The sequence below is a fragment of the Candidatus Arsenophonus triatominarum genome (genome assembly GCF_001640365.1).
Taxonomy (GTDB): domain Bacteria; phylum Pseudomonadota; class Gammaproteobacteria; order Enterobacterales; family Enterobacteriaceae; genus Arsenophonus; species Arsenophonus triatominarum.
In genome coordinates this window covers 346030-390410 of the sequence record NZ_LWMI01000007.1, presented here as the reverse complement: position 1 = coordinate 390410, position 44381 = coordinate 346030, and the positions used below count along the sequence as shown (strand labels likewise).

At 40.2% G+C, this 44381-nt stretch carries 34 protein-coding genes, 2 tRNA genes, 3 rRNA genes and 4 pseudogenes; 18 read left to right on the top strand and 25 right to left on the bottom strand.

Annotated elements, in window-relative coordinates:
* Positions 1–154: pseudogene (locus tag AYJ55_RS25300) on the top strand (ATP-binding protein); the annotation flags it as partial.
* 115 nt (positions 155–269) lie between these two features.
* On the opposite strand, the gene rrf reads toward AYJ55_RS25300, so the two are convergent.
* The 6 genes from rrf to gmhB form a co-directional block, all read right to left on the bottom strand.
* Positions 270–385: ribosomal RNA gene (rrf, locus tag AYJ55_RS07165) — 5S ribosomal RNA — on the bottom strand.
* Positions 386–543: 158 nt separating this feature from the next.
* Positions 544–3441: ribosomal RNA gene (locus tag AYJ55_RS07160) — 23S ribosomal RNA — on the bottom strand.
* Between the two features lie 305 nt (positions 3442–3746).
* A tRNA-Ala gene (locus AYJ55_RS07155) sits at positions 3747–3822 on the bottom strand.
* 67 nt (positions 3823–3889) lie between these two features.
* A tRNA-Ile gene (locus AYJ55_RS07150) sits at positions 3890–3968 on the bottom strand.
* 66 nt (positions 3969–4034) lie between these two features.
* Positions 4035–5577: ribosomal RNA gene (locus AYJ55_RS07145) — 16S ribosomal RNA — on the bottom strand.
* The 16S, 23S and 5S rRNA genes sit together here with 2 tRNA genes alongside, the layout of an rRNA operon.
* Before the next feature lie 412 nt (positions 5578–5989).
* Positions 5990–6553, bottom strand: coding sequence for a D-glycero-beta-D-manno-heptose 1,7-bisphosphate 7-phosphatase (gene gmhB, locus AYJ55_RS07140; protein WP_063655164.1), 564 nt, complete (start codon positions 6551–6553; stop codon positions 5990–5992).
* Between the two features lie 171 nt (positions 6554–6724).
* On the opposite strand from gmhB, the gene metN reads away from it, so the two are divergent.
* The 7 genes and pseudogenes from metN (at position 6725) to proS (ending at position 13341) form a co-directional block, all read left to right on the top strand.
* Positions 6725–7756, top strand: coding sequence for a methionine ABC transporter ATP-binding protein MetN (gene metN / locus AYJ55_RS07135; RefSeq protein ID WP_063655122.1), 1032 nt, complete (start codon positions 6725–6727; stop codon positions 7754–7756).
* Entirely contained in the window at positions 7749–8399 is a 651-nt protein-coding gene (metI, locus tag AYJ55_RS07130; RefSeq protein WP_063655120.1) for a methionine ABC transporter permease MetI, read from the top strand. Before metN ends, metI begins: the two co-directional genes overlap by 8 nt.
* Positions 8400–8515: 116 nt before the next feature.
* Entirely contained in the window at positions 8516–9388 is an 873-nt protein-coding gene (locus AYJ55_RS07125) for an IS982 family transposase (RefSeq protein ID WP_063655162.1), read from the top strand.
* A gap of 81 nt (positions 9389–9469) precedes the next feature.
* Positions 9470–10291, top strand: a complete 822-nt coding sequence (locus tag AYJ55_RS07120) for a MetQ/NlpA family lipoprotein (RefSeq protein ID WP_063655118.1) — start codon at positions 9470–9472, stop codon at positions 10289–10291.
* A gap of 147 nt (positions 10292–10438) precedes the next feature.
* A complete protein-coding gene (gene rcsF / locus AYJ55_RS07115; protein WP_063655116.1) occupies positions 10439–10837 on the top strand; it encodes an Rcs stress response system protein RcsF in 399 nt (132 codons plus the stop codon).
* Positions 10830–11528, top strand: a pseudogene (gene tsaA / locus AYJ55_RS07110) (tRNA (N6-threonylcarbamoyladenosine(37)-N6)-methyltransferase TrmO). Before rcsF ends, tsaA begins: the two are co-directional and overlap by 8 nt.
* Positions 11529–11625: 97 nt before the next feature.
* Positions 11626–13341 (top strand): proline--tRNA ligase, encoded by a 1716-nt coding sequence (gene proS, locus AYJ55_RS07105; RefSeq protein WP_063655115.1) that lies wholly within the window; start codon positions 11626–11628, stop codon positions 13339–13341.
* Between the two features lie 61 nt (positions 13342–13402).
* Here the strand turns inward: proS and AYJ55_RS07100 are convergent, their stop codons facing one another.
* A complete protein-coding gene (locus tag AYJ55_RS07100) occupies positions 13403–14065 on the bottom strand; it encodes a copper resistance protein NlpE N-terminal domain-containing protein (RefSeq protein ID WP_063655113.1) in 663 nt (220 codons plus the stop codon).
* A 509-nt stretch (positions 14066–14574) separates the two neighbouring features.
* On the opposite strand from AYJ55_RS07100, the gene AYJ55_RS07095 reads away from it, so the two are divergent.
* The 6 genes and pseudogenes from AYJ55_RS07095 to rof all read left to right on the top strand — a co-directional run bounded on the left by AYJ55_RS07095 (position 14575) and on the right by rof (position 17765).
* Positions 14575–14931, top strand: coding sequence for an IS630 transposase-related protein (locus tag AYJ55_RS07095; RefSeq protein WP_063655111.1), 357 nt, complete (start codon positions 14575–14577; stop codon positions 14929–14931).
* Between the two features lie 57 nt (positions 14932–14988).
* Positions 14989–16154 (top strand): IS3 family transposase gene (locus AYJ55_RS07085; protein ID WP_162505265.1). Its coding sequence is split into 2 segments (ribosomal slippage): positions 14989–15244 and positions 15244–16154, totalling 1167 coding nucleotides; the frame shifts between segments, so codons are not numbered across the junction.
* Positions 16120–16647: an IS630 family transposase gene (locus AYJ55_RS07080; RefSeq protein WP_063655110.1), complete on the top strand. Its 528-nt coding sequence runs from the start codon at positions 16120–16122 to the stop codon at positions 16645–16647. Before AYJ55_RS07085 ends, AYJ55_RS07080 begins: the two co-directional genes overlap by 35 nt.
* 23 nt (positions 16648–16670) lie before the next feature.
* Positions 16671–16988: pseudogene (locus AYJ55_RS32770) on the top strand (IS630 transposase-related protein); the annotation flags it as partial.
* Positions 16989–17005: 17 nt separating this feature from the next.
* Positions 17006–17494 carry an IS630 family transposase gene (locus tag AYJ55_RS25290; protein WP_063653499.1) on the top strand — a complete coding sequence of 163 codons (489 nt, stop codon included), beginning with the start codon at positions 17006–17008 and terminating at the stop codon, positions 17492–17494.
* Positions 17495–17525: 31 nt separating this feature from the next.
* Positions 17526–17765: a Rho-binding antiterminator gene (gene rof, locus AYJ55_RS25285; RefSeq protein WP_074167966.1), complete on the top strand. Its 240-nt coding sequence runs from the start codon at positions 17526–17528 to the stop codon at positions 17763–17765.
* A gap of 12 nt (positions 17766–17777) precedes the next feature.
* Here rof and tilS read toward each other — a convergent pair whose 3' ends face one another.
* From tilS to rpsB, 18 genes are all read right to left on the bottom strand, one after another.
* Positions 17778–19145: a tRNA lysidine(34) synthetase TilS gene (gene tilS, locus AYJ55_RS07070; RefSeq protein WP_063655108.1), complete on the bottom strand. Its 1368-nt coding sequence runs from the start codon at positions 19143–19145 to the stop codon at positions 17778–17780.
* A gap of 235 nt (positions 19146–19380) precedes the next feature.
* On the bottom strand, positions 19381–20340 hold the full coding sequence (gene accA, locus AYJ55_RS07065; protein WP_063655106.1) for an acetyl-CoA carboxylase carboxyl transferase subunit alpha: 960 nt from the start codon (positions 20338–20340) through the stop codon (positions 19381–19383).
* A gap of 11 nt (positions 20341–20351) precedes the next feature.
* Positions 20352–23834 (bottom strand): DNA polymerase III subunit alpha, encoded by a 3483-nt coding sequence (gene dnaE, locus AYJ55_RS07060; RefSeq protein WP_063655104.1) that lies wholly within the window; start codon positions 23832–23834, stop codon positions 20352–20354.
* Positions 23835–23838: 4 nt separating this feature from the next.
* On the bottom strand, positions 23839–24441 hold the full coding sequence (gene rnhB / locus AYJ55_RS07055) for a ribonuclease HII (RefSeq protein WP_063655102.1): 603 nt from the start codon (positions 24439–24441) through the stop codon (positions 23839–23841).
* Positions 24438–25586 (bottom strand): lipid-A-disaccharide synthase, encoded by a 1149-nt coding sequence (lpxB, locus tag AYJ55_RS07050; RefSeq protein WP_063655160.1) that lies wholly within the window; start codon positions 25584–25586, stop codon positions 24438–24440. The genes rnhB and lpxB overlap by 4 nt, the downstream gene beginning before the upstream one ends.
* A 49-nt stretch (positions 25587–25635) precedes the next feature.
* Positions 25636–26433 carry an acyl-ACP--UDP-N-acetylglucosamine O-acyltransferase gene (gene lpxA, locus AYJ55_RS07045; protein WP_063655158.1) on the bottom strand — a complete coding sequence of 266 codons (798 nt, stop codon included), beginning with the start codon at positions 26431–26433 and terminating at the stop codon, positions 25636–25638.
* Positions 26434–26447: 14 nt separating this feature from the next.
* Positions 26448–26900: a 3-hydroxyacyl-ACP dehydratase FabZ gene (gene fabZ / locus AYJ55_RS07040; RefSeq protein ID WP_063655100.1), complete on the bottom strand. Its 453-nt coding sequence runs from the start codon at positions 26898–26900 to the stop codon at positions 26448–26450.
* Between the two features lie 113 nt (positions 26901–27013).
* On the bottom strand, positions 27014–28042 hold the full coding sequence (gene lpxD, locus AYJ55_RS07035) for a UDP-3-O-(3-hydroxymyristoyl)glucosamine N-acyltransferase (protein ID WP_063655098.1): 1029 nt from the start codon (positions 28040–28042) through the stop codon (positions 27014–27016).
* A gap of 3 nt (positions 28043–28045) precedes the next feature.
* Complete coding sequence (locus AYJ55_RS07030) at positions 28046–28537, bottom strand: OmpH family outer membrane protein (RefSeq protein WP_063655096.1); 492 nt, start codon at positions 28535–28537, stop codon at positions 28046–28048.
* Positions 28538–28597: 60 nt separating this feature from the next.
* On the bottom strand, positions 28598–30991 hold the full coding sequence (gene bamA / locus AYJ55_RS07025) for an outer membrane protein assembly factor BamA (RefSeq protein ID WP_063655094.1): 2394 nt from the start codon (positions 30989–30991) through the stop codon (positions 28598–28600).
* 33 nt (positions 30992–31024) lie between these two features.
* Complete coding sequence (rseP, locus tag AYJ55_RS07020; RefSeq protein WP_187153193.1) at positions 31025–32380, bottom strand: sigma E protease regulator RseP; 1356 nt, start codon at positions 32378–32380, stop codon at positions 31025–31027.
* Positions 32381–32392: 12 nt separating this feature from the next.
* Positions 32393–33247 carry a phosphatidate cytidylyltransferase gene (gene cdsA, locus AYJ55_RS07015; RefSeq protein WP_063655090.1) on the bottom strand — a complete coding sequence of 285 codons (855 nt, stop codon included), beginning with the start codon at positions 33245–33247 and terminating at the stop codon, positions 32393–32395.
* A 9-nt stretch (positions 33248–33256) separates the two neighbouring features.
* The gene (gene uppS, locus AYJ55_RS07010) at positions 33257–34003 is read right to left on the bottom strand and encodes a polyprenyl diphosphate synthase (protein ID WP_425393779.1); all 747 of its coding nucleotides are present in this window, start codon (positions 34001–34003) and stop codon (positions 33257–33259) included.
* 223 nt (positions 34004–34226) lie between these two features.
* On the bottom strand, positions 34227–35426 hold the full coding sequence (gene ispC / locus AYJ55_RS07005) for a 1-deoxy-D-xylulose-5-phosphate reductoisomerase (RefSeq protein ID WP_063655088.1): 1200 nt from the start codon (positions 35424–35426) through the stop codon (positions 34227–34229).
* Positions 35427–35574: 148 nt separating this feature from the next.
* A complete protein-coding gene (gene frr / locus AYJ55_RS07000) occupies positions 35575–36132 on the bottom strand; it encodes a ribosome recycling factor (RefSeq protein ID WP_032115724.1) in 558 nt (185 codons plus the stop codon).
* Positions 36133–36249: 117 nt separating this feature from the next.
* Positions 36250–36978 carry a UMP kinase gene (gene pyrH / locus AYJ55_RS06995; protein WP_063655086.1) on the bottom strand — a complete coding sequence of 243 codons (729 nt, stop codon included), beginning with the start codon at positions 36976–36978 and terminating at the stop codon, positions 36250–36252.
* Between the two features lie 284 nt (positions 36979–37262).
* Positions 37263–38114, bottom strand: coding sequence for a translation elongation factor Ts (gene tsf, locus AYJ55_RS06990; protein ID WP_063655084.1), 852 nt, complete (start codon positions 38112–38114; stop codon positions 37263–37265).
* 154 nt (positions 38115–38268) lie between these two features.
* Positions 38269–38994 carry a 30S ribosomal protein S2 gene (rpsB, locus tag AYJ55_RS06985; protein ID WP_063655082.1) on the bottom strand — a complete coding sequence of 242 codons (726 nt, stop codon included), beginning with the start codon at positions 38992–38994 and terminating at the stop codon, positions 38269–38271.
* A 612-nt stretch (positions 38995–39606) separates the two neighbouring features.
* On the opposite strand from rpsB, the gene map reads away from it, so the two are divergent.
* The 4 genes and pseudogenes from map to AYJ55_RS25280 all read left to right on the top strand — a co-directional run.
* Complete coding sequence (map, locus tag AYJ55_RS06980; RefSeq protein WP_063655080.1) at positions 39607–40404, top strand: type I methionyl aminopeptidase; 798 nt, start codon at positions 39607–39609, stop codon at positions 40402–40404.
* A gap of 139 nt (positions 40405–40543) precedes the next feature.
* Positions 40544–43204 (top strand): bifunctional uridylyltransferase/uridylyl-removing protein GlnD, encoded by a 2661-nt coding sequence (gene glnD, locus AYJ55_RS06975; protein WP_162505381.1) that lies wholly within the window; start codon positions 40544–40546, stop codon positions 43202–43204.
* A gap of 26 nt (positions 43205–43230) precedes the next feature.
* Positions 43231–44055, top strand: a complete 825-nt coding sequence (gene dapD, locus AYJ55_RS06970; RefSeq protein ID WP_063655069.1) for a 2,3,4,5-tetrahydropyridine-2,6-dicarboxylate N-succinyltransferase — start codon at positions 43231–43233, stop codon at positions 44053–44055.
* A 99-nt stretch (positions 44056–44154) separates the two neighbouring features.
* Positions 44155–44361, top strand: a pseudogene (locus AYJ55_RS25280) (DUF3461 family protein); the annotation flags it as partial.
* Between the last annotated feature and the right edge of the window lie 20 nt (positions 44362–44381).

Here is a 44381-nt window from a genome sequence, read left to right as displayed (position 1 = left end):
AACTCGTGATATTGACGAGTAACTTATCATTTGGCAATGGCACAATGCCTTTGCTGATGACGTAACATTAACCGCCGCAATGCTTGATCGTTTACTTCATCATTCGCATGTACTGCAATTGAGCGGTGAAAGCTATCGATTGAAAGAAGATTAAGCGGCGCTCAGGAGCAATAACCGAGTAAAACAGTGGATCAATTTCGATTGATCGTATTTAGCTAAAAAGTGGATCAGTTTTGCATGATCGCTGACAGGTGGCCTTAATATTTTAAGCTTAGCGGTTCCCTACTCTCACATGGGGAGACCCCACACTACCATCGGCGCTACGGCATTTCACTTCTGAGTTCGACATGGGGTCAGGTGGGACCACCGCGCTATTGCCGCCAGACAAATTCTTTTTTTTATTTATCCCGTCTCATTTCGCTGCCTTTCAGCCTGCTCACCTACCTCAGTACGCGACCAAGTCTCTGCCATCAGCAAAATTCGACCAGATTCAATCTCTGAACAAGCTAAAATTCTCTCTCTCAAAAACACCTTCGGTGTTGTTAGGTTAAGCCTCTCGGGTCATTAGTACTGGTTAGCTCAACGTATCGCTACGCTTACACACCCAGCCTATCTACGTCCTCGTCTCGAACACCCCTTATAGGACATTTACTGTCAGGGAAGACTCATCTTGAGGCAAGTTTCCCGCTTAGATGCTTTCAGCGGTTATCTCTTCCACACTTAGCTACCAGGCGATGCCATTGGCATGACAACCTGTACACCAGTGGTGCGTCCACTCCGGTCCTCTCGTACTAGGAGCAGCCCCCCTCAATCTTCCTTCGCCCACGACAGATAGGGACCGAACTGTCTCACGACGTTCTAAACCCAGCTCGCGTACCACTTTAAATGGCGAACAGCCATACCCTTGGGACCTACTTCAGCCCCAGGATGTGATGAGCCGACATCGAGGTGCCAAACACCGCCGTCGATATGAACTCTTGGGCGGTATCAGCCTGTTATCCCCGGAGTACCTTTATCCGTTGAGCGATGGCCCTTCCATTCAGAACCACCGGATCACTAAGACCTACTTTCGTACCTGCTCGCGCTGTCACGCTCGCAGTCAAGCTGGCTTATGCCTTTGCACTAACCTCACGATGTCCGACCGTGATTAGCCAACCTTCGTGCTCCTCCGTTACGCTTTGGGAGGAGACCGCCCCAGTCAAACTACCCACCAGACACTGTCCTCAGCCCGGGTTACGGGCCTAAGTTAGAACATCAAACATTAAAGGGTGGTATTTCAACGTCGGCTCCATGCAGACTGGCGTCCACACTTCAAAGCCTCCCACCTATCCTACACATCAAGGCTCAATGTTCAGTGTCAAGCTATAGTAAAGGTTCACGGGGTCTTTCCGTCTTGCCGCGGGTACACTGCATCTTCACAGCGAGTTCAATTTCACTGAGTCTCGGGTGGAGACAGCCTGGCCATCATTACGCCATTCGTGCAGGTCGGAACTTACCCGACAAGGAATTTCGCTACCTTAGGACCGTTATAGTTACGGCCGCCCGTTTACTGGGGCTTCGATCAAGAGCTTCGCCTTACGGCTTACCCCATCAATTAACCTTCCAGCACCGGGCAGGCGTCACACCGTATACGTCCACTTTCGTGTTTGCACAGTGCTGTGTTTTTAATAAACAGTTGCAGCCAGCTGGTATCTTCGACTGGCTTCCGCTCCGGATGCAAGACCCTTCACCTAATGCCAGCGTGCCTTCTCCCGAAGTTACGGCACCATTTTGCCTAGTTCCTTCACCCGAGTTCTCTCAAGCGCCTGAGTATTCTCTACCTAACCACCTGTGTCGGTTTTGGGGTACGATTAATGATTACCTATCGCTTAGAGGCTTTTCCTGGAAGCTGGGCATCAACTACTTCACCACCTTAGTGGCTCGTCATCACGTCTCAGTGTTGTAGCAGTGCGGATTTGCCTGCACTACCCACCTACTCGCTTAAACCGGGACAACCGTCGCCCGGATAGCCTAGCCTTCTCCGTCCCCCCTTCGCAGTAACCCTTAGTACGGGAATATTAACCCGTTTCCCATCGACTACGCTTTTCAGCCTCGCCTTAGGGGTCGACTTACCCTGCCCCGATTAACGTTGGACAGGAACCCTTGGTCTTTCGGCGAGCGGTTTTTCACCCGCTTTATCGTTACTTATGTCAGCATTCGCACTTCTGATACCTCCAGCAGACCTCTCAGTCCACCTTCTACAGCTTACAGAACGCTCCCCTACCCAACAACACCTAAGTGTCGCTGCCGCAGCTTCGGTGCATGGTTTAGCCCCGTTATCTTCCGCGCAGGCCGACTCGACCAGTGAGCTATTACGCTTTCTTTAAATGATGGCTGCTTCTAAGCCAACATCCTGGCTGTCTAAGCCTTCCCACTTCGTTTCCCACTTAACCATGACTTTGGGACCTTAGCTGGCGGTCTGGGTTGTTTCCCTCTTCACGACGGACGTTAGCACCGCCGTGTGTCTCCCGTGATAACATTCTTCGGTATTCGTAGTTTGCATCGGGTTGGTAAGTCGGGATGACCCCCTAGCCGAAACAGTGCTCTACCCCGAAGATGAATTCACGAGGCGCTACCTAAATAGCTTTCGGGGAGAACCAGCTATCTCCCGGTTTGATTGGCCTTTCACCCCCAGCCACAAGTCATCCGCTAATTTTTCAACATTAGTCGGTTCGGTCCTCCAGTTAGTGTTACCCAACCTTCAACCTGCCCATGCTAGATCACCGGGTTTCGGGTCTATACCCTGCAACTTAACGCCCAGTTAAGACTCGGTTTCCCTACGGCTCCCTATGCGGTTAACCTTGCTACAGAATATAAGTCGCTGACCCATTATACAAAAGGTACGCAGTCACACCCTTTCGGATGCTCCTACTGCTTGTACGTACACGGTTTCAGGTTCTATTTCACTCCCCTCACCGGGGTTCTTTTCGCCTTTCCCTCACGGTACTGGTTCACTATCGGTCAGTCAGGAGTATTTAGCCTTGGAGGATGGTCCCCCCATATTCAGACAGGATAACACGTGTCCCGCCCTACTCTTCGAGCTCACAACACTTACCGCTTCAGATACGGGGCTATCACCCTTTATTGCGGGCCTTTCCAGACCCTTCTCCTGCGGTAAATTTTGATGTTGACTCTGGGCTGCTCCCCGTTCGCTCGCCGCTACTGGGGGAATCTCGGTTGATTTCTTTTCCTCGGGTACTGAGATGTTTCAGTTCCCCCGGTTCGCCTCATTTGACTATGGATTCATCAAACGATAGTGCATCAATGCACTGGGTTTCCCCATTCGGACATCGCCGGCTAGTACGCTTCATATCAGCTTACCGACGCTTTTCGCAGATTAGCACGTCCTTCATCGCCTCTGACTGCCTAGGCATCCACCGTGTACGCTTAATTCGCTTAACCTCACAACCCGAAGGTGTCTTACGCTGCCTTTTTGCTAGGTTATGGGCACCTCTCCACCCATTCTTTATTGGGCAGTGCTCGCTGTGCGCTGGCCGTCTCGAATGGCTGACTGCTCGCTCATAACGCTTTCATCATGACAACAAAAACCCAACTGATTGGAGTTTTGAGAGTTCTCCACACTATTTTTCAATAATGTGTGTTTCAATTTTCAGCTTGTTCCAGATTGTTAAAGAGCATTATTATTCGCAGCATACTGTTGCCAGCCTGCTCTGAATAACTTTTTATCTATATTTTATCTTGCAATATGGTGGAGCTAAGCGGGATCGAACCGCTGACTTCCTGCGTGCAAAGCAGGCGCTCTCCCAGCTGAGCTATAGCCCCATTAAGATTGTCGTATCATTACACCTTCCTGCTAACCTTACCTTTCAGCCACATCCATCAGCAATGTTGGTAGGCCTGAGTGGACTTGAACCACCGACCTCACACCCTTATCAGGGGTGCGCTCTAACCACCTGAGCTACAAGCCTAATGATACCTTCTGCTCAATCTTCATCAGACAATCTGTGTGAACACTCACATTCCATCTATCTAGGTAAGGAGGTGATCCAACCGCAGGTTCCCCTACGGTTACCTTGTTACGACTTCACCCCAGTCATGAATCACAAAGTGGTAAGCGCCATCCAAAAGGTTAAGCTACCTACTTCTTTTGCAACCCACTCCCATGGTGTGACGGGCGGTGTGTACAAGGCCCGGGAACGGATTCACCGCGACATGCTGATCCGCGATTACTAGCGATTCCGACTTCATGGAGTCGAGTTGCAGACTCCAATCCGGACTTTGACGTACTTTCTGAGTTCCGCTTCCCCTCGCAGGCTCGCCTCTCTCTGTATACGCCATTGTAGCACGTGTGTAGCCCTACTCGTAAGGGCCATGATGACTTGACGTCATCCCCACCTTCCTCCGGTTTATCACCGGCAGTCTCCTTTGAGTTCCCGACCGAATCGCTGGCAACAAAGGATAAGGGTTGCGCTCGTTGCGGGACTTAACCCAACATTTCACAACACGAGCTGACGACAGCCATGCAGCACCTGTCTCAGCGCTCCCGAAGGCACACCTCTATCTCTAAAGGCTTCGCTGGATGTCAAGAGTAGGTAAGGTTCTTCGCGTTGCATCGAATTAAACCACATGCTCCACCGCTTGTGCGGGCCCCCGTCAATTCATTTGAGTTTTAACCTTGCGGCCGTACTCCCCAGGCGGTCGATTTAACGCGTTAGCTCCGGAGGCCACAGTTCTAGACCACAACCTCCAAATCGACATCGTTTACAGCGTGGACTACCAGGGTATCTAATCCTGTTTGCTCCCCACGCTTTCGCACATGAGCGTCAGTCTTTGTCCAGGGAGCCGCCTTCGCCACCGGTATTCCTCCACATCTCTACGCATTTCACCGCTACACATGGAATTCTACCCCCCTCTACAAGACTCTAGCTAACCAGTCTTGAATGCCATTCCCAGGTTAAGCCCGGGGATTTCACATCCAACTTAATTAACCGCCTGCGTGCCCTTTACGCCCAGTAATTTCGATTAACGCTCGCACCCTCCGTATTACCGCGGCTGCTGGCACGGAGTTAGCCGGTGCTTCTTCTGTCGCTAACGTCAATTGCTAAGGCTATTAACCTTAACACCTTCCTCACGACTGAAAGTACTTTACAACCCGAAGGCCTTCTTCATACACGCGGCATGGCTGCATCAGGCTTGCGCCCATTGTGCAATATTCCCCACTGCTGCCTCCCGTAGGAGTCTGAGCCGTGTCTCAGTCCCAGTGTGGCTGATCATCCTCTCAGACCAGCTAGAGATCGTCGCCTAGGTGAGCCTTTACCCCACCTACTAGCTAATCTCATATGGGTTCATCCGAAGGTGTGAGGCCATAATGGTCCCCCACTTTGCTCCTTAGAGATTATGCGGTATTAGCCACCGTTTCCAGTGGTTATCCCCCGCCTTCGGCCAGATCCCCATACCTTACTCACCCGTCCGCCGCTCGCCGGCAAGGAAGCAAGCTTCCTTCCGCTGCCGCTCGACTTGCATGTGTTAGGCCTGCCGCCAGCGTTCAATCTGAGCCATGATCAAACTCTTCAATTAAAAGCTTGATGCTCAAAGAATGTTTTACTGACCGTAACGCGCTTTTGTTCAACTCGCTTTGCCGGTGTTCTACCACCTTCGCCGTTGCCTACCAAAATAACGTTACTGCATATTAGTTCATATATGAATTAACTGTTTTGTCACTCTTCAAGACTTTAAAATCAAATATTTTTTGATGATGTCTTGCGAGTGCCCACACAGATTGTCTGATTAATTGTTAAAGAGCGTGCGACCTAGGCAGCGAGGTGGCGTATATTACGTTTTTCACCTTAATTTTCCTTTACGCTTTTATTCATCAATTGATGAGTAAATTGCGTTAACGGGAGGGCATTATAGATTGATTTTAGCTTTGTACAAGTACTTTTTTGAAAAAAATAAATTTGCTTTATTTATGAACAATACTGTTATTTTTTTATTGCCGATTTTTTATCTTATTAGGTAAATCTACCAGGCTATTTATAATCCAATCAGCAGACTTCTTATCATCTTCAGTGACAGATTTTCCTGTAGTTACCAATACATTAGTGCCAATATGCGCTTCTTTACCGGCTTGCATATCAGAAAGCTTATCGCCCACCATGTAAGAGGTCTTCATATTAATATTAAGTTGTTTTTGCGCTGCCAATAGCATACCGGCTTTCGGCTTACGGCAATCGCATATTTGTTTATATTTTTGTTCAATTGCATCAGGATGATGAGGGCAATAATAAATACCATCAAGCTCAACGCCACGATCAATAAGAGACCAATCCATCCATTCAGTCAGTTCAAGAAATTGTGCTTCTGTGAATAATCCTTTTGCAATACCTGATTGATTAGTAACAAGAATCAATGCATATCCCATTTTTTTTAATTCAAGCATTGCTTCAATTGAGCCTTCGATAAACTGAAAATTATCTATTTCATAAACATAACCATGATCGAGGTTAATAGTACCATCACGATCGAGGAAAATTGCCGGAATACTTTGACTCACCACATTACTCCATTAAATTTAACTTTGTTCATTATATGAAAAGCAGCTAAATAAGAACAAGAGTCGTATTTATATTTTTGTTGACTTAGACGTCTAGACACCTTAACATCCGTGTTAAATATAGTCGAATTTTCTCACCACACTATTTCCATTATTTAGTAGATCACAATAATGATAAGATTTTCTAACATTAATAAAATTTTTCACCAAGGAGCACATGCAATTCACGCATTAACCAATATTAATCTGCATGTTCCTCAAGGCCAAATTTACGGAGTTATCGGTGCTTCCGGTGCCGGAAAAAGTACACTAATTCGTTGCGTCAATATGCTTGAGCGCCCAACGACAGGTGATGTATTGATTGATGGGCAGGTGTTGACAGATCTTTCTGAAAAAGAATTAATCTTAACTCGTCGTACTATCGGTATGATTTTCCAACATTTCAATCTACTTTCATCACGCAATGTTTTCGATAATATTGCCTTACCTCTAGAACTAGATAACACGCCAAAAGCCGAGATCCATCAACGTGTAACAGAGTTATTAAAGCTAGTCGATTTAGCAAATAAAAAAGATGCCTATCCAGCCAGTCTATCTGGAGGACAGAAGCAACGCGTTGCTATAGCTCGCGCTTTAGCCAATTCGCCTAAAATATTATTATGTGATGAAGCGACAAGTGCATTAGATCCAGCAACAACCCGTTCTATTCTTGAGCTATTAAAAGATATTAATCGACGTTTAGGTTTAACCATCTTACTTATTACTCACGAAATGGACGTTGTAAAACGTATATGCGATCAAGTCGCGATTATCAGTGAAGGGCGTTTAATAGAACAAGATAGCGTTAGTGAGGTATTTTCTCATCCTAAGACACCAATTGCGCAAAATTTTATTAAATCAACATTCGTATTAGATATTCCTGAAGATTATCAAACGCGTTTGCAGATGGTGCCAGCGCCAGATTTATCGCCATTATTGAAATTGGAATTTACCGGTAAGTCAGTCGATGCACCATTAATTTCAATGGTTGTTAGAAAATTTAATATCGACATCAATATATTGAGCACCCAAATTGATTACGCCGGTGGTGTTAAATTTGGTTTTATGCTTGCTGAATTTCATGGTCTTGACGAAGGTATTGAAAAATCAATTACTTTTTTAGAAGAGCACCATGTAAAAGTGGAGATCTTAGGTTATGTCTGAAAAAACGATCATTCTGCTACTAAATGGTACGTTAGATACACTTATCATGACTTTTGTGTCGGGATTTTTGGGGTTTTTATTAGGGCTTCCTAGTGGCATATTACTTTATGTGACCCGCCCCGGACAAGTTATGGAAAATCTTACCCTTTATCGAATAGTGTCTGCATTGGTTAATGTGTTTCGTTCCATTCCATTTATTATTTTATTGGTTTGGATTATTCCATTAACTAAATTAATTGTCGGCACATCTATCGGTATTCAGGCCGCGATCGTTCCGTTAACTATTGGTGCAGCACCTTTCATTGCCCGTATGGTTGAAAATACGCTGTTAGAGATCCCCAATGGCTTAATTGAAGCTGCTCGCTCAATGGGCGCAACGCCACTACAAATCATTGGTAAAATTCTGTTACCTGAATCTTTACCCGGTTTAGTCAACGCAGCGACCATTACTTTAATTATGTTAATAGGTTACTCTGTAATGGGCGGCGCAGTGGGTTCTGGTGGACTGGGTCAGATTGCTATGCAATACGGCTATTATACCTATAACCCTACTGTTATGAATACGGTTCTTGTTTTACTGATTATTTTAGTTTTTGCTATTCAATTTGTTGGTAATCACGTAATGAAAAAAACACGTAAATAACCTGAGTTCGGGATAAGAAATAAAGTGAAAGTCTTGCTATTCAAATAGTTGAATGCGCATATTTCGTTAAAAAACTCTAACAATCTGGTTAAAGAGTATAGCATTGTTAAACAATGATGGAAAATCTTACTGAACTTTATTGCCTGATGGATGATTTTTGTAAAGACTTCGAGCCAAAAATGCATGAAATTTTGCCGAATAACGGTAGTAAGCGTCGTAGACGGTCTACTCAGCTTTCATTGGCTGAAATGATGACACTGGTTGTTTTGTTTCATCAACTCCGATTCAGCCAATTCAAGGTATTTTATCTCTATTATGTCCGTTTATATCTCAAGAAGGAATTTCCTAACTTGCCATCATATTCACGCTGCGTAGAGTTACTTCCGCGCAGTGCCTTAGCTTTAACGGCACTGTTTGAGTCAAATAAGGGAAAGTGCACAGGTCTGTCGGTTGCCGATTCTACTCCGATAGCTGTGTGTGATAACTTACGGATCCGCCGGCATAAAGTCTTCGATGGGATAGCTGAACGAGGAAAAACCTCAACAGGTTGGTTCTTTGGTTTCAAACTTCATGTAATTATCAATCATTTGGGGGAAATACTCAGTTTTCGACTTACACCAGGAAACACAGATGATCGGAAACCATTACCTAAACTGATAAAAGATCTTTCTGGTTGTTTGTATGCGGATAAAGGGTATTTATCGGCTTCACTGAAACAGCAACTGAAAACAATGGGAATTAACCTTATAACGAATATCAAGAAGAAAATGAAGCCTGTTGAACAGACTTGTTTCGACAAAGCCATCTTGCGTCATCGTTCTGTCATTGAAACGGTATTTGATGAGTTAAAAAATCTTTGTCAGATAGCGCATACGCGGCACCGCTCTCCTGCTAACTTTGTAGTGAATTTATTAGCAGGGCTGGTTGCATATTGTTTAATTCCATCTAAACCAAAGATACCGGTGGCAGGAACATATCTTCAAGCATAATTGATAATGCTTATCCCGAACTCAGGTTAAATAAAATTATTGCTTAAAAAGCACTAAGATTTAGTCTTATTAGAGGTAATTATGTCTATCAAAATAAAAACTAGCACCGCTGTTGCAGCACTATTAAGCATATTAGTTTTTAGTGGCTGTGGTGAAAAAACAGAAAAACCTAATCACATCAAAGTTGGTGTCATTATGGGGAAAGAGTTAGCAGTGGCTGAAGTCGCACAAAAAGTCGCCAAAGAAAAATATCAGTTAGATGTTGAATTAGTTACCTTTAATGATTTTGTACTGCCAAATGAATCCCTGGACAAAGGCGATATTGATCTTAATGTATTTCAACATAAACCTTATTTAGAGCAACAAATTAAAGATCGCAATTATAAATTAGTCGCTGTTGGAAACACCTTTATTTATCCTATTGCGGCTTATTCTAAAAAAATTAAATCTGTTGAACAACTACCCGATGGCGCCCAAATCGCGATCCCGAATGATCCTACCAATTTAGGACGTTCACTATTATTGCTACAAAAACAAGGGCTAATCAGAGTAAATGCCAGTGCCGGTTTACAACCCACTATATTGGATATCACCGAAAATCCAAAAAAGCTGAACTTTATTGAACTTGAAGCACCGCAATTACCCCGTAGTTTAGATGATCCGAAAATTGCACTAGCGATTATTAATTCAATTTGGGCTAGTAGCGCCGAACCTAAATTAACGCCTGCAAAAGATGGATTGTTCGTAGAGGACAAAAATTCACCTTATGTAAATCTCATTGCGAGTCGTGAAGATAATAAAGATAATGAAAATGTGAAAAAGTTTGTTAAAGCCTATCAATCCGCAGAAGTAGCTGAAGCAGCCAATAAAATTTTTGACGGTGGTGCTATTCCTGGCTGGTGATCGCTTTTTCAAAAAAAATTACATTATAATAAAACCAGCGAATTATATTCGCTGGTTTTATTATAAATTTTATACAGTCAATTGTTTCTATTATTATGGCTAAAACTGATTTGTAATTCTATTTGATTTCTTTAATAAGGAATTTATATGCGCCTATTACTCTGTTGTCTTACACTCTGTATCTCAGGCTGTAATTTACTTTCTCCAGCTGAATATAATAAACCAGATAACTCGCTAAAAAATCCAAAAAATGCTATCAATAAAATATCATCACAACAGGCAATAGCGGTAAAAATTTTTGATAAAACAGAAGCGTTACTGGGTAAACCATTTAAGGATCTGGGTATTGTTTCCGGTATTTCATGCCAACCTAATCGACAAGATCCAAGTGTGAGTATTCCCGTAGCGAAAAAAAACATGCTGAAAAAGGCCTCTTCTCTCGGCGCGAATGGCGTGTTATTGCACCGTTGTGAAATAATTAGTACACCAGATTGTTATCAAGCTGCTATTTGTGAAGGTTCTGCCCTAAAAATTATTAATGAATAATTTTCAATTTAACGTGATTGGGGTGATAGAATCACCTTATAAAGAAAAATTTTGCCATCCCGAGACAACCAGGCTTAATTGATGATGGACAGGGTTATTTGCGCCTATTTCCGCCTTATAATCATCCTGATGCTGTTCGTGGATTAGAACAATTTGGGTTATTTTCATTTTTCATCAAACCATGCCTGAAGGTTGGCGTCCATTAGTAAGGCCTCCCCGTTTAGGTGGTAATACCAAAATGGGTGTTTTCGCCACTCGTTCTTTTCGTCCTAATCCAATAGGTATGTCATTAATAGAATTGAAAAATTTAATTATCCGTGATAACGAAGTAGGTTTAGCTTTAGGTAGTATGGATTTAGTTGATGGCACCCCTGTTATTGATATAAAACCCTATCTGCCGTTTGCGGAATCTTTACCAAAAGCGGTTGCTGGATTTGCCCAACACCGGCCAGTGAAATGAAAAGTGGGTTTTTCAGCTACTGCCCAAAAACAGCTGATTGAGCAACAAACCCGCTATCCTTTCCTTGAGCGTTTTATCCATCAAGTTTTAGCGCAAGATCCACGTCCAGCTTATAAAAAAAGCCAAACTGACGAAAAAATCTACGCCGTTCATTTGCTTGATATTAATGTTAGATGGCAGGTTTCAGCAAATATCACTGCCGTTCTCGCTATAGATAAGCTAAAAAATTAAGTTATCTCTTTAGACATTAGCAACTCGCTGGTAGACTAGGGGATTAATGGTTGGTTAATACCAACTGGAAGTAATTCGTTGTTGATGGAAGCTAATAATGCGTACAAGCCAATATCTTCTCTCTACTTTAAAAGAAACTCCCGCCGACGCTGAAGTTATCAGTCATAAGCTAATGCTTCGCGCAGGTATGATCCGTAAACTTGCTTCAGGGCTATATGACTGGCTACCAACCGGTGTTCGTGTGCTGCGCAAAGTTGAGAACATTATTCGTGAAGAAATGAATCGCGCGGGTGCAATTGAGATTTCCATGCCGATAGTTCAGCCAGCAGATTTATGGCAAGAAAGTGGGCGTTGGGAGCAATATGGTCCAGAGTTACTTCGTTTTGTTGATCGTGGTGAACGACCTTTTGTGTTGGGCCCGACTCATGAAGAGGTAATTACCGATCTTATTCGTAATGAAGTGACTTCTTATAAGCAGCTGCCGTTAAACCTTTACCAAATCCAAACAAAATTTCGTGATGAAGTAAGGCCACGTTTTGGTGTGATGCGCTCCCGTGAGTTTATTATGAAAGACGCTTATTCTTTTCATACCGATCAAAACTCGCTACAACAAACTTACGATGCAATGTACAAAGCATATAGTACAATCTTTACCCGTATTGGCTTCAATTTTAGGGCAGTACAAGCAGATACTGGCTCTATTGGTGGCAATGCTTCGCATGAATTTCAGGTATTAGCTGATAGTGGTGAAGATAATATTGTTTTTTCTACCGCTTCAGATTATGCCGCTAATATTGAGCTGGCAGAGGCAATTTGTCTTACGGAAGAACGTGCTGTATCAGCTGAAAATATGCGTCTCATCGATACCCCTGACGCCAAAACTATTGCCGAGCTAGTTAATCAATATAATTTACCTATTGAAAAAACAGTTAAAACCCTAATTGTCAGTGCAGTAAAAGAGAGTGGTCATCAGCTTGTTGCCTTATTGATCCGTGGTGATCATGAATTAAATGAGATCAAAGCAGAAAAACATCCTCTGGTTGCAAGTCCACTGAAATTCGCAACAGAAGAAGAAATACGTGCAATCCTGCATGCAGGTCCTGGTTCATTAGGCCCTGTTAACTTGCCAATACCAGCAATTATCGACCGCAGCGTTGCCGTGATGAGTGATTTTAGTGCCGGCGCCAATATTGATCATAAACACTATTTTGGTATCAATTGGCAACGGGATCTACCTTTACCCGACGTTTATGATCTACGCAATGTAGTCGAAGGCGATCCTAGTCCAGATGGTAAAGGAACTGTTCAAATTAAACGTGGAATTGAAGTTGGCCACATTTTTCAACTAGGAACCAAATATTCTGAAGCAATGAAGGCCAGCGTTCAAAATGAAGATGGCCATAATCAAACGGTAACGATGGGATGTTATGGTATCGGTGTCACGCGGATTGTAGCAGCAGCAATTGAACAGAGCCATGATGATAAAGGAATTATTTGGTCTGATGCGATCGCACCTTTCCAAGTTGCTATTTTACCAATGAATATGCATAATTCCTATCGCGTTAAAGAAGTTGCTGAAAAACTTTACTGTGATTTGCAAGCCAATGGTATTGATGTCATTTTTGATGATCGCAAAGAACGGCCTGGTGTGATGTTTGCTAATATGGAGCTTATTGGAATACCTCATACCATCGTGATCGGTGATCGTAATTTAGATGACAACAAGGTTGAATATAAACAGCGGCGAGATAATGAGAAAGAATTTATTGATCTTGCTGAGATAGTTGATTTTCTAAAAACAAAACTTAACTAATCAGCCTTATTGATGCAAAATGCCCTGCTAAAAATAGCTGGGCATTTCATATATCTGATAATTAGTGAGAGTGACAAGTACGCAATTTATCAAATTTAATCTCGCCGGTCTGGATCAATGTTGCATCAAACAATCCATCTTCCATTGATGGGCGGATGGTGTAATAGCCCTCAACTTCGACATAAACAGGTTTACCCGCTTGAATACCGGTTGCCAGATATCCCTTTTCTAAATCGATATTACTCACACTGTAAGTACGTCCACTTTTACACTCTTTAAATAATGCCGCGTCAGCGATATAGCTATATTCCCCGCTCTTTTTATCTGGCTTTACTTGCTCTAAGGTATAATTTAAATTACTTTCTATTCGATTTCCTTCCTGATCGAGATATTCTATTTTTTTACCATCAATGCTAGGTTGAAAATAGGTTTTTTGCTCATCAGAATCAATCAAAAAGAATTTAGTGCCTTTTTTAGTCCAATTTCCTGTAGTAAAAAAAGTATTTTTTTGTTCTTCCTTACCCAAATAGGTTAATTGCTCAATAAATTTACCATTCGGATTGAAAAGAACTGTTGTTTCAATACCTGAACAATCTGCACAAGGGAGTACGCCAGTATAAATTTTATCCATTATTTGGCTTTGTGATTGTGGCAATTTATGCTCGCAGCCAGCAAGGATCATAGCACTCATTGTGAGCAATATATTCAATACTTTTCGCTTCATTATCCGCTCCAAAATCCATTCGATAAAATAGATCTATTACAATAACATTTGGTTATTTTCGCCAAATCATTTTACCTAGTTACACAATATTTAAAACCATTTATTGATTTTCATTACATACAATAAATATTAGCAAGCGTAGCTAATTTTTCTCTCTTCGGTTGAAAAAAAGTATGGTGCTATTATGTGCTTTAAGAAGTAAATGCTTATAATTACAAATATTCAAAGGCGGCAAATAACCGCCACTTAACAATAGTGGTGAGGGATTATCCACGAGTTTCGCACCAATAAAAAAACGCTCTATTTTTAAGTTTAATTCAGCATAATATATAAATAGACAAAATCTTATAAATTAAAAGCAACTTATTGTAATTTAAACAAATTTATACGTTTTAGTAACTTACAAATTAACCATTGCTTTTAAGCCATTTCTGGAATTTTATATGCCTGTGCGAAACTCGTGATTATGTCTATAGCTAGGCGACTTAATTTTGATTACAAGGTGTGTTATGAGTTATACAATTGATTTTCGACGTAAAGTAATATCTGTAAGGAAAGCCGAAGGTTTAACAATTCGAGAAACTGCGAAACAATTCCGTATTGGAAAAGCGTCTTTAGTACGTTGGCTTAAACGACCAGAGCCAAAAAATTCAACGCCACGTAAGAGGAAGCTCGATAAAAATGCTTTAGCAAAAGATGTGGAACAGTATCCAGATGCTTACCAAAAGGAACGGGCAGAGCGATTCGGTGTTTGTAAAAAGACTATTTGGCAATCCCTTAAAAAGCTGGGATTAACCTATAAAAAAAACTCTATTCCATCCAAAAACCAACGAAAGCGACAGGCTGGCACTGTAGTGGCATACTAAATTTGGCCACCTAAGTTGAGGTGATATGCTTACCTCATAATTTTTATAGGTGCCGAAATGAGTAAAATAATTACTGCTGAATTTAAATGTGAAACCGCCAAATTAGTCCTTGACCAAAATTACACCTACCAGGAAGCCGCGAAAGGCATGAACGTCAGTCTTTCAGCGATTAGCCGGTGGGTAAGAGCCCTTCGTTTAGAACGTCAAGGGAAAACATCGCCTGGTCTGCCATTAACACCTGAACAAATTGAGTTCAGAGAAATGAAGAAAAAAATCCACCGGCTGGAAATGGAGAATGACATCTTAAAAAAGGCTACTGCGCTCTTAATGTCCGACTCACTGAAAAATTTTCGGTAGTTGAAAAGCTAAGAGTGCTTTATCCGGTGAAAACTTTGTGTCGTATTTTTAATGTTCACCGAAGCAGTTATCGCTATTGGTGTCGGCCTAAGGAGCCAGATATTGAGCGGACGATAAAACGTAGCCTAGTCAGCGAAGCGTGGAACGTTAGTGGCGGCTCTGCTGGCGCAAGGACTATCGCCACGATGGTTACCAATACACACAACGTGAAACTTGGGCGGTGGTTAGCGGGTAAGTTGATGAAAGAATTAATCATCGTCAGTTGCCAAGAGCGAAAACATAAATACAACCGCGGTGGAAATGAACGTATTGATATTCCAAATCTGCTCAATAGGCAGTTCGCTGTTACAAAGCCTGACCAGGTTTGGTGCGGCGATGTAACCTATATTTGGACAGGCTCACGATGGGCCTATCTGGCTGTGGTATTGGATTTGTTTGCCCGAAAACCGGTGGGCTGGGCAATGTCATTTGCACCAGACTCAGAATTAACCGCCAAAGCACTACAAATGGCTTGGGAACTACGTGGGCATCCCAAACAGGTGATGTTCCATAGTGATCAGGGAAGTCATTATACCAGTCGTCAGTATAGGCAGGCATTGTGGCGTTATCAGATGACCCAAAGTATCAGTCGCAGAGGGAATTGTTGGGATAATAGTCCGATGGAACGATTCTTCCGTAGTCTGAAGACCGAATGGGTGCCAACGACTGGCTACCAAAGCTTTAGTACTGCTCAGTCAGCCATTATTCGCTACATAACCCACTACTATAGCGATATAAGACCTCACTGGTATAATGGTGGATTAACGCCAAACGAATCAGAGCGACTGTTCCGTGAACAGTCAGGTAGGGTGGCCAATTTTAGTTGACCACTACACACATCAGCAAAAAAGACAACAGTATGAAAAAAAAGATAAATCTGTTGTTTTTATTGATGAAAGTGGTTTTTCACATGACACTCCACGAACTCACGGCTATTCCCCAAAAGGTCACCGTTGTTTTGGCCTGAAAAACTGGGGTGCTAAGGGAAGAACAAATGTTATTGGCGCTTTATTGGGAACAACCCTTTTTGCTATCGGATTATTTGATTGCAATATTAATCGTGATGTTTTTTATGTTTGGATCACAAAAATATTGCTCCCAGAACTTCCTGAAAATTCTGTTATTTTTATGGACAACGCTAGCTTTCACAAAGGTAAGAATATTGAACAGGCAATTATAAACGCAGGACACCAGATAGAATATTTGCCTGTGTATTCACCAGATTTAAATCCTATAGAACATAAATGGTCTCAAGCTAAACGTAAAAAGATGGAAACAGGATGCACTATCGATGACCTGTTTTTAATACATATGCTGTAATCAAAATTAAGTCGCCTAGCTATATGAGTTATACAATTGATTTTCGACGTAAAGTAATATCTGTAAGGAAAGCCGAAGGTTTAACAATTCGAGAAACTGCGAAACAATTCCGTATTGGAAAAGCGTCTTTAGTACGTTGGCTTAAACGACCAGAGCCAAAAAATTCAACGCCACGTAAGAGGAAGCTCGATAAAAATGCTTTAGCAAAAGATGTGGAACAGTATCCAGATGCTTACCAAAAGGAACGGGCAGAGCGATTCGGTGTTTGTAAAAAGACTATTTGGCAATCCCTTAAAAAGCTGGGATTAACCTATAAAAAAAAACTCTATTCCATCCAAAAACCAACGAAAGCGACAGGCTGGCACATCAGCAAAAAAGACAACAGTATGAAAAAAAAGATAAATCTGTTGTTTTTATTGATGAAAGTGGTTTTTCACATGACACTCCACGAACTCACGGCTATTCCCCAAAAGGTCACCGTTGTTTTGGCCTGAAAAACTGGGGTGCTAAGGGAAGAACAAATGTTATTGGCGCTTTATTGGGAACAACCCTTTTTGCTATCGGATTATTTGATTGCAATATTAACCGTGATGTTTTTTATGTTTGGATCACAAAAATATTGCTCCCAGAACTTCCTGAAAATTCTGTTATTTTTATGGACAACGCTAGCTTTCACAAAGGTAAGAATATTGAACAGGCAATTATAAACGCAGGACACCAGATAGAATATTTGCCTGTGTATTCACCAGATTTAAATCCTATAGAACATAAATGGTCTCAAGCTAAACGTAAAAAGATGGAAACAGGATGCACTATCGATGACCTGTTTTTAATACATATGCTGTAATCAAAATTAAGTCGCCTAGCTATACAAACCAATTAACTGTGATGACTATGATTATTTAGAACTCGCTTGTCAGCATAGTCTTCAGTTAACCATAAAACTGGATAATGGAGAGATTATTGAAGGCAAAGCAATTGATCTGCTGTTAAAAAAACAGGTTGAATATCTGGTTGTTGATGTTGCTAGTGAAAAAAAACAACTGCGATTAGATCATATTGTTAGTTTTAGTCATCCTGAAATTGGCGACATCGTTATTGCTCATTCTGGTTCATGAAAGAAACCTTGATTATACCTGCGCAATAATACCCCTTAACTTGAAAAGTAAGGGTTTTTTATCCGTTATCCATTTTACTTTCAATTCAGACAGACCTTGAATAGATTGCCCTGATTGGGTAATAAATACACCAACGGCCGCAATAAGTTCATCATTATAATAAATTAAAGGCGTTCTCTTCCTTAACCAAGGCGCAACACCTAACTCCTGCCAAAGCTTTTTACTCCGTCTGGCGTGCTGACGACCAATAATTTTAATATTTCCTTTTAATCCAAATCGAATAGTAACCTTTTCATTTGGTAACGGCGCACGAAATCCGGTTCCCTTATCTGTGACTATTAGCGTACCTAAATTATCAGGCAATTTAACCGCGGCAGGCAGCTGCCACGCTAAACAAATTTTAGTGAGATCGTTAAATTGTGGCATCAACCAAAGCTGTTGTTTAAAACGCCGAATAACATTGTTGTTAGCTAACATAAATTGCGGCTCTGCATCTGGACGCGCACAGATCACGTCTTGCCAAATTTGTTTTAATTGAACACGTGAAGGCATCAAAATTCGGTGCAAACTCAACCAACGGCGTAATATTGCGTTACGTTTCATTTCAGAATAACTTGCTAAAGTATCAAGCTGCAAGGCTCCTTCCGCCGTTACTAGCTGAGATAAATAATCTTGTAGTAATTCATTGAGTAAAGCTTCTTGTTCTGCACACAAACTGGCGCTTCTGGCCACTGCTTGTGAAAAATGTGGCCAACGCCGGTTAAAATGCGGCATTATAGTTAAACGTAAAAAATTACGATCATAGCGCTGATCTTGATTACTATCATCTTCTATCCAAGAAAGTGCTTTTTTTTCAGCATATACAACCAATTGCTGACGGCTGAATGATAATAGGGGTCTAATTAAATAGGTATCAGCAAACGGAATAGACATTGGCATCGCAGATAAACCTGCTGGCCCACTCCCCCGTTTTAATGCTAATAAAAAAGTTTCTACTTGATCATCTAAATGTTGGGCCGTAACAATAATTTCCTCAGGTAATAGTATTTCACGAAACGCTCTATATCGTGCATCTCGCGCTGCTGCTTCTATCCCTTTTTTAGTTGGGTCGATATAAACATGCTGTGAAGAAAACTCCACCTGCCAGTCGAAACAAACTTTCTGGCAATGGATAGCCCAATCATCAGCTTTATCATTAAGTCCATGATGAATATAAACCGCACGGATATTAAGTTTTAGCACTGTGGTTTGGCGTAATGACACTAAGGCATGTAATAAAACTGTTGAATCTAGTCCACCACTGAAGCCTACCAATATTCGGCGTGTTGAGCCGATGGTTTTTATAATTTGGTTCAGTAATGCAGCCTCATCAACATTCATAATTATTCTAACTACCTCTCTCGTAATTATTTATTGCTCTATTTTCTACTTATTATATTACCAGTATTAATATAATTTATTGTATTAAATAAAATTAATTTAGAAAATAAATTAAGGGATAAATTTTTTAACCATGATATCTGATGATGATCAACAATGAAAAAATTTTAAACATTAAAAAATGGAAATAACCATTAATAGTTATTTCCATTTTTATACCTTAGCTAACGCAAAATTAGCAATAACCACATTCCATTAAACGTTGATAACGACGGTTTCTTAACTCTTCAAGACTAAATAAATCGATATCACTCAAATCATTTAAAATACGCTGTTTAAGATTATGCGCAATTTGTTCATAATTACGATGTGCGCCACCCAACGGCTCTTCAACAATATTATCAATCAGATTAAGTGATTTTAAACGTGAAGCAGTGATCCCCATCGCTTCTGCAGCTAATGGGGCTTTATCCGCATTTTTCCAAAGAATAGAAGCACAACCCTCGGGTGAAATGACAGAATAAGTACTGTACTGCAGCATATTGACTTTATCACCAACGCCAATCGCTAACGCCCCCCCAGAGCCGCCCTCACCAATTACCGTACAGATAATAGGAACAGAGAGCCGGGACATTTCACGTAAATTACGGGCAATCGCTTCGGACTGACCGCGCTCTTCCGCTCCAACACCTGGATAAGCTCCTGGTGTATCGATAAAGGTAATAATCGGTAACTTAAAACGCTCAGCGATTTCCATTAATCGTAAAGCCTTACGGTATCCTTCCGGTGCTGGCATGCCAAAATTACGCCGAATTTTTTCTTTTGTTTCACGTCCTTTCTGATGACCAATAATCATTACTGGACGCCCATCCAATCGAGCCAATCCACCAACAATGGCTTTATCATCAGCATAAGCACGATCACCCGCTAGCTCTTGGAAATGCGTGAATATACGTCCAGTATAATCCAGAGTGTAAGGTCGCATCGGGTGACGAGCAAGTTGTGCTATTTGCCAAGCACCTAAGTCAGAAAAAATTTTGCGTGTTAACTCTAAACTCTTTTCGCGAAGTCTAGCGACCTCTTCATCTAGGTCAATATCTAGCTTGGTATCCTGACGATTTACTGCCGTTAACGAATCTATTTTTGCTTCCAACTCCGCAATCGGCTGTTCAAAATCCAGAAAATTAAGGCTCATAATATTCCTATTTAGTCAAATTCTAATTCTACCTGCTGATTACCTAGCAGAGTTCGCAGCTCAGTCAAAAGATTATCGGTCGGAGTAACCCGCCAAGTGACGCCTAATTTTAATTTAGCGCGAGCGTCTTTCTTCTGATAATAAAGATGAACCGGTATTGTTCCTGAACGATAAGGTTCCAATGTGCTACGAAGACGGTTTAATAATTGGTCATCAATTTGTCTATCTGTCAATGAAATAGCAATACCTCTGGCATATTTCTCACGAGCTTCACTAAGATCCATCAGTTCACGAACAGACATTTTATTACCACCATTGAAATCATCAAAGCTGACCTGACCTGTGGCAATTAATATTTTATCTTTCTCAAGTAGATGCTGATATTTTTCTAACGCATCTGAAAATAACATTATATCCAAGCGTCCAGAGCGATCATCCAAAGTACATATACCTATTCTGTTGCCACGTTTAGTGGTTACTACTTTAGCTGTCAGCGCTAAACCAACCACCGTTGACATCTGTCCCCGAGGCGTTGGATTCACATCCTTTAATCTTAATCCACTAGTATAACGTTCAATTTCAGACAAATAAGCAGTAATAGGATGTCCAGTTAAATAGAGACCCAATGTTTCGCGTTCACCTTCTAATATAAGCTGTTCAGGCCATTTAGCTACACTAGCATAAGATTGTTCAACCTGCTCAGGCGCTTCAGCTAATACGCCAAACATATCAGTTTGTCCAATAGCTTCAGCTTTAGCGTGTTGATCTGCCGCTTTTAAGGCATATTCTAATGAAGACATTAATGCGGCACGGTGCGGACCTAAATGATCAAAAGCACCGGACATAATCAATTTTTCCATCACGCGACGATTAAGCTTTTTAGTATCAACCCGTGCACAAAGATCAAAAATTTCTTTAAAATAACCACCTTTTTGACGTGATTCAATAATAGCTTCTATAGGACCTTCACCAACACCTTTTATGGCGCCAATGCCATAAACAATTTCACCGCTATCATTGACATGAAAATGATATAATCCACTGTTGATATCCGGTGGCAATACTTTCAACTCCATACGCCAACATTCATCAACTAAACCAACCACTTTCTCAGTATTATCCATATCCGCTGTCATAACTGCTGCCATAAACTCAGCCGGATAATGTGTTTTTAACCAAAGGGTCTGGTATGAAACTAATGCATAAGCAGCAGAATGTGATTTATTAAATCCATAACCGGCAAATTTTTCTACCAGGTCAAAGATTTTCATGCCTAACTCACCGTCAATACCATTTTTAACCGCCCCTGCCTCAAAAACTGAGCGCTGTTGTGCCATTTCTTCAGGCTTTTTCTTACCCATCGCCCGACGGAGCATATCTGCTCCCCCTAGCGTATAACCAGCAAGCACCTGAGCAATCTGCATAACTTGTTCTTGATAAAGAATGATACCGTAGGTAGGCTCTAAAACCGGTTGTAATGATTCATGCTGCCATTCAACATCAGGATAAGAGATGGCTTCTCGTCCATGCTTACGATCAATAAAATTATCCACCATCCCTGACTGTAATGGGCCGGGACGAAAAAGTGCAACCAGAGCAATCATATCTTCAAAGCAATCAGGGCGTAATCGCTTAATCAAGTCTTTCATACCCCGAGATTCTAGTTGGAATACCGCTGTCGTTTCGGCCCGTTGCAATAGTTCAAAACATTTTTGATCATCGAGAGGGATGGTCGCGATATCGATGGGCGCTAAATTTTGTTTTGCCCGACGTTGATTAATCATATCTGACGCCCAACTAATAATTGTCAAAGTTCTTAGACCAAGAAAATCAAATTTTACCAGCCCTGCGTATTCAACATCATTTTTATCAAATTGGGTAAGCGGATTTTGCCCTTCAGGATCACAATAAAGGGGGGCAAAATCTGTTATTTTTGTCGGCGCAATGACTACTCCACCCGCATGTTTACCTGCATTACGTGTCACACCTTCAAGTTTGCGCGCCATGTCTATTAATGCTTTAACTTCTTCATCAGCATCATAAATTTCTTGCAATTGTGGCTCTACAATGAATGCCTTTTCAAGCGTCATACCGGGATCCGGCGGAACTAATTTGGCGATACGATCAACAAATCCATACGGATGCCCCAGTACCCGAGCAACATCTCGAATAACCGCTTTTGCAGCCATGGTACCAAAAGTAATAATTTGTGAGACAGCTTCACGACCATACATTTGCGCAACATGTTCAATGACCTGATCGCGTTTTTCCATACAAAAATCAACATCAAAGTCAGGCATGGAAACACGCTCAGGATTAAGAAAACGCTCAAATAGCAGATCAAATTGAAGCGGATCCAAGTCCGTAATTTTTAATGCATAAGCAACTAATGAACCTGCGCCTGATCCTCGTCCCGGGCCTACCGGAATAGCGTTATCTTTTGACCATTGAATAAACTCCATTACGATCAGAAAATAACCAGGAAATCCCATCTGATTAATCACTCGTAACTCGATATCTAAACGTTGATCATATTCAACCCGTCGCTCAGCTCTCTCCTTCTCGTCGGGATAAAGAAATTGTAAACGCTCTTCTAACCCGGCTTTTGCACATTTGATCAGGAAATCTTCCGTTGCCATATCGCCGGTCGGGAATTGTGGCAAAAAATATTCACCTAAACGCATCATTACATTACAGCGCTTAGCAATTTCGATACTATTTTCCAATGCCTCAGGAATGTCGGCAAATAACTCAACCATTTCCTGTTCACTGCGTAAATATTGCTGAGGACTATAATTTTTTGGTCTTTTCGGATCAGCGAGTGTAAAACCATCATGGATCGCGACCCGTATTTCATGTGCAGCAAAATCATCGCTATTAATAAAGCGTACATTATTCGTAGCAACGACTGGCACACCTTTTTGTGCGGCCAATTGGACCGCAGCATGTAAATAACTCTCTTCATCAGGCCGACCAGTTCTGGCAATTTCTAGATAATAGTTATCTGGGAAATGGGTTTGATAAAAATCCAAACATTGTTCAACCAGTTGTTGATTTCCGCGTAATAGAAATTTACCCACATCGCCCATGCAGCCACCAGAGAGTAATAATAGTCCCTCTTTATGAGTTACTAGCCATTCTCGTTTGATAGTTGGTCCGATCGCGCCATAGCCTTTTTGATAGGCTGCGGAAATAAGCAGGGTTAGATTATGGTAACCTTTATTATCCTTAGCCAGGATAGTTAAATGAGCAACTTCATCGCCGAGTAATTCACTTTCTAGATAAAAATCTGCACCAATAATTGGCTTAACTCCGGCAGAATGTGCCGCACCATAAAATTTTATTAAACCATAAAGATTGGTAAAATCGGTTATTGCCAATGCAGGCATACCTAATTCTGCCACTCGATTAACGAGTGGATTAATTTTTGCTAATCCATCAATAATGGAATAGTCACTATGTACGCGTAAGTGTATAAAACGTGGTTCGGCCATTTTCTTAGCTATACTCTTTGCAACTCAGTACTCGGCGAACAGGCGCAAAACTTTTGCGATGAAACTGTGTTGCACCATGCTGAGCCAGTTTTTCTAAATGAAATGCCGTTGGGTAGCCTTTATGTTGAGCAAAACCATATTCCGGATAAAGGATATCTAACTCGCGCATTTCCCTATCTCGGGTCACTTTCGCTAATATTGACGCGGCACTAATTTCCTGCACCAAACTATCACCTTTAATAATCGCCTGAGAAGGTACAGCAAAGCCTGGGCTCTTATTGCCATCGACCAAAACAAAATCAGGCATAGTGGTAAGTGCCGCCACTGCCCTGCGCATGGCTAAAAAAGTTGCCTGCAATATGTTGATTTTATCAATCTCTTCAGGCTCTGCACGCCCAATGCTCCAACACAATGTTCTGTTTTGAATTTCAATATAAAGTGCATTACGCCGCTTTTCGGTTAATTTTTTTGAATCTGCCAATCCTATTATTGGCTGTTTGGGATCTAAAATCACGGCGGCTGTCACTACTGCTCCAACTAAAGGTCCTCGACCAACCTCATCAACACCCGCAATAAATTTTGCTTTAGGATAAATAAAATTATTCATTTCATACTTAGCTCCAAGACAGCCTCTGCCGCTTGTTGATCAGTATGACAACGGATACTTTCATGTAGTTGCAAGAAGGTTTGTTTTAGCTGCTCAACCTTTTTTTCGTCGATTAGTAAAGACTTAAGTGAGCCAGCTAATTGTTCAGGTTGACAATCTTGCTGAATATATTCTTTAACCAGTTCTTCGCCCGCCAATAAATTAGGCAATGAAATAAAAGGGATTTTAACCAAACGTTTAGCTAGCCAATAAGTCACTGATTTTATTCGATATCCAACTACCATCGGACATTTTGCTAACATACATTCTAATGAAGCTGTTCCCGAAGCTAATAAAGTTACGTCGGCTGCGATCATAGCTATCCGCGCTTGGCCATCTAAAATTTTCAGTGGTAAGGTTGGCGAAATCTCACGATAAATCGCTTCAAACTGCTGCCGGCGCTGTTGATTGACGATAGGAACTAAGATTTGCAAATGAGGAAAGTCTTTTAGCAAAATTTGGGCAGCGTGCAAAAAGTCTGCACTTAACATTTCAACTTCAGCCCGACGGCTACCCGGCAAAATGGCCAAACACTTAGCATCATGGGCTATATTTAGTTGTGCTCTGGCAGCCTGTTTATCAGGCTGTAGCGATATGATATCAGCCATCGTATGGCCGATAAAACGGCAGGGAATGTTGTAACGGTCATAAAACCTTTTTTCGAAGGGTAACAAAGCAAGCACCAGGTCGGTCGCCTCCCCTATCTTGAAAACACGATCTTGTCTCCACGCCCAAACAGAAGGACTGACGTAATGAATGGTTTTGACCCCTGTTTGCTTTAATTTTCGCTCAAGGGTAATATTAAAGTCAGGCGCATCTATGCCAACAAATACATCAGGCCGCAACTTAACGAAACGTTTAGTTAGGTCAGCGCGAATTTGTAATAATCGCGCTAGTCGACCCAAAACTTCAACAATCCCCATCACAGCAAGCTCTTCCATTTCATACCAGGCTTCACAGCCCTCAGCTTGCATTAATGAGCCTGCGACACCGACAAAACGCGCATTAGGGACTTGCTGTTTTAGCGCACGAATAAGACCTGCACCAAGTATGTCGCCTGATGTTTCTCCTGCAACGAGACCAATAGTCAAAGGTCGTTGTTGAATTGCAACTTGATGACTATTCGCCAAAGATTTCTCCTATTCAGGTTGCTTGTTAACGAATAATCCCGCGGTTAGATTGCGCTGAATTCTCTAAAAAATCACTCAGTATTTTTATCTGTTGATTATTTTCACCTAGAACGACCAACTCTTGTCTGGCCTCATCTAGCGTTTTACCACATCGGTAAAGGATTTTATACGCATTCCTAATCGCATGTAGTGATTCTTTATCAAAGCCACGGCGTTTTAAACCTTCAATATTCACACCATAAGGAGTCGCATGATTACCTTGCGCAATGACATAAGGCGGAACATCTTGGGCAACACCAGAGCAGCCACCAACCATAACATGAGCACCAATTTGGCAAAATTGATGCACCGCACTCATACCACCAATGATGGCATAATCATCTAGTTTAACATGTCCACCAAGCGTACCGTTATTAGCAATTATACAATAATTGCTTAGCAAACAATCATGGGCTATATGGGTATTTACCATCAATAGATTATCATGACCCATTTTGGTTAAACCTCCGCCTTGTAGGGTACCACGGTGAATAGTACAACTCTCCCTAATGCAATTGCGATCACCAATCTCAACTCGAGTTGGCTCTCCTTGGTATTTTAGATCCTGATTAATTTCACCTATCGCGACAAACTGAAATATCTGGTTATTACAACCAATTTTGGTATTGCCATTGACAACCACATGAGATTTCAGTGTGGTATTTGCACCAATTTCAACCTGAGAACCAATATAGCAAAACGGGCCTATGCGGACATTCGCACCGATAATCGCGCCCTCTTCAATAATAGAAGAGGGATGAATAATCGCTGTTTTATTAATCATATCAGCCCTCATTTTTACGCTTCTTGGCTGCAAGCACACATCATTGTCGCTTCACAAACAACTTTTTCATCCACTTTTGCAATACCCTTAAAACGCGTCAAACCACGCTTAGTTTTAACAAACGTTACCTCAAAAATCATCTGATCACCAGGTTGCACCGGATGTTTAAATCTTGCTTCGTCAATGCCAGCAAAATAATAAAGTTCGCCAGGCTCTAATTTTCCAACACTCTTGAAAGCTAAAATACCAGCCGCCTGAGCCATTGCCTCAAGAATTAATACCCCCGGAAATATTGGTTTACCCGGAAAATGACCTTGAAAAAAAGGTTCATTAAAAGAGACATTTTTTACTGCACGTAAAAATTTACCTTCTTCAAAATCCAATACACGATCAACTAATAAAAAAGGATAACGATGGGGTAACAAACCTAAAATTTCTTCTATATCCAGAGTATGCTTATCACTCATAGAAAAGACTCTTCTTGTTTAAATTTAAAAAATTATATATTAATAATGCGGCCTGCTTTAACCCTCAATAAGGTAATCTGCAGGCCGCAATTAACAAATCTACACAGCAGTATTTAGTTATCTTTACTAAATACCTTACGTTCTAGTGCCTTCATGCGCTTAGCTATTTCATTAATATTCATGACTAAAGCTGCTGTTTTTCGCCAAACCTTATTTGGCTGTAATGGGATGCCAGAAGAGTATATTCCCGGCTCACTAATTGGACGCATTACCATTCCCATTCCGGTTATAGTAACTTTATCACAAATTTCCATATGTCCATTAATCACGCTGGCACCACCAATCATACAATATTGGCCTATTTTCAGGCTACCGGCCATATTAACACCACCCGCAATAGCACTATGATCACCGATAATCACATTGTGAGCAATCTGACATTGGTTATCAATGATAACCCCATTACCAATTATTGTTTTCTCTAGTGCACCGCGGTCAATGGTGGTACAAGCACCAATTTCGACATTATTTCCAATAATAACTGTACCTAATTGAGGTATTTTTATCCATTGGCCTTTTTCATTTGCATAGCCAAAACCATCTGAACCAATAACTGTTCCAGATTGGATAAGACACTGTTCACCTATCTCGACATTATGATAGACAGAAACATTTGCCCATAAACGCGTAGACTGACCGATCTTGACATTTTTACCAATAAAGCAACCTGCGCCAATAATAACCTGATTACCTAATGTCGCCCCTGACTCAATAACGGCATTAGCGCCAATGGCAACATCTTCGCCGAGCTTAACATCTTCCGCAATAACCGCTGAAGGATGGATATTTTGTGCAGGTTTTGGCGTGGTATCCCAAATTTGAGCTAATCGAGCATAGGCAAGATAAGGATCTTTAACCACTAATGCGGCTATTTTACTCTCAGGTAGATCCTCATGCTTTAATACCACAGCAGCAGCTTTGCATTTTGCTAATTGCGTTAGGTAACGGCTATCCGATAAAAAAGTAATTTGCCCTTCCTTCGCTAAATGCATAGGCGCAATAGCGGTAATGGTAATATTACCATCACCATGTAGCTGCGCGTCCAATTGTTGGGCTAAATCAGCTAATCGAATAGAAACCATGTATTATTTAACCTTCTTAATAACCAGATCGGTAATATTTTTCAGGCTAGAACTGTTTTCCGGATAGAGAACCGCATTTACGTCAACAACCACGTCGTAACGCTCTTTCTCTGCAACCGCTTTAGTTGCCGTCTTTATCGTTTGCAATATTTTATTGCGCTCTTCTTGCTGACGACGTTGGTTATCTTGTTCAAATTGCTGTGCTTTTTGAAGAAAATTTTTCCGCTTAGCCTCAAACGCTTGAAGAACTTTTTCATTAGGCTTAGCGGCGCTTTTTTGCAATTTTTCTGCCCGAGCCTGTAAATCTTTTTCCATATTTTGCAACTCATTAGCGCGTCCTTTGAACTCTTTTTCAAGTTGCTTAGTTACCGCTTTACTGGTTGCTATGTTCTGAAAAACTTCACCGACGTTAATAACGGCAACTTTCTCTGCATAAGCACTGGCAGATACAGATAAAATCAAACCTAAACCTGCTGCACACAACAATTTTTTCACACTAAACTCCTTATCGCTTATGACCTGACCACAAGCGAATCGATGAATTGAATTGACGTTTTACCACGTCCTACCAATACTAAACTGAAACTCTTCAGATTTGTCACCTTCATAATATTTTATTGGCTTGGCATAAGAAAAGACCAGCGGACCAAGTGGTGACATCCATTGTAATGCAATCCCTGTCGAAACTCGAATATTGGATGCCTTACCATAGTCAGGCATTTCTGCTCTCCAGTCTGCGCGGGTGTTACTCCAATTCGAATCCCAAACAGTACCTGCATCAATAAAGAAAGAAGTTCTGAGCGAATTAACATACTTTTCATCAATAAACGGGGTTGGCGTAATTAACTCCAAGGACGCTATTGCCATTGCATTGCCGCCAACAGCATCCGTTGAGGGACTACCGGATTTTGGACTTACTACACCATTTTTTTCTTCAAGATAAATTGCTTTAGGGCCGATATTATTGGAACGAAAACCACGTACTGTACCAGCACCACCAGCATAAAAGTTTTCATAAAATGGTAATTCTTTACCACCAAAACCATTACCATAACCTAACTGTGCCCTGCCTAATAATACCCATTTTTTATCCTCATCAATGGGATAATATTGCGATGTATCAAACCGAATCTTATAGTATTGATTATTAGAACCGGGAATGGTGATTTTATTATTTAATGAAGTTTTATTACCCGCTGTCGGGAAAAAACCACGATCTAGGTTATTATAAGTCCAGCCTAACTTAAGGGTAAAATCATTAGCATTATAGCGTGCTTTATCATCAATATTGGGATTTTCGCCCATACTTTGTAAATAACGCCACATTCCGACTTGAGCTTTCATATCAGACAAGGAGTTATGAACAAAACCTGCCCCAATTTGAAACGCATTATTTTCATTAAAAGGAAAACTCAAGGTACTATCAACACCATAAGTTTTATTATTATAGCGTGAAAGATCGGCATCCTTGGCACTAAAATCATTATAGAATAATCGCCCACCCAAGCTGACACCATTAACGGTAAAGTAAGGATCGGTTAATGATAATTCCGCATAAGTCGAATAATCATTCTTACTTGCACTAATACCAACAGCATTACCAGTACCAAGCCAGTTTTCTTGTTGAACACCGACTTGGAAACTGATACCACTTTCAGAACCAAAACCAATGTTGAACTTTATCGAGCCGGTATTACGTTCTTTAACTTTATAGACCACATCAACTTGATCAGGTGTACCAGGTACACGTTGCGTTTCAACGTCGACGGTTTCGAAAAAACCGGTCCGATTTAATCGTTCTTTGCCTAGGTTAACCAAATCATTGCCTAACCAAGCGCCTTCCATCTGACGCATCTCACGACGTAAAACAGAATCTTTACTAACATCATTGCCGACAAAACGGATTTGGCGAACATAGAAACGGCTACCTGCATCAACATTCACATGCAGTTTGACGGTTTTATCTTCATCATTGATTTCAGGTTGGGTAATAACACGGGGATAAGCATAACCATAACGACCCAGGAGATCCTTAATTTTAGTAACTTCAGTACCATTATAAAGCGAAGAAGGTTTGATGGTGGTGATTAATTGGTTGATTTCATCATAATGGCCAGCAGTTTCACCATTTAATTCAACGCCTGATATGGTATATCTATCGCCCTCTGTCACATTGATAGTGACATAAATACCTTTCTTATCAGGTGTGAGACTGACATTGATTGAGTCGATATTAAATTTGGCATAACCTCGTTCGAGATAAAAACTGCGCAGGGTTTCTAAATCACCTGCCAGTTTTTGTTTCTGATATTTTTGATCAGCAATAAAATTCCACCAGGGTACATCATCACGTAATTGAAAACGATTTACCAATTCACCCGTGGTAAATGCTTTATTACCGACGATATTAATCTGTTGGATCTTAGCTGAAACGCCTTCAGAAAAGATTAATTTTAAGTCAACACGATTACGCGGTAGCGGTGTGACTACTGCTTTAACTGTCGCATTATACTTACCAACACTGTAATAAAAATCTTCCAGACCCTTTTCGATATCCGCCAGTTTTGTGCGATCAAGAGCTTCACCAACGCGAATATTGGAAGCCTCAAGATTTTGCTTTAATAAATCGTCTTTAACCGACCTATTACCAGAGAATGTAATGCTTGCAATAGTTGGCCGCTCTTTTACTTGAACTATAAGCGTATTTCCATCACGCAAAACTCTAACATCTTCGAAATTACCCGTTGAAAATAGCACTCGAATAGTACGACCTATATCGTCATTATTAATCGTATCTCCTACCCGAACCGGCATATTCAATAGTGCTGCACCAACGGCGACGCGTTGAAGACCTTCAAAATGAATATCTTGAACTACAAACCCGTCTGAACCGTATGCAGTGGCGCTGCCAAATAGCAGCGATGCTATGAGCAACTTTTTCATCGCCATTGTTGTTATGAGTATTCCTAACTAGTCTCTCTCTTAAAGACGAGAGAAATCATTGAAAAGTGCAAGCCCCATTAATAATATCAATGCAATAGCACCAATACGATAGCTGAAGTCTTGTACACGCTCAGACACTGGCTCTCCTTTAATCTTTTCGATTAGCAAGAAAAGTAAGTGCCCACCATCTAATACAGGCAAAGGAAACAGGTTAATGATCCCTAAATTGACACTAATTAATGCAATAAACATCAGATAATACACTAACCCAGACTCAGCGGAAATGCCTGCTCCTTTTGCAATAGAAACAGGCCCACTAAGATTATTGAGTTTAATATCACCAGTGACCAATTTACCTATCATGCTAACTGTCAACTTCATCAACTGCCAAGCTTTATCAGTTGCCTGGTACAACGCATAAAACGGACCATATTGCTGAGTGATTTTATACTCATCTGCAAGTGGTATTACTGATAATTCAAGCCCGGCAAATCCAACTTGCCGCCCTTTAGCTATCGTTTTTACTTCTGGTGTTAACGTTAATTGCTGCTGTTCACCTTGTCTTTCGATCGTCAATAACAATGGAATATTAGGACTTCGCCGAACAAAATAGGTGAATGGATGCCAAACATCTATTATCTGATCACCCACTTTTACAATTCTGTCTCCTACTTGTAAACCTGATAATGCCGCCGCTGAGCCAGGTTGAATATTACGCACAATGGGATCTTGCCTGGCACTAACTGGCATAATTCCCAAAGATAAAACCGGATCCTGAGTTTCTGGATCAAAATGCCATTCCCTCAAATCAATCACTTTTTTTATCGGCGTTGAATTTCCAATAGGTAAAACCTTCATGCTTAATTCTTCATCACCAATTTTACTAATTAAGGCGAGACGAACTGCGTTCCAGTCAGGGGTTTCGATACCATCTATTGATTTTAGTTCCATACCTGGTGAAATATTTGCTTGGTCAGCAATCGAGTTTGACTGAATATCTTCAATGACTGGGCGCACGGAAGGGATACCAATAATGAAAACTAACCAATAAACAAATATTGCCAATAAAAAATTGGCTATTGGCCCTGCACTAATCACTGCAGCACGTTGTCCTACTGTTTTATTATTAAAAGCAAAGTGGAGACGCTCTGGTGCTACAGCGGCTACTCGCTCATCTAGCATTTTAACATAGCCACCTAACGGGATCAGGGTGATAACAAATTCTGTACCATGACGATCAACTTTACGCCATAAGGCTTTTCCAAAACCAATGGAGAAACGCTCAACATAAATACCACAGCGCCTAGCTACCCAGAAATGGCCAAATTCATGTACGATAATTAGCACACCTAATGCAATAATAAATGCCGCTAAACTCCAAACAAATCCCATGATATACCTTAAAAACTAAAAAAATAACAATGTCAATCCTGCAAAAACAGGTATAGCCGCGGTCAAACTATCGATTCTATCTAATACGCCACCATGTCCTGGAATTAAATGACTACTATCTTTGATGCCAGCCTGACGTTTAAACATACTTTCCGTTAAATCACCAAAAACAGAAATAATTACAACAATAACAGAACAAAGTAGTAAATTCTTGGATATTAACAAAACAGGAACAAATAAACTAAATAGCCAGGCTATAATACCTGCTGTCAGCATTCCACCGAGCATACCTTCCAAGGTTTTACCAGGAGAAACCTTCGCCGCCAATTTATGTTTACCAAATAAATGTCCAAAAAAATAAGCGCCACTATCTGCACTCCAAACTAATAGCATGACATAAAGCACCCACCAAGCACCGATAAAATTGTCAATATGATAATCGACGCTTTTTAACACCAACATGCCACAGTAAAAAGGTAAAATGGTTAAAATACCAAGCAAAATTTTTAATATTACTGACTGAGACCAGAATCGAGCAGAAGTAGGAAAAGTGAAAACCAATATTATCGCAACTAACCACCAAACTAACCCAGCCGATAAAATATAAATAATCAGAGGCTCTGTTGTTAATTGACTGAAATCCTGAAATGACAATTGTAAACCCAATAAACATATACCAAATAAAACAGCACATATAATTCGTTTAATCTGCACTATCCAGCCAATAAATTGGCTCCATTCCCAAGCAGCTAACGAGCAAATAGCAATGATAACATAACCAAACAAGTTAGGAGGTAAGAAAAAAAGTGCCGCGATAACTAATGGAATAAGTATGATAGCTGTAATGATACGAACATTTAAGTTTAGCAAAAGAGTCCCCTATTCTTCATTGATATCATCAGGCTCAGTGTTACCAAAACGTCGTTCACGCTGATTAAAAGCCACAATTGCACTTTTGAAAGCTTCCTCATCAAAATCCGGCCAGAGCACATCGGTAAAATAAAATTCAGCATAAGCAATCTGCCATAAAAGAAAATTACTGATGCGATATTCTCTCCCAGTTCTAATAACTAAATCAACGGTTGGTTGATCATGTAGACTAATAAATTCATTTACCGTATCTTCGTTAATATTTTCTGGTAATAATGAACCCGCTTTAATTTTTTCTGCAATAAGTCCCATTGCATGGGTAATATCCCAACGACCACCATAATTAGCGGCAATATTGAGTTGTAATCCGGTATTATTTGCGGTTAAGTCAACCGCGTGTTTGATACGATTTTGTAATTTAGTTTTAAATCGGCTGATATCGCCAATAATCGTTAATTTAACATTATGAATATTTAAATTTTTAACTTCATCATCCAGAAACCAAGTAAAAAGTTCCATCAGAGCACTAACCTCAGTTTCTGGTCGATTCCAATTTTCACTACTAAACGCATAGAGCGTTAAAGACTGAATCTCATTTTCAACAGCAAATTTAACCGCTTTTTGCACCGCCTCTGTTCCTGCTCGATGCCCTTTAATTCTTAACTTTCCATGTTGCTTCGCCCAGCGTCCATTACCATCCATAATAATAGCAACATGCCTCGGAATTCGTTGCTGTGAGCTATCATTATCATACATAAGTTTCATGCCAAAAAAGTTCCTTTACTATAAGCTAACATAACTATTGCGCTTAATTATTTTGGATAATAAAATAAGATGAATCAAAAAATTCTCATATTTACTAATAAATTAATAGTTAGCTCTTTATTCATTTTTGATATCCTTAAACCCATTATAATTTTATAAAAATTTAATCTGAGATAAATGTAGAAACATTTGAGCAGCTAAAATTCTTTATTAACTAAGATATTGCTAATGTTTCAATATAATTAATTGCCATTTGACGCGCTTCACTATCAATTGCTAACACTGCATCAATGCTATCAGGTTCGGCCAAACTTAACCTTTCTACTGTATCCAAATTAACTTGCGCAATATCAGTAAATCGAAGCTTTCCGGCCAAAAATGCAGCAACAGAAACTTCATTCGCAGCATTTAAAATTGTGGTTGCTGCTTGCCCATGATGACAAACATCAATCGCTAATTTCAAACAGGGGTAACGTTGGTAATCTGGAGCAATAAAAGTTAATGAAGATAATTGTTTAAAATCAAGTGCCGCTGCACCTGAAGGGATACGATCTGGATAAGCCATACTATAAGAAATCGGTGTTCTCATATCAGGCGTACCTAATTGAGCGATCACACTTCCATCCTGATAGCGTACCATTGAATGAATAACAGATTGTGGATGAATAATAACTTCAATTTGCTCGGCTGAAGCATTAAAAAAATACCGCGCTTCAATATACTCAAGCCCTTTATTCATCATCGTTGCCGAATCAACCGAGATCTTACGCCCCATAGACCAATTAGGGTGATTGCAAGCCTCATTAGACGTCATGTTCTTAAGAGAAGCGAGCGGAATTTCACGAAAAGGGCCACCCGAACCAGTTAATACTATGCGCGTTATTCCGTGTTTTTCAAGATTAGCAAAACCTAAATTACGCTGAATTTCAATCGGTAAACTTTGAAATATCGCATTATGTTCACTATCAATAGGCAGTACCTGAGCACCATATTTTTTAATTGCGTCGAAAAACAGTTGCCCACTAGTAATTAATGATTCTTTATTGGCTAATAAAATACGCTTACCTTGACGGATCGCAGCTAATGTTGGCATTAATCCAGCAATTCCGGTAATTGCGGACATCACTTGATCAACATTATCAAGTGCCGCTAGTTCACAAACTCCCTTTTGGCCTACTAAGACTTCAGTTTTACATCCTTGTTTATTTAGTATGCTTCTTAGATTATTGGCTGATTTTTCGTCTGACATAGCAGCATATTGTGGCTGGAATTCTAAGCATTGCTGAACCATAGTAGCCACGTTTTTATGTGCAACTAATGCGATAATTTCAAATTTCGCTGGATTTTTTTTGACTACTGATAGTGTCGTTTTACCAATTGAACCCGTCGAGCCTAAAATTGTCAGACGTATCATTGTGATATATATGCTCTACTATTTTAATTAAAAAGAATTATTCTTAACTCAGCCATATAGCATAACATAAAATGGCGCAATAAATTTAAAGATATATAATAAAGCCATACTTACTTTTATATAGCTTATGGCTTTATTATAAAAATGTTTAAAATTCCATCAATTCTTTTTCTTTTTGTTCCAGAGCTTCATCAACTTTTTTGATAAAATTATCGGTCAATTTCTGGATTTCATCTTGTGCTCGACGTTCATCATCCTCACTAATTTCTTTATCTTTTAGTAATGCCTTGATTTTATCATTCGCATCACGTCGTGCATTACGAACAGATACACGTCCCTGCTCAGCATCATTACGAACAACTTTAATCAAATCCTTACGTCGTTCTTCCGTCAACGGTGGTAAAGGCACCCGTATTATGGTTCCTGCTGAAGAAGGATTAAGACCCAAATCTGATGCCATAATGGCTTTTTCCACTGCTGGTGCTAACGTACGATCAAACACAGTAATGGCGAGTGTACGTGAATCCTCAGCGGTAATATTCGCTAACTGACGTAACGGCGTTGCAGCACCATAATATTCAACCATGATACCATCCAATAAACTTGGCGATGCACGGCCGGTACGAACTTTATTAATTTGACTTTTCAATGCTTCGACGCTTTTTTCCATACGCTCTTGAGCATCTTTTTTGATTTCATTAATCACATTTAAACCCTTAGCAACTGGTTATAAATATTTAGGCTATACCGATAACCCAATTCAATTATTTTAACGATACTGATAACATCATACCGGCAAAAATCATCCGTGTCTCTAAGGAGATTAATCACACGAGATTGACGTGCCTTCATTTTCACCCATCACAATTCGACGTAACGCACCGGGTTTATTCATGTTAAAAACGCGAATAGGTAAATTATGATCACGAGCCAGCGTAAATGCCGCCAAATCCATCACTTTTAATTGGCGTTCTAATACGTCCTGATACGTTAATTTATTATAAAAAACCGCATCTGAACGCTTCGATGGATCAGCAGAATAGACGCCATCAACTTTGGTTGCTTTTAAAACAACATCCGCTTCAATTTCTATCCCTCGTAAACAAGCCGCTGAATCTGTTGTAAAGAAAGGATTTCCCGTTCCTGCCGAGAAAATAACAACTCTGCCATTACGAAGCAAACTAATCGCCTCAGCCCAACTATAATTGTCACACACTCCATTTAATGGTATTGCAGACATGAGCCTGGCATTAACATATGCACGATGTAGAGCATCACGCATGGCTAATCCATTCATTACTGTCGCTAGCATTCCCATATGATCACCAACTACACGATTCATCCCAGCATCAGCTAGCCCTGCACCACGAAATAAGTTACCACCACCAATAACGACACCAACTTGTATCGCTAACTCTACCAGTTCCTTAATTTCTTGTGCCATACGATCTAAAACGCTCGCATCAATACCAAAACCTTCTGAACCTTGTAGAGCTTCGCCACTAAGCTTAAGCAAGATACGTTGATATACTGGTTTTGCATTAGTTGCCATGGTGTTTCGTCCTGAGCAGATAAATTATTGAATGTTTAAAATTCTTAGTTCAAAGTCTGAATGTAAAATACTTGATTAATTACTTTAGAAAAAGATAATTTAGTCTAAATACTAACCCTAATCCGTTGAATTAAGCATATGCTGAATTAAATAATTTAGTGGCATATTTACACATAAATTATCATTGATAATGTATTATCAGACAGATAAAAAATAAATTATCGATATTAGATAAAACAGAACCGCCTACTGGCGGCTCTATTTAAATTTAACAATTGGTATCATTATTTACTCATTGCCGCGACTTCAGCAGCAAAATCAGTTTCTACTTTTTCGATACCTTCACCAACTTCAAAACGGATAAAGTTAGTCATTGTTGCATTTTTCTCTTTTAGTAACGTACCAACTGTTTTACTTGGATCCATAACAAATTGTTGGCCAGTTAAAGAGATCTCACCGGTAAATTTATTCATGCGGCCCGTTACCATTTTTTCCGCAATTTCACGAGGTTTACCAGATTGCATTGCTATATCTAATTGAATTTGATGCTCATGAGCGACAACATCGGCTGGTACATCTGCCGGTGTAACATATTCGGGTTTGCTCGCCGCAATATGCATAGCAATATGTTTAATAAGCTCATCATCCGCACCGTTTGCAGACACAAGAACGCCAATACGAGCACCATGTAAATAACAGCCGATTTTTTCACCTTCTAGGATCTCGACTCGGCGAATATTAATATTTTCACCAATCTTGGCAACGATTGCTGTACGTTGTTCTTCAAATTTTGCCTTTAATTCTTCAATATTTGACAATTTATTTACAACAACGAATTTCAGTACTTCATTACCAAATGCTACAAAACCCGCATCCTTAGCCACAAAATCCGTTTCACAATTCAACTCAAGCAATGCACCAAATTTGCCATCGGCAGAAATTTCCGCCATTACTACACCTTCGGCAGCCACTCGACCGGCTTTCTTAGCCGCTTTTGCTTGACCTGATTTACGCATATTATCGATAGCTAATTCAATATTTCCATCAGCTTCAACCAATGCTTTTTTACACTCCATCATACCTGCACCAGTACGTTCGCGCAGTTCTTTTACCAAAGCAGCGGTAATTCCAGACATGTGATTTATTCCTCAATCTATCTGATGGGAAATCATCCCATGCAGACAATTCTCATTCTGATAAGTAAAAAGAAGCCAATTAGGCCCCTATAACCAATATATTGTAATACCTGGTCCATAAGGGCTCTTCTATACTAACGAAGAGCTGGCCTTATTATTCAGTCTCTATCAAGTTTTCTTCTGGTTTAATCGCCTGATCTTGAGAACGACCTTCATGGACAGCTTTCGCAACAGCATCCAGATACAGTTTAACTGCACGGATCGCATCATCATTACCAGGGATGATATAATCAACACCATCTGGATCAGAGTTAGTATCAACAACCGCAAATACAGGGATACCTAAGTTGTTTGCTTCTTTTATAGCAATATGCTCATGTTCCGCATCAACAACAAATAAAGCGTCAGGCAAACCGCCCATCTCTTTAATACCACCCAAACTATTTTCTAACTTGCTAAGCTCGCGGGTACGCATCAACGCTTCTTTTTTGGTCAACTTATCAAAAGTACCATCCTGAGATTGTGCTTCTAAATCTTTCAGGCGCTTAATAGACTGACGAACGGTTTTCCAGTTAGTCAGCATACCACCTAACCACCGGTGGTTAACAAAATACTGATCACAACTATTAGCCGCTTCTTTTATCGATTCGCTTGCTGCGCGCTTAGTGCCAACAAACAGAATTTTGCCTTTTCGTGAAGCAATTTTAGTCAATTCAGCTAATGCTTCATTGAACATTGGAACAGTTTTTTCCAAATTAATGATATGCACTTTGTTACGCGCACCAAAGATGTAAGTTTTCATCTTTGGATTCCAGTAACGAGTTTGGTGACCAAAGTGAACGCCCGCCTGAAGCATATCGCGCATGGAAACAGTTGCCATTTAAACCTCTATAATTTAGTAAATTGGGGTTATGCCTCCACAGATCCCATTCCCCGACTCATTAGCTGTAGATTTTCCTACAGATTAAGAGCACCCCGAAAATGTGCCGATCTGTGTGTGTTATAACACAGTTAAGTTTATGTTAGAGCTAAATCGATGTTTTTCTACTTATTAAAATACACAGAATGCCGGCGCGCTTTATATCATAAAATAACCAAAAACACCAGCTATAGTTATATTTTTCTACGCTTAAGTCATTTAGCTGAATTAAAAAAATAACACGACAATTAGTATTGCTTATTCTGAAATAAATAATATTCATTTCTGAATGAAATTTACTTTAACAATATTTTATTGTGTGTTATTGCTAATATCCTAATTTTTATGATTTTTTTACAGTTCACTAGTGATAATTCAATTTAAAATAATCAAACATTACTTTTTGGCTATTTTCATATTTAAAAAAAAAATTGATATGTTAAGTCGTTAGTTGGCATAACTGCGCTTCGCTGCTAACATAACCGTCCAACATACAGTATTTATATTTAATCAACATAATTGGCTGATAAGTGCATTTTTACTCACTTAAATCAGCATAAATAGGCAAAATTCATGGCTATCTCAATTAAAACGGAAGAAGATATTCAGAAAATGCGTATCGCCGGACATTTGGCGGCAGAAGTGTTAGAAATTATTGAACCTTACATAAAACCAGGCATTTCCACCGATGAACTTGATCGCATCTGTCACTCACATATCGTCGAAAAACAGCAAGCTATCCCAGCCTGTTTAAATTATCATGGCTTTCCTAAATCTATCTGCACATCCGTTAATGATGTTATTTGTCATGGTATTCCGAGTGATGAAAAAATCTTAAAAGAAGGTGATATCATTAATATTGATGTCACCGTTATAAAAAATAGCTTCCATGGCGACACCTCCAAAATGTTTATTGTTGGCAAACCAACTATTCAAGGCGAACGGTTGTGCAAGGTAACACAGGAAAGCCTTTATCTTGCCTTAAAAATGGTCAAACCTGGTATTCGTTTACGGACGATAGGTCAGGCAATTCAGCAATTTGTTCAACAGCATCATTTTTCTGTCGTGCGTGAATATTGTGGCCATGGTATTGGTCGAGTTTTTCATGAAGAACCTCAAGTATTACATTACGATGCTGATGACAGTGGTGTGATACTGCAAAAAGGCATGACCTTTACTATCGAACCAATGGTAAATACCGGCGATCATCGTATTAGAACAATGAAAGATGGCTGGACAGTAAAAACAAAAGATCGAGGTTGGTCGGCACAATATGAACATACTTTAGCTGTCACCGACGATGGGTGTGAAATTTTTACCTTACGGAAAGAAGAAGAACCATTTATTTCGACTATATTAGTGAATAGATAATTTTCAGATTGGCCTCCATAATTTTGGAGGATTTTACTTTAATGATATTGTTTTACTGCTTTTTATTGTCTATTCATACCATTTACTAGCAATCGCATAATCAGATCTCCTCCAGCAATTTCGCGGTTATAATACCATGATGAAAAGTAATCAGCCTGTCCCTCTCATCCTTGCGCTTGATAAATTATCTCAAGAGGATTTTACTTTACCTTTACTAAAACAACAGGTAGAGCGCTTGCAAAAATGGTTAGAACAATCTTTCAAGGAGGGAGTTACCGCCGCTGAACTTATTGCCGTCCGTAGCAATTATCTTGATAAGTTGCTACAGCGTCTTTGGCAAATTAATCGTTTCGAGCTAATTCCCCAATTATCATTAATTGCCGTGGGTGGTTATGGCCGACAAGAATTACATCCACTTTCAGATATAGATTTATTAATTTTAAGTCAACATCCTTTAGCTACCGCTATCACCACTAAGATTGGTCAATTTATTACTCTACTATGGGACTTAGGTTTTCAAGTTGGCCATAGTGTGCGCACATTAGAAGAGTGTTTACAGGCAGGACAAACAGATCTGTCTATCGCAACTAATCTATTTGAATCAAGGTTAATTTGTGGCGATCAAGCTCTGTTTCTATCATTACAGCAAGCGATATATAGCGATAACTTTTGGCCGTCTGATAAATTTTTTGCTGCCAAACGTAGTGAACAACAGTTGCGCCACCAACGTTATCATAGTACTAGTTACAACCTTGAGCCAGATATCAAAAGTAGTCTCGGTGGTTTGCGTGATATTCACATACTGTTATGGGTCGCACGCCGACATTTTGGTGCAACCACCATTGAGCTGACAGTTCATTTCGACTTTCTAAGCCAAGCAGAATATCGAGAATTAAAAATATGTTTAAATTTTTTGCTTCGTATTCGATTTGCGCTGCATTTAATGATAAAACGTTATGACAATCGCCTACTATTTGAACATCAATTAAATGTTGCCCGCTTACTTGGTTATCAAGGTAAAGACAATCAGCCCGTTGAGCAAATGATGAAAGACTATTATCGTGTCACACGACGTGTCCGAGAACTCAATAGCATGCTGCTACAACTGTTTGATGAAGCCATCCTTAGCGAAAAAAACCTAGCCGCGCCACATAAGCTTGATAATCAATTTCAACTTAGAGGAGATCTCATCGATCTGATTGATAGCACACTTTTCGATCGTCAACCCGCAGCCATATTGCAGCTATTTTATCAAATGGCAGAACAAGAAAATATTCAAGGAATATACTCAGCTACACTGCGTCAATTGCGTTTTGCTTGTCAAAAACTGGCTAAACCTCTGTGTGAAATCCCAATTGCTCGTGAAATTTTTATTACTATTTTGCGCCATCCCAGAGCGGTAAAAGGCGCCATTGTGCCCATGCACTTACACGATGTACTTAGTGCCTATACGCCAGTTTGGCAAAATATTGTTGGCCAAATGCAATTTGATCTTTTTCATACTTACACTGTCGATGAACATACTATTCGCGTATTACAAAAACTTGATCAATTTGCTGATCAAAATAATAGTAACCAACATCCTTTGTGCGTTGCCATTTATACCAAGCTTGCTCAGCCTGAAATTTTACGTCTGGCGGCTATGTTCCATGATATCGCTAAAGGTAGAAAGGGTGATCACTCTGAACTGGGCGCGAAAGATGCAAAACAATTTGCCCTAGCACACGGCCTATCTGAACATGATTCATCCTTAATTGCCTGGCTTGTGCGTCAACATCTTTTGATGCCAGTGACCGCCCAACGGTGTGATATTCAAGACCCGATTGTTATTAAACAATTTGCCAGTGAAGTAAAATCAATAAACCGGCTGGATTATCTTTTATGTCTGACTGTTGCCGATATATGTGCAACCAATAATAGCTTATGGAATAGCTGGAAACAAAGTCTATTAAAAGAGCTGTATCTATTAACTAAAAATCAATTAAATCAAGATACGCAAGCAATGCCCACTTTACGTCAACGGATCCAATCCAATCGCTTGCAAGCGTTAACCCAGCTAGGCGAAAAAAATATTGATCAAGGTGAGCTGAAAAAATTATGGTCACGCTGCCATGCCGATTATTTTTTACGCCATACTTCCCAGCAACTTGCCTGGCACGCTAGCGCTTTATTAAAACACAATTTAAATGAACCATTAATACTGATCAGTACAGTATCTGTGCATGGTGGTACTGAAATTTTTATATGGTGTCCAGATCAACCATCTCTATTTGCCGCGGTTGCTGGAGAACTTGATAGACGAAATCTTAATATCCATAGCGCCCAAATCTTTACTAACAAAGATAATATGACGATGGATACTTTTGTGGTATTAGATCCTAAAGGACAACCGTTGGCTCATGATCGCTATGAAAATATTCGCCAAGCCTTATTCAAAGTTATTAAGACCCCAAATAGCAAAACCTTGAAAACACGTAACGCCCATCATAGATTTCGCCATTTTAATATACCAACTAAAGTGCATTTTCTGCCCAATTATAATGGCAGGCCGACTTATATGGAGCTTATTGCCCTCGATCAACCCGGATTATTGGCACAGATCGGTAATATATTTACTGAAATGGCCGTGCTCTTACACGGAGCCAGGATCACAACGATTGGAGAAAAAGTTGAGGATTTGTTTGTACTTACTGATCAAAACAACCAGGCACTCGATCAAAATAAACAACATAAACTGGCAGAAAAATTGACCCAAGCCCTGACTGCAATAGATAAAGAAAATAGTAAACATGTTAAATAATTACAACCCAGAGGATGAGGAATTTTATGGAGCAACTTAAAACCATTATTGAAAATGCTTTTGAACATCGCGCAGAAATCACACCCGCGACGACCAATGTTCAACTAAGTGATGCAATCAATCAGGTGATCACTCAACTTGACAAAGGCCAGTTAAGAGTCGCTGAAAAGATAGATGGACAATGGACAACACACCAATGGCTTAAAAAAGCCGTGCTACTCTCTTTTCGTATCAATGATAATCGATTAATCGAAGGTGCAGAAAGCCGCTATTTTGACAAAGTAGCCATGAAATTTGCTGAGTATGATCATGCTCGTTTTCAACAAGAAGGATTTAGAGTTGTTCCACCAGCAACGGCTCGAAAAGGTGCGTTTATCGCCCGAAATACCGTTTTAATGCCATCTTATGTTAATATTGGTGCCTATATTGACGAAGGATCTATGATAGATACCTGGGCAACAGTTGGCTCTTGTGCGCAAATTGGTAAAAATGTTCACTTATCCGGTGGTGTTGGCATTGGTGGTGTGCTAGAACCCTTACAAGCTAATCCAACTATTATCGAAGATAACTGTTTTATTGGTGCTCGCTCTGAAATTGTTGAAGGGGTTATTGTTGAAGAAGGCTCGGTTATCTCAATGGGCGTCTATATTGGCCAAAGCACCAAAATTTATGATAGAGAAAGCGGTGAAATTCTCTATGGCCGAATTCCAGCCGGCTCTGTCGTCGTCGCGGGTAATTTACCGGCCCAAAATGGCAACTACAGCCTATATTGCGCGGTTATTGTCAAAAAAGTCGATGAGAAGACTAGAAAGAAAGTTGGCATTAATAAGTTACTAAGAACAATAGACTAAAATTTATCATAGCGGATAATCAATTGAATATCCGCTTAGTCTTATTATTATGCTAATCTGTAACAATTGTTAGATAACCTTAATTCCGTAAGGTATTAATATGATAACTTAAAAAGCTTAGGGATCACTCAACCTGAAGATATCGATCACTACACCCTTCGCCAAGAAGCAAATCATGACATTCTAAAGATTTATTTTCGCAAAGATAAAGATGAACACTATGCTAAAAGTGTAAAATTCGAATATCCGCTGCAACGAAAGCTGGTTAACCTAGATAACAACCTCAAAGAGATCAATGAAATTAATTGTAGTAGCTCAGACTTAAT

Bases quoted from the DNA above. Each gene is read 5' to 3' on its own strand.
- metN (WP_063655122.1), top strand. From the start codon at position 6,725: ATGATAAGATTTTCTAACATTAATAAAATTTTTCACCAAGGAGCACAT.
- metI (WP_063655120.1), top strand. From the start codon at position 7,749: ATGTCTGAAAAAACGATCATTCTGCTACTAAATGGTACGTTAGATACA.
- AYJ55_RS07125 (WP_063655162.1), top strand. From the start codon at position 8,516: ATGGAAAATCTTACTGAACTTTATTGCCTGATGGATGATTTTTGTAAA.
- AYJ55_RS07120 (WP_063655118.1), top strand. From the start codon at position 9,470: ATGTCTATCAAAATAAAAACTAGCACCGCTGTTGCAGCACTATTAAGC.
- rcsF (WP_063655116.1), top strand. From the start codon at position 10,439: ATGCGCCTATTACTCTGTTGTCTTACACTCTGTATCTCAGGCTGTAAT.
- proS (WP_063655115.1), top strand. From the start codon at position 11,626: ATGCGTACAAGCCAATATCTTCTCTCTACTTTAAAAGAAACTCCCGCC.
- AYJ55_RS07100 (WP_063655113.1), bottom strand. From the start codon at position 14,065: ATGAAGCGAAAAGTATTGAATATATTGCTCACAATGAGTGCTATGATC.
- AYJ55_RS07095 (WP_063655111.1), top strand. From the start codon at position 14,575: ATGAGTTATACAATTGATTTTCGACGTAAAGTAATATCTGTAAGGAAA.
- tilS (WP_063655108.1), bottom strand. From the start codon at position 19,145: ATGAATGTTGATGAGGCTGCATTACTGAACCAAATTATAAAAACCATC.
- accA (WP_063655106.1), bottom strand. From the start codon at position 20,340: ATGAGCCTTAATTTTCTGGATTTTGAACAGCCGATTGCGGAGTTGGAA.
- dnaE (WP_063655104.1), bottom strand. From the start codon at position 23,834: ATGGCCGAACCACGTTTTATACACTTACGCGTACATAGTGACTATTCC.
- rnhB (WP_063655102.1), bottom strand. From the start codon at position 24,441: ATGAATAATTTTATTTATCCTAAAGCAAAATTTATTGCGGGTGTTGAT.
- lpxA (WP_063655158.1), bottom strand. From the start codon at position 26,433: ATGATTAATAAAACAGCGATTATTCATCCCTCTTCTATTATTGAAGAG.
- fabZ (WP_063655100.1), bottom strand. From the start codon at position 26,900: ATGAGTGATAAGCATACTCTGGATATAGAAGAAATTTTAGGTTTGTTA.
- lpxD (WP_063655098.1), bottom strand. From the start codon at position 28,042: ATGGTTTCTATTCGATTAGCTGATTTAGCCCAACAATTGGACGCGCAG.
- bamA (WP_063655094.1), bottom strand. From the start codon at position 30,991: ATGGCGATGAAAAAGTTGCTCATAGCATCGCTGCTATTTGGCAGCGCC.
- uppS (WP_425393779.1), bottom strand. From the start codon at position 34,003: ATGTATGATAATGATAGCTCACAGCAACGAATTCCGAGGCATGTTGCT.
- ispC (WP_063655088.1), bottom strand. From the start codon at position 35,426: ATGATACGTCTGACAATTTTAGGCTCGACGGGTTCAATTGGTAAAACG.
- pyrH (WP_063655086.1), bottom strand. From the start codon at position 36,978: ATGGCAACTAATGCAAAACCAGTATATCAACGTATCTTGCTTAAGCTT.
- tsf (WP_063655084.1), bottom strand. From the start codon at position 38,114: ATGTCTGGAATTACCGCTGCTTTGGTAAAAGAACTGCGCGAACGTACT.
- rpsB (WP_063655082.1), bottom strand. From the start codon at position 38,994: ATGGCAACTGTTTCCATGCGCGATATGCTTCAGGCGGGCGTTCACTTT.
- map (WP_063655080.1), top strand. From the start codon at position 39,607: ATGGCTATCTCAATTAAAACGGAAGAAGATATTCAGAAAATGCGTATC.
- glnD (WP_162505381.1), top strand. From the start codon at position 40,544: ATGAAAAGTAATCAGCCTGTCCCTCTCATCCTTGCGCTTGATAAATTA.
- dapD (WP_063655069.1), top strand. From the start codon at position 43,231: ATGGAGCAACTTAAAACCATTATTGAAAATGCTTTTGAACATCGCGCA.